The organism is Flavobacterium sp. 25HG05S-40 (assembly GCF_052654735.1).
Window position 1 is genome coordinate 1,268,775 of the sequence record NZ_CP199750.1, and the last position, 57,671, is coordinate 1,326,445.

55 protein-coding genes (1 of these 55 only partly in view) are annotated in these 57,671 nt (G+C 37.0%); 21 read left to right on the top strand and 34 right to left on the bottom strand.

The genetic code is table 11. The annotated features are described in order from the left end of the window. The 6 genes from ACULEU_RS05425 to ACULEU_RS05450 form a co-directional block, all read left to right on the top strand. Positions 1 to 919, top strand: the 3' portion of a protein-coding gene (locus tag ACULEU_RS05425; protein ID WP_445454429.1) for a 2TM domain-containing protein. It extends 413 nt beyond the left edge of the window; only the last 919 of its 1,332 coding nucleotides appear in the window; its start codon lies beyond the left edge, outside the window; the stop codon is at positions 917 to 919. Position 920: 1 nt separating this feature from the next. Next, positions 921 to 1,247, top strand: coding sequence for a 2TM domain-containing protein (locus ACULEU_RS05430; RefSeq protein WP_445454430.1), 327 nt, complete (start codon positions 921 to 923; stop codon positions 1,245 to 1,247). A 2-nt stretch (positions 1,248 to 1,249) separates the two neighbouring features. Continuing rightward, entirely contained in the window at positions 1,250 to 1,549 is a 300-nt protein-coding gene (locus ACULEU_RS05435; protein ID WP_445454431.1) for a 2TM domain-containing protein, read from the top strand. Continuing rightward, the gene (locus ACULEU_RS05440; protein WP_445454432.1) at positions 1,542 to 1,862 is read left to right on the top strand and encodes a 2TM domain-containing protein; all 321 of its coding nucleotides are present in this window, start codon (positions 1,542 to 1,544) and stop codon (positions 1,860 to 1,862) included. Before ACULEU_RS05435 ends, ACULEU_RS05440 begins: the two co-directional genes overlap by 8 nt. 46 nt (positions 1,863 to 1,908) lie before the next feature. Continuing rightward, positions 1,909 to 2,562, top strand: a complete 654-nt coding sequence (locus tag ACULEU_RS05445; protein WP_445454433.1) for a hypothetical protein — start codon at positions 1,909 to 1,911, stop codon at positions 2,560 to 2,562. Between the two features lie 64 nt (positions 2,563 to 2,626). Next, positions 2,627 to 3,382, top strand: coding sequence for a LytR/AlgR family response regulator transcription factor (locus ACULEU_RS05450; RefSeq protein ID WP_445454434.1), 756 nt, complete (start codon positions 2,627 to 2,629; stop codon positions 3,380 to 3,382). Between the two features lie 97 nt (positions 3,383 to 3,479). On the opposite strand, the gene ACULEU_RS05455 is transcribed toward ACULEU_RS05450, so the two are convergent. Beyond that, the gene (locus tag ACULEU_RS05455) at positions 3,480 to 4,337 is read right to left on the bottom strand and encodes an OmpA family protein (protein ID WP_445454435.1); all 858 of its coding nucleotides are present in this window, start codon (positions 4,335 to 4,337) and stop codon (positions 3,480 to 3,482) included. A gap of 183 nt (positions 4,338 to 4,520) precedes the next feature. Between ACULEU_RS05455 and ACULEU_RS05460 the strand changes: the two genes are divergently transcribed. Further along, positions 4,521 to 5,006, top strand: coding sequence for a TlpA family protein disulfide reductase (locus ACULEU_RS05460; RefSeq protein WP_445454436.1), 486 nt, complete (start codon positions 4,521 to 4,523; stop codon positions 5,004 to 5,006). A 5-nt stretch (positions 5,007 to 5,011) separates the two neighbouring features. Next, a complete protein-coding gene (locus ACULEU_RS05465) occupies positions 5,012 to 5,617 on the top strand; it encodes a thioredoxin family protein (RefSeq protein ID WP_445454437.1) in 606 nt (201 codons plus the stop codon). 28 nt (positions 5,618 to 5,645) lie between these two features. Here the strand turns inward: ACULEU_RS05465 and ACULEU_RS05470 are convergent, their stop codons facing one another. From ACULEU_RS05470 to ACULEU_RS05490, 5 genes are all read right to left on the bottom strand, one after another. Continuing rightward, positions 5,646 to 6,416, bottom strand: coding sequence for a CDP-alcohol phosphatidyltransferase family protein (locus tag ACULEU_RS05470; RefSeq protein ID WP_445454438.1), 771 nt, complete (start codon positions 6,414 to 6,416; stop codon positions 5,646 to 5,648). Between the two features lie 47 nt (positions 6,417 to 6,463). Then, positions 6,464 to 7,483 (bottom strand): COX15/CtaA family protein, encoded by a 1,020-nt coding sequence (locus ACULEU_RS05475; protein ID WP_445454439.1) that lies wholly within the window; start codon positions 7,481 to 7,483, stop codon positions 6,464 to 6,466. Positions 7,484 to 7,563: 80 nt separating this feature from the next. Then, on the bottom strand, positions 7,564 to 8,982 hold the full coding sequence (locus ACULEU_RS05480) for a CCA tRNA nucleotidyltransferase (protein WP_445454440.1): 1,419 nt from the start codon (positions 8,980 to 8,982) through the stop codon (positions 7,564 to 7,566). 80 nt (positions 8,983 to 9,062) lie between these two features. Next, positions 9,063 to 9,629 carry an L-threonylcarbamoyladenylate synthase gene (locus tag ACULEU_RS05485; protein WP_445454441.1) on the bottom strand — a complete coding sequence of 189 codons (567 nt, stop codon included), beginning with the start codon at positions 9,627 to 9,629 and terminating at the stop codon, positions 9,063 to 9,065. After that, positions 9,629 to 10,612, bottom strand: coding sequence for a stealth family protein (locus ACULEU_RS05490; protein ID WP_445454442.1), 984 nt, complete (start codon positions 10,610 to 10,612; stop codon positions 9,629 to 9,631). Before ACULEU_RS05490 ends, ACULEU_RS05485 begins: the two co-directional genes overlap by 1 nt. Before the next feature lie 118 nt (positions 10,613 to 10,730). Between ACULEU_RS05490 and ACULEU_RS05495 the strand changes: the two genes are divergently transcribed. Beyond that, entirely contained in the window at positions 10,731 to 11,543 is an 813-nt protein-coding gene (locus ACULEU_RS05495) for a glycosyltransferase family 2 protein (RefSeq protein ID WP_445454443.1), read from the top strand. A 36-nt stretch (positions 11,544 to 11,579) separates the two neighbouring features. Continuing rightward, positions 11,580 to 12,404, top strand: coding sequence for a glycosyltransferase family 2 protein (locus tag ACULEU_RS05500; RefSeq protein WP_445454444.1), 825 nt, complete (start codon positions 11,580 to 11,582; stop codon positions 12,402 to 12,404). Here ACULEU_RS05500 and ACULEU_RS05505 read toward each other — a convergent pair. Next, on the bottom strand, positions 12,385 to 13,197 hold the full coding sequence (locus tag ACULEU_RS05505; protein ID WP_445454445.1) for a glycosyltransferase family A protein: 813 nt from the start codon (positions 13,195 to 13,197) through the stop codon (positions 12,385 to 12,387). The two genes, ACULEU_RS05500 and ACULEU_RS05505, sit on opposite strands and share 20 nt — an antisense overlap. Before the next feature lie 49 nt (positions 13,198 to 13,246). Further along, a complete protein-coding gene (locus ACULEU_RS05510) occupies positions 13,247 to 14,062 on the bottom strand; it encodes a 2,3,4,5-tetrahydropyridine-2,6-dicarboxylate N-succinyltransferase (RefSeq protein WP_445454446.1) in 816 nt (271 codons plus the stop codon). A gap of 144 nt (positions 14,063 to 14,206) precedes the next feature. Between ACULEU_RS05510 and ACULEU_RS05515 the strand changes: the two genes are divergently transcribed. The 5 genes from ACULEU_RS05515 (at position 14,207) to mazG (ending at position 17,637) form a co-directional block, all read left to right on the top strand. Then, positions 14,207 to 15,079, top strand: a complete 873-nt coding sequence (locus ACULEU_RS05515; RefSeq protein WP_445454447.1) for a copper resistance protein NlpE N-terminal domain-containing protein — start codon at positions 14,207 to 14,209, stop codon at positions 15,077 to 15,079. A gap of 7 nt (positions 15,080 to 15,086) precedes the next feature. Next, positions 15,087 to 15,503 carry a Holliday junction resolvase RuvX gene (ruvX, locus tag ACULEU_RS05520; protein ID WP_445454448.1) on the top strand — a complete coding sequence of 139 codons (417 nt, stop codon included), beginning with the start codon at positions 15,087 to 15,089 and terminating at the stop codon, positions 15,501 to 15,503. A 30-nt stretch (positions 15,504 to 15,533) separates the two neighbouring features. Then, on the top strand, positions 15,534 to 16,121 hold the full coding sequence (gene def, locus ACULEU_RS05525) for a peptide deformylase (RefSeq protein ID WP_445454449.1): 588 nt from the start codon (positions 15,534 to 15,536) through the stop codon (positions 16,119 to 16,121). 122 nt (positions 16,122 to 16,243) lie between these two features. Beyond that, positions 16,244 to 16,723: a DUF5606 family protein gene (locus tag ACULEU_RS05530; protein WP_445454450.1), complete on the top strand. Its 480-nt coding sequence runs from the start codon at positions 16,244 to 16,246 to the stop codon at positions 16,721 to 16,723. A gap of 140 nt (positions 16,724 to 16,863) precedes the next feature. Beyond that, entirely contained in the window at positions 16,864 to 17,637 is a 774-nt protein-coding gene (gene mazG, locus ACULEU_RS05535) for a nucleoside triphosphate pyrophosphohydrolase (RefSeq protein ID WP_445454451.1), read from the top strand. A 36-nt stretch (positions 17,638 to 17,673) separates the two neighbouring features. On the opposite strand, the gene ACULEU_RS05540 is transcribed toward mazG, so the two are convergent. Next, positions 17,674 to 19,488, bottom strand: a complete 1,815-nt coding sequence (locus tag ACULEU_RS05540) for a hypothetical protein (protein WP_445454452.1) — start codon at positions 19,486 to 19,488, stop codon at positions 17,674 to 17,676. A 118-nt stretch (positions 19,489 to 19,606) separates the two neighbouring features. Here ACULEU_RS05540 and ACULEU_RS05545 point away from each other — a divergent pair, with 118 nt between their 5' ends. After that, entirely contained in the window at positions 19,607 to 21,055 is a 1,449-nt protein-coding gene (locus tag ACULEU_RS05545; RefSeq protein WP_445454453.1) for an APC family permease, read from the top strand. Positions 21,056 to 21,101: 46 nt separating this feature from the next. Here ACULEU_RS05545 and ACULEU_RS05550 read toward each other — a convergent pair whose 3' ends face one another. From ACULEU_RS05550 to rluF, 6 genes are read right to left on the bottom strand one after another with little or no spacing between them, the layout of a single operon-like run. Beyond that, complete coding sequence (locus ACULEU_RS05550; protein ID WP_445454831.1) at positions 21,102 to 22,319, bottom strand: peptidylprolyl isomerase; 1,218 nt, start codon at positions 22,317 to 22,319, stop codon at positions 21,102 to 21,104. Positions 22,320 to 22,354: 35 nt separating this feature from the next. Further along, positions 22,355 to 23,494: a peptidylprolyl isomerase gene (locus ACULEU_RS05555; RefSeq protein ID WP_445454454.1), complete on the bottom strand. Its 1,140-nt coding sequence runs from the start codon at positions 23,492 to 23,494 to the stop codon at positions 22,355 to 22,357. Positions 23,495 to 23,504: 10 nt separating this feature from the next. Further along, positions 23,505 to 24,083: a gliding motility-associated peptidyl-prolyl isomerase GldI gene (gene gldI / locus ACULEU_RS05560; protein ID WP_445454455.1), complete on the bottom strand. Its 579-nt coding sequence runs from the start codon at positions 24,081 to 24,083 to the stop codon at positions 23,505 to 23,507. Positions 24,084 to 24,087: 4 nt separating this feature from the next. Next, positions 24,088 to 25,092, bottom strand: coding sequence for a DHH family phosphoesterase (locus ACULEU_RS05565; RefSeq protein ID WP_445454456.1), 1,005 nt, complete (start codon positions 25,090 to 25,092; stop codon positions 24,088 to 24,090). Positions 25,093 to 25,152: 60 nt separating this feature from the next. After that, positions 25,153 to 25,524: a fluoride efflux transporter CrcB gene (gene crcB, locus ACULEU_RS05570; protein ID WP_445454457.1), complete on the bottom strand. Its 372-nt coding sequence runs from the start codon at positions 25,522 to 25,524 to the stop codon at positions 25,153 to 25,155. Between the two features lie 14 nt (positions 25,525 to 25,538). Next, positions 25,539 to 26,351 carry a 23S rRNA pseudouridine(2604) synthase RluF gene (gene rluF / locus ACULEU_RS05575; protein WP_445454458.1) on the bottom strand — a complete coding sequence of 271 codons (813 nt, stop codon included), beginning with the start codon at positions 26,349 to 26,351 and terminating at the stop codon, positions 25,539 to 25,541. A 136-nt stretch (positions 26,352 to 26,487) separates the two neighbouring features. Between rluF and ACULEU_RS05580 the strand changes: the two genes are divergently transcribed. Next, on the top strand, positions 26,488 to 27,360 hold the full coding sequence (locus tag ACULEU_RS05580) for a cyanophycinase (protein WP_445454459.1): 873 nt from the start codon (positions 26,488 to 26,490) through the stop codon (positions 27,358 to 27,360). A gap of 61 nt (positions 27,361 to 27,421) precedes the next feature. Further along, on the top strand, positions 27,422 to 28,264 hold the full coding sequence (locus tag ACULEU_RS05585; protein WP_445454460.1) for an isoaspartyl peptidase/L-asparaginase: 843 nt from the start codon (positions 27,422 to 27,424) through the stop codon (positions 28,262 to 28,264). 62 nt (positions 28,265 to 28,326) lie between these two features. Here ACULEU_RS05585 and ACULEU_RS05590 read toward each other — a convergent pair whose 3' ends face one another. The 4 genes from ACULEU_RS05590 to truA form a co-directional block, all read right to left on the bottom strand. Next, positions 28,327 to 29,895 (bottom strand): DUF4394 domain-containing protein, encoded by a 1,569-nt coding sequence (locus tag ACULEU_RS05590; protein ID WP_445454461.1) that lies wholly within the window; start codon positions 29,893 to 29,895, stop codon positions 28,327 to 28,329. Between the two features lie 138 nt (positions 29,896 to 30,033). Continuing rightward, entirely contained in the window at positions 30,034 to 31,422 is a 1,389-nt protein-coding gene (lpdA, locus tag ACULEU_RS05595) for a dihydrolipoyl dehydrogenase (RefSeq protein ID WP_445454462.1), read from the bottom strand. Positions 31,423 to 31,699: 277 nt separating this feature from the next. Then, a complete protein-coding gene (locus ACULEU_RS05600; protein WP_445454463.1) occupies positions 31,700 to 33,457 on the bottom strand; it encodes an ABC transporter ATP-binding protein in 1,758 nt (585 codons plus the stop codon). A 40-nt stretch (positions 33,458 to 33,497) separates the two neighbouring features. Beyond that, complete coding sequence (gene truA, locus ACULEU_RS05605) at positions 33,498 to 34,238, bottom strand: tRNA pseudouridine(38-40) synthase TruA (RefSeq protein WP_445454464.1); 741 nt, start codon at positions 34,236 to 34,238, stop codon at positions 33,498 to 33,500. Between the two features lie 99 nt (positions 34,239 to 34,337). Between truA and ACULEU_RS05610 the strand changes: the two genes are divergently transcribed. After that, complete coding sequence (locus ACULEU_RS05610) at positions 34,338 to 34,835, top strand: metallophosphoesterase family protein (protein ID WP_445454465.1); 498 nt, start codon at positions 34,338 to 34,340, stop codon at positions 34,833 to 34,835. Between the two features lie 7 nt (positions 34,836 to 34,842). Here ACULEU_RS05610 and ACULEU_RS05615 read toward each other — a convergent pair whose 3' ends face one another. The 15 genes from ACULEU_RS05615 to ACULEU_RS05685 form a co-directional block, all read right to left on the bottom strand. Continuing rightward, positions 34,843 to 35,010 carry a hypothetical protein gene (locus ACULEU_RS05615; protein WP_445454466.1) on the bottom strand — a complete coding sequence of 56 codons (168 nt, stop codon included), beginning with the start codon at positions 35,008 to 35,010 and terminating at the stop codon, positions 34,843 to 34,845. Positions 35,011 to 35,149: 139 nt separating this feature from the next. Next, the gene (locus ACULEU_RS05620; protein WP_445454467.1) at positions 35,150 to 38,452 is read right to left on the bottom strand and encodes an amidohydrolase family protein; all 3,303 of its coding nucleotides are present in this window, start codon (positions 38,450 to 38,452) and stop codon (positions 35,150 to 35,152) included. A gap of 94 nt (positions 38,453 to 38,546) precedes the next feature. Then, the gene (locus ACULEU_RS05625; protein ID WP_445454468.1) at positions 38,547 to 39,185 is read right to left on the bottom strand and encodes a hypothetical protein; all 639 of its coding nucleotides are present in this window, start codon (positions 39,183 to 39,185) and stop codon (positions 38,547 to 38,549) included. A 181-nt stretch (positions 39,186 to 39,366) separates the two neighbouring features. Then, positions 39,367 to 41,157, bottom strand: coding sequence for an acyl-CoA dehydrogenase family protein (locus ACULEU_RS05630; protein ID WP_445454469.1), 1,791 nt, complete (start codon positions 41,155 to 41,157; stop codon positions 39,367 to 39,369). A gap of 50 nt (positions 41,158 to 41,207) precedes the next feature. Next, complete coding sequence (locus tag ACULEU_RS05635; RefSeq protein ID WP_445454470.1) at positions 41,208 to 41,534, bottom strand: four helix bundle protein; 327 nt, start codon at positions 41,532 to 41,534, stop codon at positions 41,208 to 41,210. 87 nt (positions 41,535 to 41,621) lie between these two features. Next, positions 41,622 to 42,803, bottom strand: a complete 1,182-nt coding sequence (locus ACULEU_RS05640) for an acetyl-CoA C-acyltransferase (RefSeq protein WP_445454471.1) — start codon at positions 42,801 to 42,803, stop codon at positions 41,622 to 41,624. Between the two features lie 98 nt (positions 42,804 to 42,901). Then, positions 42,902 to 45,292, bottom strand: a complete 2,391-nt coding sequence (locus ACULEU_RS05645) for a 3-hydroxyacyl-CoA dehydrogenase NAD-binding domain-containing protein (protein WP_445454472.1) — start codon at positions 45,290 to 45,292, stop codon at positions 42,902 to 42,904. A gap of 136 nt (positions 45,293 to 45,428) precedes the next feature. Continuing rightward, positions 45,429 to 45,860: a MarR family winged helix-turn-helix transcriptional regulator gene (locus ACULEU_RS05650; protein ID WP_445454473.1), complete on the bottom strand. Its 432-nt coding sequence runs from the start codon at positions 45,858 to 45,860 to the stop codon at positions 45,429 to 45,431. Between the two features lie 181 nt (positions 45,861 to 46,041). Next, the gene (locus ACULEU_RS05655; protein ID WP_445454474.1) at positions 46,042 to 46,473 is read right to left on the bottom strand and encodes a hypothetical protein; all 432 of its coding nucleotides are present in this window, start codon (positions 46,471 to 46,473) and stop codon (positions 46,042 to 46,044) included. A 101-nt stretch (positions 46,474 to 46,574) separates the two neighbouring features. Further along, positions 46,575 to 46,952 carry a hypothetical protein gene (locus tag ACULEU_RS05660; RefSeq protein WP_445454475.1) on the bottom strand — a complete coding sequence of 126 codons (378 nt, stop codon included), beginning with the start codon at positions 46,950 to 46,952 and terminating at the stop codon, positions 46,575 to 46,577. Between the two features lie 222 nt (positions 46,953 to 47,174). Continuing rightward, positions 47,175 to 47,669, bottom strand: coding sequence for an SRPBCC family protein (locus ACULEU_RS05665; RefSeq protein WP_445454476.1), 495 nt, complete (start codon positions 47,667 to 47,669; stop codon positions 47,175 to 47,177). A gap of 274 nt (positions 47,670 to 47,943) precedes the next feature. Then, positions 47,944 to 49,548 (bottom strand): hypothetical protein, encoded by a 1,605-nt coding sequence (locus tag ACULEU_RS05670; RefSeq protein ID WP_445454477.1) that lies wholly within the window; start codon positions 49,546 to 49,548, stop codon positions 47,944 to 47,946. Then, a complete protein-coding gene (locus ACULEU_RS05675) occupies positions 49,538 to 50,539 on the bottom strand; it encodes a hypothetical protein (RefSeq protein WP_445454478.1) in 1,002 nt (333 codons plus the stop codon). Before ACULEU_RS05675 ends, ACULEU_RS05670 begins: the two co-directional genes overlap by 11 nt. A 217-nt stretch (positions 50,540 to 50,756) precedes the next feature. Then, positions 50,757 to 51,800 (bottom strand): hypothetical protein, encoded by a 1,044-nt coding sequence (locus ACULEU_RS05680; RefSeq protein ID WP_445454479.1) that lies wholly within the window; start codon positions 51,798 to 51,800, stop codon positions 50,757 to 50,759. 630 nt (positions 51,801 to 52,430) lie between these two features. Beyond that, positions 52,431 to 53,444 (bottom strand): helix-turn-helix transcriptional regulator, encoded by a 1,014-nt coding sequence (locus ACULEU_RS05685; protein ID WP_445454480.1) that lies wholly within the window; start codon positions 53,442 to 53,444, stop codon positions 52,431 to 52,433. Between the two features lie 136 nt (positions 53,445 to 53,580). On the opposite strand from ACULEU_RS05685, the gene ACULEU_RS05690 reads away from it, so the two are divergent. Continuing rightward, positions 53,581 to 55,113: a TROVE domain-containing protein gene (locus ACULEU_RS05690; protein ID WP_445454481.1), complete on the top strand. Its 1,533-nt coding sequence runs from the start codon at positions 53,581 to 53,583 to the stop codon at positions 55,111 to 55,113. Positions 55,114 to 55,825: 712 nt separating this feature from the next. Then, positions 55,826 to 57,247 carry an RtcB family protein gene (locus ACULEU_RS05695; protein ID WP_445454482.1) on the top strand — a complete coding sequence of 474 codons (1,422 nt, stop codon included), beginning with the start codon at positions 55,826 to 55,828 and terminating at the stop codon, positions 57,245 to 57,247. Positions 57,248 to 57,671: the final 424 nt, after the last annotated feature.

Sequence of the window (57,671 nt, forward strand, 5' to 3'; positions counted from 1 at the left end):
CTACATTTACAAAGCTTACAGCGATAACAAAGTAAAAGAACAAAAGATTATAGCCGGAACTGCATCGGCACAGTTTGAAAGTTTGAAGAATCAAATCGATCCGCATTTTCTGTTCAACAGTCTGAATGTTTTGAGTTCGTTAATAGAGGAAAATCCAGATAATGCACAACGTTTCACCACATCATTGTCCAAAATTTACCGCTACGTGTTGGAACAAAAAGACAAAGAATTGGTATCGGTTACAGAAGAATTGACATTCGCTAAGACCTACATGAATCTGTTAAAAATGCGCTTTGAAAACAGTATCACTTACGATATTCCAGCCGATTTTGAGAACAATGAAGCCAGAGTGGTGCCCTTATCATTACAGCTGTTATTAGAAAATACGATTAAACACAATGTGGTTAGTGAAAAGAAACCACTACACATCAAAATTTACATCGAAAACAATTATCTGATTGTGGAAAACAATCTTCAGAAAAAAGAAGTGCTTCAGGATAGACGCGGTGTTGGCTTGCAAAACATCGTTAACCGCTACGGATTAATTTCGGAGCGTAAAGTCTTAATCGAAGAAAACGAACTCTATTTTAAAGTAAAAATTCCAATATTAACAAAACAAATCGCTTTTATGGAAACGCAAAATATTTACAACGAAAACATGGCTTTTATGAGAGCCAAAGACAGAGTAGAAAAATTAAAAGGCTTTTATGGCAATTTAATATCGTATTGCTGTGTCATTCCGATTCTTATTTTTATCAATCTAAAAACTACCGGATTCCAATGGTTTTGGTTCCCAATGTTTGGATGGGGAATGGGAGTAATCTTCCACGCATTTGAAACTTTTGGTTACGGAAAGTCTTGGGAAGAAAAGAAAATTCAGGAGATTTTAAATAAGGACAAACAAACTAAATGGGACTAAGATGAGACCACGTTTTACTACAGAAAATCCGGAAGACTTTGAACTTGAAATGGCACGATATCGCGTGCATAAAATAAAACAGTTTTACACACATTTGCTGATATACATCGTGGGCGTCCTGCTTTTTTTGGCCAAAACCTATTATGGTGCTCCGTTTAATTTTTGGCCTATCAAACATATCAACTGCTTTTTTATGTGGGTATGGACCTTCATCATAGCGGTTCAGGGACTGAAATTATTTTTTAGGGAAAAAGTTTTTGGAACCGATTGGGAACAAAGAAAAATAAAAGAATTTCTAAAGAAAGATCAACAAAATAAATGGGAGTAATCATGGAAAAGTTTAATGAAGAATTTGAAAGATACCAACAGGCTAAAAAACAGGTAGAGGATATCAAAGGATTTTATGGAAACTTGGTAGCTTACGTCGTGGTAAACTTGTTTTTACTGTTTATCAACCTAAGATATTCACCGGAGTATTTATGGTTTCTCTGGTCTGCGGGAAGTTGGGGAATTGGATTAGTGTTTCACGGAATGAAAGTCTTTAACTACACACCATTCCTCGGAAAAGACTGGGAAGAAAGAAAATTAAAAGAATTTATGGATCAAGAAAAACAACAGAAATATGAATGATACTGCAAGAAATACCGAAGAAATAAAATACCAACAAGCCCTAAAACGTGTTAAGAAAATCAAAGGGTTTTATAGTCACTTGCTGATCTACATCGTAATCAATACCATGTTGCTGGTTGTTAATTACAACAACTCGGGAGAAAATGCTAATTTTTGGCACTGGCAGACCTTCAATACGGTTTTCTTTTGGGGAATTGGTTTGACGGCTCACGGACTTTCCGTTTTTTTGCCTTCCTTTATGATGGGTAAAGATTGGGAAGAAAAAAAGATTAAAGAATTGATGGAAAAGGAAAAACAGAATAAGTGGGAGTAAATTTAGTATTACGGGTTCAATAGCAATTCACAGTTTTAAAAAAAAAATGGAGATAGTATTTAAAGTTATATTGATTATTCACATCATTGCAGGAAGCATAGGTCTTTTGGCAGGAACCATCAATATCATCCGTCCAAAAGGAGATAAACCCCATCGTTTGGTAGGAAAATATTTTTTCTATGGAATGATAATCAATGCTGTAGCTGGATTCATAATGTCATTTATACACCCTAATGTATTTCTGCTCATTATTGCTGTATTTTCTTTTTATATGACGGCAACCGGCCAACGATTTCTATCCTTGCGAAGAATTGATAAAGGACAAGAACCTAAAAGATTAGATTGGATATTGACCTTACTAATGATACTTTTTGCTATCGGTTTTATTCTCTATGGATTCTATTTGTTGGCAAATGATCATTATTTTGGAATAGTTTTGCTGGTATTTGGAGCGATTAGTCTGCTTATGGCCAAAAAAGATATTGCTATTTACAATGGCAAAATAGCCTTCCGAAACTATTGGTTGTTGCTACACATTCAGCGAATGACCGGAGCGTATATCGCAGCATTTACAGCATTTCTAGTGGTAAACAATACGTATCTTCCTCCAATAATTGCGTGGTTAGGACCAACCCTCATTTTCACACCGTTGATTTTTTATTGGTCTAAAACAAATGCACAAAAAATAGTAAAACGATAGCTAAATCAGTTGCAATAATTCCGACTAAAACATATTTTCAAATCATCAAATTTTCAAATCAAACATGAATATCATCATCATCGAAGACGAAAAACCGGCAGCAAGACTACTGCAACGAAAAGTCGAGAAATTGGGGCTCCAAATCAATATGCTGTTGCATTCTGTAGAAGAATCGGTTCATTGGTTTAACAACAATACACATCCTGATTTGATTTTTCTAGATATTCAATTGTCCGACGGTTTGTCATTTGAAATTTTTGAAACCATCGATATCAAAAGTGCCGTGATTTTTACAACAGCTTATGATGAATACGCTTTGCGCGCCTTTAAACTGAATAGTATCGACTATCTTTTAAAACCAATTGACGAAGACGATTTGGAAACTGCAGTCAATAAATTCAAAGCTCGTAATATTAGTGCTCCTAATTTGTCACTCGATTTTGAAATGATCAAAAAGATGTTGGTCAATCCAGCCGATAAAAATTATAAAAAACGCTTTACCATCAAAATGGGACAACAACTCAAGATGGTCACTATTGATGAAGTAGAATGTTTTTACAGCGAAAATAAAGGCACCTATCTTCACACTTTTGATAACCGTGATTATTTGTTAGACAACACCTTGGAACAACTCGAAACCGAACTCGATCCCAAAGATTTTTACCGCGTTTCCCGAAAATTCATTGTCCCGATGAAAGGCATCAAAGAAATCCAAATCTACAGCAATTCCAGACTTAAAGTGATTTTACCAACTTACAAAGACGATGAGGTCATAGTATCAAGAGAAAGAGTAAATGATTTTAAGGAATGGTTGGGATGATTTCGTTTTTTTAGTAAGCAAGTACTCATGCCAAACTAATGTCATTCCGACAAAGGAGAAATCTCATACTAGTTAGCAGCAAAAAAGCCTAAATTGCCTACTTCGCCATCAGAAACTCGACTCTTCGGTTTTTTTGGCGACCTTCTTCTTTGTCGTTCGAGGCAATAGGCACGGAACTACCAAAACCTTTATTCGAAAGTCTGTTGGCTTCAATACCTTTAGCAACCAGATAGTCTAAAACAGCCTTGGCACGTTGTTCGGAAAGCGTTTGATTTTTAGAAGTATTGCCAACATTATCCGTATGACCTCTTACCTCTATTTTCATCAAGGAATTTTGCTCAAGTTGCGAGGCTAATTTATCCAAAGAAGCAAAAGAAGACGGCAACAACACCGATTTGTTGGTTTCAAACAGTACATTTTCCAGAACGATAGGTTCTTCCATTTTGTTGGCACCCGGTAGCCCATAAATATTGCGAACATCAAATCCCGGTGAGGCTCCTTTATTGTCTTTTCCCACAATTTTTAGGTATTTCACGTTTTTTTTATAGGCAATAGTAGCCAAATCAAATTCATTCACTTCTCCATTGCCTGCCTTTCCTAAAAACGTGTAGTCTATGTTGTCCGAACTCACAAAAATATCGGCATATTCACCGGCACCACCCACTTCTTCCATAAAAAGGTCATTCTGATTCGGCGCATCCATAATGTAATTGTCTGTAAATCCCAATACCACATAGCTCCCTGTTGGGAAGCTAACAAAATGGTCGTTCTGATACAGTAGATAAGAAAGAGGCACCACCAATCCGTTTTGAGAACCTTTACCACCGTAAAAAACATCTTTTTTTTGAGTAGTAGTATTATAGGAATCTATCACAATATCAGGATACTGACTTTCTTCTTGCGAATACATAAGTAATGAATAGAACAAAAAAGCAATCAGCAAAGATTTTTTCATAATAGTGGGTACTTATGTTGCTAAGGTACAAAACATTCTAAATCAACGTTAGGCACTTTCAGGTTTTCACTAGAAGTTCACTAGGAATTTACTATTGATGCATGATGTTAAAATTTGTAAAGTTTTGTTAACAGCTTCTAAGATAAAACACTAAGTCAGTAACTTCGTGCTTCCTACATTTTTATGAAACACTTTTTGTTGATATTGCTATTTTCCATTTTTGCCCAAAGTTCTGTGGCGCAAGAGGTTTTGGTATTTGACACCTTTGCTGATTTTGAAAAAAGTATTCTCAAGAATGACGAAAATGTTTATGTAATCAATTTTTGGGCAACTTGGTGCGCACCTTGTGTCAAGGAGTTGCCTTATTTTCAGCAGTTGCATCTTGATAATAAAAAGGTAAAAGTCATCCTTGTAAGTCTAGACAGTAAAAGCGATATCGAGAGAAAATTAAAGCCATTTCTTCTTAAAAAGAAACTCACAGCACAAGTCGTAGCCTTAACAGATAAAAATTATAATTCTTGGCTGGAAAAGATATACAAAGATTGGTCAGGCGCTATTCCGGCCACGCTGTTACTTAACGGCAACAGAAAACTATTTGCAGAACACGAGTTTGAAACCCTTGTGGAACTCAACGATTATGTTAACTCATTTACAAATCAATTAAAATAATACTTATGAAAGCTATTCCACTACTTTTTATTGCTATTACTTCCTTTCTAATAGGCGAAACAGCAGTGTCCAACGGTTATGAACCAGGCGACAAAGCCACAGACTTCAAACTGAAATCGGTTGACGGCAAAAATTACAGCATGTCTGACTACAAAGATGCCAAAGGCTTTATTGTGGTATTTACGTGCAATACATGTCCGTTTGCCGTGAAATATCAAGATCGTGTCAACGATTTGGCTAAAAAATACAAGTCGAAAGGCTATGTGCTTTTAGCGATTAATCCCAATGATCCCGCTGTACAGCCTGATGATACTTTCGAAAAAATGCAAGCTAAAGCAAAAGCGGAAGGATTCGCCTTTCCTTATTTGGTAGATGAAGGACAACAAATTTATCCGCAGTATGGTGCAACCAAAACGCCACATGTGTTTTTATTAGATAAAAATTTGATTGTAAAATATATTGGTGCAATTGATGACAACGTGGACGATGCCAATGCGGTTCAGGTACGCTATCTTGAAAACGCTATTGCAGCCTTAGAAAATGGAAGAGAGCCTTCGCCGGAAATAACTAAAGCCATAGGCTGCTCGATAAAAGCTAAGAAAAAAGCATAATGCTGAAAGACTTCGAAAGAAGTCTTTTTTATTTTATATATAGCTTCCGGATTCCAATGAGTGCAAAGATCAGTAAGGTGTATACGATGAAAAATGGAGCAACCCATTCAATCCAACCCAAAGGTAACATGATGGCAATAATAAGCAATTGAAACCCTAAACCATATAATGAAAGCAAAGTCATGAACCAATTCGGAAAACTTTTTACTTTGTATGCTTGTTTGTCGAGCGCATGAATTATTTTATCAAAACTTCCATAAACCACAGTATATATTCCAAATAAAATATTGACCGACTGCTGACTTTCACCAGGTAAGGCTTTCGGAGTTTTATATTCGAATATCTTACTGGTGGCATCGGCTCCAACCGATTTATTCCTTAAAATTACATAGTAGTAATTGTATAGCGTTCCTTGTAATTGGATGCCAATAAAAGCTAGCAAAGTATACCCAATCGTTGTTGTAGAAACGTAGCAAATTGCCATCAAAAACAAAAAGTTCAGAATGATATCAAACACACTATCCAAATAGCGACCCGAATACGAAGGCGTTTGCTTGAGTCGAGCCAATTCGCCATCGGCTGCATCGATTCCCGATTTTAGCAAAATGAAAAATCCAGCCAATAAATAAGAATGGTTCAGAATACAATAAATAGCAATCAATCCCGAAAGTCCGAAAAGTAATGTAACATGAATAGGAGTGAAGCGGGTATTCTTTAATTGATTGGCAAAAAATCTTCCGAAAGATCTTCCGTAATCTGATAAATCTAAAAATTTATCCTGAGCTGCAAGTTTAGACATTTAAGTTAGTAAACAGGAAATGCGACAATATAGTCTGGGCAAGCGTATTATTTTGATAATCGGTGTAAGGTATACGTCATCGCGGTAAGCAAAAAGAACGCCATCACCTGATGCAACAATCCTAACCACATTGGCACGCTGTACAACAAAGTGAAAACACCCAAAGCAAACTGAACAAACACCAATCCCACCAAAGCGTTCAATCCGTTTTGTTGTTGCGTGCTCAATGTATATTTTTTGCTTTTGAAATATAGGAACAAAATCAATCCCACCACAACATAAGCCATGGTTCTGTGAACAAACTGCACACCACATTTACCTTCGGTAAATCGCAGTAGCCACGATTCTTTTTCTAACGCAATACTATCATGAAAGAACTGTCCGTCACTCATCAACGGCCAATGATTGTGCACCAATCCGGCATTCAAACCGGCTACAAATCCACCATAAATAATTTGAATTACTAAAAAAATTAAAGTAATTCGGGCCAATTTCTTCAAGTCTACTAATACTAAATTTCGTTCCGGATAGATTAAATCCAAAGCCACCCAAAGTGTATATGCAAAGGTTATAAAGGCAAAGGTTAAGTGCAACGCCAGACGAAAATGGCTCACATCGGGATGGTCTACCAAACCACTTTTTACCATAAACCATCCAAAGAAGCCTTGTAAAGCACCCATTCCGAGTAAAATACCACATTTTTTCAATGTAGCATTGTCGATTCGTTTTTTAATCAAAAAGTATACAAACGGAATGATAAAAGCCAACCCAATAATGCGCCCAATGAAGCGGTGGAACCATTCCCAAAAGTAAATAAACTTATAATCCTCAAGGGTAAAATCGTTGTGAACATTGATTTTCTGATACTCGGGAAACTTCTTGTATTCGTTGAAGGCATGCTGCCATTTTTCTTCAGTTAAAGGCGGCAACGTGTCGGTAACCAAATGCCAGTCGGTCATCGATAAACCCGAATTAGTCAGTCGCGTTATACCACCAACCACTACCATAATAAACACTAAAACACATCCCGAAAGTAGCCAGTAAATAACGGCTTTATCTTTTTTCATTTTTTAAGTTTCTGAGTAAAAGAGAGGCAAATTTAAATCACAATTCTTGTTTCTAGCCTTAAACAAATTATAATAATGTATTAATTCATTCTTTTTAATCCAAGTTTTTCGGCACGTTTCAGTACAAACTCATAAGCAGCCTGATATTCATTTGGGATTTCGCCTTCGAGAATAGCTTCTTTTACGGCTTCTTTTAAAACACCAATTTCTCGAGAAGGTTTTAAATGGAAGAGTTCCATAATTTCTTCACCAGTTATGGGTGGCTGAAAATTACGGACTTTATCCCGTTCTTCCACTTCAATGATTTTACTGCGGACAATATCAAAATTGTTATGGTATTTTTTAAATTTAGCCGGATTTTTGGTCGTGATATCCGCTTCGCACAACGTCATTAAATTATCCACATCTTCTCCGGCATCAAATACCAAACGACGCACCGCCGAATCAGTAACGATGTCCTCCGAAAGCACAATAGGTCTTGAACTCAGCATGACCATTTTGGCTACAAACTTCATCTTTTGGTTCAAAGGCATGTGCAATCTCTCGAAGATTTTCTTGACCATTTTACTACCTAAAAATTCATGCCCGTGAAATGTCCAACCTTGTTTTTTGTTGAATCTTTTGGTAGGCGCTTTTCCAATATCGTGTAACAAAGCCGCCCAGCGAAGCCAAACATCATCGGTATTCGGACAAATATTATCCACCACTTCCAACGTATGATAAAAATTGTTTTTATGGGTATGACCTTCTATTTCTTCTACATTGTTTAAGGCAGTTAACTCAGGTAAAATAAGGTCTAAAAGGCCGGTTTTGTATAAATGTAAAAAGCCAATTGATGGTTTGTCGGTAGACAAAATCTTATTCAGTTCATCCACAATACGTTCGCCCGAAATGATTTTGATTCTATCTTTATTTCTTAAAATAGCTTCTAAAGACGTTGCTTCAATTTCAAAATTTAGTTGAGTTGCAAATCGAATACCGCGCAACATTCTGAGCGGATCATCAGAATAAGTAATATCAGGATTTAATGGCGTTTTAATGATTTTGTTTTCCAAATCGGTTAAGCCATCAAAAGGATCAATCAAATCGCCATAATTGTGTTGATTCAACGAAAAAGCCAAAGCATTAATCGTAAAGTCACGTCGGTTTTGATCGTCTTCCAAAGTACCGTTTTCCACTACCGGATTTCTACTGTCTTCGGCATAACTTTCTTTTCTGGCGCCTACAAATTCGATGTCGATTTCCTTATAACGCAACATCGCAGTGCCATAATTCTTGAAAACTTGAACCTTAGGTTTATTGGGCAACAATTCAGAAACTTTTAAAGCCAACTCAATTCCGGAGCCAACCGCAACAATATCGATGTCTTTCTTAAAGTCGCGCTGCAGTAAATAATCACGGACAAAACCGCCAATCACATAACTCTCTAATCCTAGTTGTTCACTGGCTTGAGCGATGATTTTGAAAATCGGATTTTCTAAAGCTTTGATGTAATTCATACTCAATTTGAAAATTTGAAAATTAGATAATTTGAAAATTAATTATAACATTTTCAAATCTTCAAATTTTCAAATTAGTTTTACTTGCGGATTATTTTCACCTGATTATCTATCGAAAGCTTGATAATCGTTGAAGGTTTGTCGCAAATTTTTTCGTGGTGCAAATTTACTACATAGTCGACACCTTTTATAATTTCGGGGTCAATTTCTTTAAAAGATTTTGGCGTAAAATTCCCCGAAATATTCGCTGAGGTCGAAGCCAAAGGTTTTTTCATCCGTTCCATCAGTTTGAAACAAAAAGGTTCTTTCACAATGCGAACACCAAGTGTTTTATCATCGGCAATGATATTGGGTGCAACATTTCTAGGATTGTCCAGTATCAATGTGGTTGGTTTCTCTGATAAATCCAGAATTTGCCAGGCAGTTTCGGGAATGTCTTTGAACACATTGTACATCATTTTTTCGCCATTCATCAACACAATCATGCTTTTGGATTCTTCACGTTGTTTCAGGGCGTAAATCTTTTTAACCGCTTCAGCATTGGTCGCATCACAACCAATTCCCCAAACAGTATCTGTTGGATAGAGAATGATGCCGCCATTTTGTATCACTTCAAAAGCTTTGTGTACTTCGGTATTTAAGTCCATTATTTTTTGTATTCTAAAATTTTATCGAGCCAGTTTAAAATGTATTTGAGTTTTTCTTCAGGATATAAATCGAGGCTTTGAATGTTTAAAAAGAGTTTCTTGTGATCATTTTCAGCTGCTTGAAGCTTATGTTTAATCCACCAAAGTGCCTTGTCTGAAGAGCCAAAATAGACTAATTGCAAGTTCTTAGTCTGTTTGAATGTTTTATTTAAGATTTCCAAATGAATGCCTAAAGACTGAACCATAAAATAGGTCGGCACTCTAAATCGGTGTTTGATGTTGTTGATCAAAACGTCTTCATTCTGATTCAAATACGTATTAAGAACAGATCTACGCAAAGATATTGGGGTATGACTGACTTTAAAATACTGCTTAAAACCCAAAATCTTGGCAATGTTTTCTTGCATTTGTTTATAGGTCAATTTGGAAACACGTTTCTTTTTTAAGCCAATGTTCTTTAGGAATTCTTTAAATCCTGTCGATTCATAGCCTAACCATTTTCCTCTCAACACTGGAAAACCTTCAGCAGTAAAAAAATCAGTGGGTTTGGTGGCATTAATCAAGAGCATATCATCATTAAAATAAATGAAATGTTCCGCCAAATCCGGAATCCGACTAATTAAGGTTTCAATTGAATTACTATTGAAAAGCGGTAAATACGATTCATACCCTTTAAAAATAGTTTTGTGATCTACAATCGAAACGTTATGGTAAAAATTTACGCTGTCGTTTTTAAGGAATTCAGGTGTCTGCTCATCGGTAACAATAAAAATATTTCTGACATAAGGCGCGAATTTGTATATCGATTTAATGCAGTATTCAATTTCATTAACCTGATTGAATCGGGTTACAAAACCTTTTAAGTTGAGGGAGTCTTTGTTTTCAATGTATTGCAGTAATTTTTTGCTATGATTTTCGTCATTGCCATCAACCCAAGTGATTACTACATCAATATCAAAATGGGTTTTTAAAGTATCGTTCATACAGTTGAAGAAACAAAGGTTGGATTCATTTTTGGTAAAATTAGTTTTTTTTTCCGAGTCCAAAAACGATACCGTTACTTTTGCTTAAAATCCGAATTATTCTTTATGTTTGTAATGTATGAAGCTGTCCATAATTATATCCACATACAATTCGGAAGAATGGTTGCACAAAGTGTTGCTTGGATATACTATTCAAACAGAAAAGGATTTTGAAATTATTGTCGCCGATGACGGTTCGAACGATAAAACCAAACAAGTTGTAGCTTCTTTTACAGGCAAATTTTCGCATCCGATACGCCACATGTGGCATGAAGATTTAGGTTTCAGGAAATGCCGAATTCTCAATAAATCGATTATGGCTGCTCATGCAGATTATTTATTGTTTACGGATGGTGATTGTATTCCGAGAATGGATTTTGTAGAACAGCATCTCAAGGAAAAAGAGCCTGGTTTTTTTCTTTCAGGTGGTTATTTCAAACTTCCGATGTCGATTTCCAAAGCCATTACTGATGACGATATTGTACAGCAAAGATGTTTCCGAGTGTCTTGGCTTAGAAAGCAAGGATTGAAGCTCAACTTTAAGATTACCAAGCTCAACCGAAACAAGTATTTTGCTTTTTTCATGAATTGGCTTACACCAACAAAACGCTCATGGAACGGACACAATTCATCCGGATTCAAAAAAGACATTGTAGCCATCAATGGTTTCAACGAGTTGCTTGAATATGGCGGTGAAGACCGTGAAATGGGGGAACGTTTATTTAATAACGGTTTGTTATCGAAGCAAATTCGGTATCGAGCCATTTGCGTACATTTAGATCATTCGCGCGGCTACGTTAATCCCGAAAAAGTGGCCTACAACAATGAAGTGCGTAAATTCAACAGTAAAAATAAAATTACCCGAATTGCAACGGGAATAGATAAACTCTAAATAATATGTAATTTTGCAACGATTAATGAATCTACTATGACAGCATCGGTTATTTTTAGCACGTATAATTCGGAAGAATGGCTTGAAAAAGTCATCATTGGTTTTAGTGTGCAAACTTGTACAGATTTTGAAATTATTATTGCTGATGATGGTTCGCGTGACGCTACAAAAGCACTGATTGACCGATTGCGTGGCGAAATCTCAATTCCGATTGTTCATGTTTGGCAGGAAGACAATGGTTTTCAAAAATCACAAATATTAAACAAAGCGATTCTCGCATCCACTTCCGACTATTTAATTTTTACCGATGGCGATTGTATTCCGAGAGCCGACTTTGTTCAGGTGCACCTTGATTACAGAGAGGCAGGACATTTTCTTTCTGGAGGCTATTATAAACTACCAATGGATATTTCTAAAGCGATTACCAAAGAAGATATCATTACTCAAAAATGCTTCGATTTATCGTGGCTGAAAGCGCAAGGGTTAAGTTCTAGTGCTAAAAATATTAAGTTTCTGACTTCAGGTTTATCGGCCAAAATTCTCAATTTTATTACACCAACAAATGCTTCCTGGAACGGTCACAATTCTTCGGGTTGGAAAAAGGATTTAATCGAAGTCAATGGCTTCAATCAGGAAATGCAATACGGTGGTCAGGACAGAGAATTAGGAGAACGATTGTTCAATAAAGGATTAAAATCGAAACAAATCCGATATTCCGCTATTTGTGTGCATTTAGATCATAAGCGAGGCTATGTCAACAAAGAAACTTGGCAGAAAAACTACGCCATCAGAGCCAATACCCGAAAAAATAAGGTGATTAAAACGCCTATTGGTATCGACTCTAATTCAGTTTCAAATTAAAATATTCGGTTAAATCATTCCACTGATCTACGTTGAAGTTTTTCACCACATTGATTTTCTTCAAGGAGATTTTCTGAGTTCCCGGAATCGGAATAAAAACGGTTGACGGATTTTCAGATAATCTGACGGTAGTATTATTGAGTAATGCCATCGCTTTGAACCATAAATCATCATTTTTCGGAGCTAATTTCAGCGCCAAATCATAATCGGTAATCAGACTGTTTAACGCTCGTGGAGGATACAAAATTCCACCTTCGCCAATCGCAAGATTTTTAATAGGATTGTTTTCTTTGGTGTATTTCCAGAATTTATAATCAAGTGTTTTATTGTTTTCATCAATAGCAATCTGACGAGCTTTGTTGCAGACAATGTCTTTTGGATATTTTAAGTGTGTAGCATATAATTTCTCGAGCCATTGGCTTTCATAAATCAAATCATCGTCACAGGTAACGATTACTTTATCCGGAAACAATTCCAATGACGGCAGTAATTTTTTATGAGAACTAGTGCGGTTCGTAAATCGGATTTCCAACAAATCTCCAGTCAGTTTTTGAAGAGATTCTGGGATTTTATGGCGATCGGCTTCCGTAATCCAAAGCACTATTTTCTCAGGTTTTACCGTCTGATTCATCACACTTCTCAACGTAATATGAACTTTCTTTAAACGCGATTCAATAGTAGTAAGCGAAACGATTACCGGAACCGTATTGGTTGCATCATTCAACTTGCTAACCCGAATAGACAATAATCTTAAGGTGTTGAAAAACGACTGTGGATATTCTTTAAGTTTCATGTTTTGTAGTTAGAAAGATGAATAACAAATATAAATAAAATACAATCGATTATACCGCTACGTCGTATTCTCTCAACGCATCGTTAAGTGACGTTTTCAAATCGGTCGACGGTTTTCGGGTTCCGATGATTAACGCACAAGGTACCTGAAAATCTCCGGCGGCGAATTTCTTGGTGTAACTTCCCGGAATTACCACTGAACGTGCCGGAACAAATCCTTTATATTCGATAGGTTCACTTCCGGTAACATCTATAATTTTAGTTGAGGCCGTCAAGCATACATTAGCACCAAGAACCGCTTCTTTTTCTACACGAACGCCTTCTACCACAATGCAACGAGAACCAATAAAAGCGCCATCTTCTATAATAACCGGAGCCGCTTGTAAGGGTTCTAAAACACCACCAATTCCAACGCCACCAGAAAGGTGCACATCTTTCCCAATTTGGGCGCAACTTCCCACGGTTGCCCAAGTATCTACCATAGTTCCTTCATCTACATAAGCTCCGATATTGACATAACTCGGCATCAAAATGACTCCTTTGGAAATATAAGCGCCATATCTTGCTGTAGCTGGAGGAACTACTCGAATTCCCTTTTCTGCATAGCCTGTTTTGAGCAACATTTTGTCGTGGTATTCAAAAATTCCAGCTTCCCAAGTTTCCATTTTTTGTATTGGAAAATACATGACTACCGCTTTTTTTACCCATTCGTTTACTTGCCAACCGTTGGCTGTTGGTTCGGCAACTCTTAACATTCCTGCATCTAGCAGTGCAATAACTTCACGGATGGTTTTTAACGTGGTTTCGTCTTTTAACAATTCTCGGTTTTCCCAAGCTTTTTCTATAATGGATTGTAGGTGGTTCATCGTTTTTGAATTTTATATAATGTAATTCGGCCAAATGGTTTCGGTCAGCAAAGATACCTTTTTTGGATGATTGTTAAAATTGAAATTTATTTAACTTTAACTTATGAATTCATTTGATAATTTTGGACTGCTAATTTCCATCTTATGAAAAAATATCTTTTACTATTTGTTTTGGCATTCATCACAGCCTGCCAACAACCAGCGGTCAAAAAGAATGTTACAGTAGCCACATCGCACAATGCTAAAAACTCTTTGGATTATGTCGGAACCTATAAAGGAATTTTACCTTGCGCAGATTGTAGCGGATTAGAAACTGAAATTGCTATCAACGAAAATGCTACTTTTTGCATCAGAACAAAATACCAAGGAAAAGGGGATAAAATTTTTGTACAAAAAGGAAATTTTACGTGGAATAAAAAAGGGAATACCATTATTCTGACGGATATAAAAAACGCTCCGAATAAGTATTTTGTGGGTGAGAATACGTTAACTCAGCTCGATTTATCCGGTGCTAAAATTACAGGAAGTTTAGCCGATGACTATATACTTTCAAAACAGCCAACGGATTCCACAACTATGGAAACTGTTGATGAAGCTAATGCTGCCACCGTCGATTTAAATAGTAGAATATCAACGACTACTGTGATCCAAAAAGTAAATCCTGCGGTTGGAAAATATCCTTTGGCGGAAACCAAATGGAAACTAGTTTCGCTGCATGGTAGTAAAATTGTCCAACAAGGAAAAAAGGAGTATTTCTTAAAAATTAATTCAAAAGATGCCCGATTTACAGCATATGCAGGTTGTAATAGCATTGCCGGAAATTATATTATGCCTTCTTCTAACGTTATTGATTTTTCAGATGTGATTATGACCAGAATGGCGTGCCCTGATATGACTTTGGAAGATAAATTCGGAGCCATGTTGGTTCAAGTAATTCGCTATAAAATTGAAAGTCAATCGCTGACTTTCTATGGCGACGGAAAAAAAGTGTTGGCTCAATTTAAAGCGACAAAATAAATATACGATGCCTAGAATTCTTGCTATAGATTACGGAATAAAACGAACCGGAATTGCCGTTACCGATGAATTGCAGATTATTGCATCGGGTTTGACTACCGTTCCGTCAGAAACAGCTCTGGTATTTTTAAAGGAGTATTTTTCCAAAGAAGATGTCGTAAAAGTACTTATTGGCGAACCCAAACAAATGAATGGTTTGGCATCTGAAAGCACTCCAATTATAGAAAAATTTGTAGCTGACTTTAAAAACGCTTTCCCTCAAATAAAAGTAGAGCGAGTTGACGAACGGTTTACTTCTAAAATGGCATTTCAAACGATGATCGACAGTGGACTCAAAAAGAAACAGCGTCAGAACAAAGGTTTAGTCGATGAAATTGCCGCTACTATTTTGCTCCAAGATTATTTGACGCGAAAAATGATTTAAATTACTTATTTTTGCCAAAAAAATTCAGCAATGATTATTCCCATTTATGGTTATGGCGAACCTGTTTTGCGTCAGATTGGAGCAGAAATTTCACCCGATTATCCTAATCTGAAAGAAATAATTGCCAACATGTATGATACTATGTACAATGCTTATGGCGTCGGATTAGCGGCACCACAAGTTGGTTTGCCTATTCGATTATTTGTTATCGATACCGAGCCTTTTAGCGACAGCAACGATTTGTCAAAAGAAGAACAAGAGCAGTTGAAAGGCTTCAAAAAAACCTTTATTAATGCTAAGATGCTCAAAGAAGATGGCGAAGAATGGGGTTTTAACGAAGGTTGCTTAAGCATTCCGGATGTGCGTGAAGATGTGTACAGAAACGAGCGCATCACCATCGAATACTGTGAAGAAGATTTTGTGACCAAAACGGAGGTTTTCGACGGTTTAATTGCCCGCGTAATTCAACACGAATACGATCATATTGAAGGCGTATTGTTTACCGATAAAATTTCGATGTTGAAAAAAACCTTAATCAAGAAGAAATTGCAAAACATCATGGATGGTAAAGCTTTTCCGGATTACCGAATGAAATTCGCCAACAAAAAAGGAAGATAGTTTCCCTACATTTGATGTTATTCATATCTTAAAACTGCATTAAATTCTGCAATTTGAAATTGGATACTTCAAAAGTGGAACTTAAATTAAATATATTTGTGCCCCATAAATTAAATTAAAAAATGAACGTAGAAAAAATATTAGCCATTTCAGGAAAACCGGGTTTATTCGAATTGAAATTACAAACACGCTCTGGTTTTTTAGCAGAATCATTATTAGACGGAAAAAAAATCACTGTTGGCTTGAGAAGCAATGTTAGTTTGCTTTCTGAAATCTCAATGTACACTTACAGTGAAGAAAAACCATTGGTTGAAATCATGAGAGCTATTGCTGTCAAAGAAAATGAAGGCCCAACTCCGGTAAATTCCAAAGACGATAATGCTAAACTGATAGCTTATTTTAAAGAAATTCTACCGGATTATGATGAGGACAGAGTGTATGCTTCAGACATCAAAAAGTTGTTGAACTGGTATAACATTCTTCAGGCTAAAGGTTTGGTTTCAAAAGAGGAACCAAAAGTTGAAAATGCTGAAGAGGTTAAAGAACAAGTTGTAGAAGAGGTAAAGGCTAAAAAAGAGGCGAAACCAAAAACAAAAAAATAGTTAATTACTTTTTTATAAATACCAATCCTATTACCGATTTACAGTGATAGGATTTTTTATTTTTAAAATATTATATGTAGCGTCACTTCGAGTGATTCCGAGGCAATCGGAATGGTATCGAGAATCCTAAAATTTAAATTATGAACACCAGACAACACCAACTCGAAGCTTTCAACAGATTATTGGACATCATGGACGATTTGCGCGAAAAGTGTCCGTGGGATAAAAAGCAAACACTCCAAAGCCTTCGCCATCTTACGATTGAGGAAACTTATGAATTGGGTGATGCCATTTTGGATAATAATTTACAAGAAATCAAGAAAGAACTGGGTGATTTATTGCTTCATATCGTTTTTTATGCCAAAATTGGTAGCGAAACCAACGATTTTGATATGGCTGACGTCTGCAACGAAATCTGCGATAAGTTAATCCATCGTCATCCGCATATTTATGGTGATGTTGTCGTTGCCGATGAAGAAGAAGTAAAACAAAATTGGGAAAAACTAAAGCTCAAAGAAGGTAAAACCTCCGTATTAGAAGGCGTTCCGAAAAGTCTACCAGCGCTTGTAAAAGCAAGCCGTATTCAAGATAAAGTAAAAGGCGTAGGTTTTGATTGGGAAGAACCGCATCAAGTTTGGGATAAGGTTCAGGAAGAATTACTCGAGTTACAAGAGGAAGTGAAATTGGGCAATCAAGATGCTATAGAAGCAGAGTTTGGTGATGTGCTATTCTCGATGATCAACTATGCCCGATTTCTAAAAGTAAACCCCGAAGATGCCTTAGAACGCACCAACAAAAAATTCATAAAACGATTTATGTACCTTGAAAGTAAATCCAAAGAACTGGGAAAATCGCTATCCGATATGACCTTAGTAGAGATGGATGTATTTTGGAATGAGGCGAAAAAATTATGACAAACGACCTGATAGTATTCTTCAGGTCGTTTTCTATTAAGCTAATTCTAATATCTTAATTTCAATGGCTTCAACGGCATTTTTATATTCCTGTAATTCCTTTTGGATCGTTTCGGATTCTAGTTTAAAAAATAGCGTTTCTTGGAGCAATTTCTGATAGTATTCAATTCCATCCAACAAATTATTTTTAAATGACTGTAGCTTTTTTATTTGAGCCGAAGTCATTTCCGAAGTAACTTCAACACTTTCTTTTTTCAAATAGGCTACATACATTTTTAATTCGTTTATAAACATATTAGGACGATACGTTTTCCCTAAAACATTGATGTTTCCGTAGATATGCCGAATCATGTCTGACAAAGAAACGACTTGGTCAAAATAGGCTAAATTGGGTCCGGGACAAATGACAATTCCTTGCTCTTCTCCCTTGATTTTTATTCCGTTTTCCAAATAAGCAGCGTTTACCAAACCAACACAAAGACAAGATTTGTCGGTGATTTTGGCTTTTCTGTTTTCAAATTCTGTTTTTGATAAGTCATTTTTTAAAGCGTTTAGCTCATCTAGTTTAATGTCCTGATATTTTCTAGATGCTGTGCAAGTTCCTTGTTCCGAAAACTCTTTGCTCAAAGCTAGTAGCTTCTTTGGACAAGAGCTTCCCGATTTATCTTCGGCAATTCTTTTTACTTTTAATGCTTCATTAGTAGTCCCTTTTACAGTGTTAAACGGAACTCCTAAAGGTGAAATCTGACTGATGTAAAAATCTTTTTCTTCCGATTTTGCTAATAAAGTCCGGGTTTCTTCATCCACAGCAGTAGCTTCGGGAACTAACAAAAACGGTGAACCCCAACCAACAGCGTCTACTTGATAGTGTTCCATTAAAAAATCATGCTCTTCAGCTGTGCCCACGCCACCTTGAACAGTAATTTTCAGTTCCATAGGGTTTTCCGGAAGTGGCATTTCTTTTTGAACTAAAGCCTTTATCAGTAATTCGTGTGCCGAATGTATCAACTGTTCTTTCTTTTGCTTAAATTCTTCCATAATCGGACCCAAAATAAATCCATCAGTAGCAAACGCATGACCGCCACAATTTAAGCCCGATTCAATTCGGTACTCTGAAACCCAAAGCCCTTTTTTTGCTAAGAAATTGCCCTGAATCATAGCCGAACGGAAATCACTGACTTTTAGAATAATTTTCTTTTTCAAGTAACCATTGGTGTCCGGAAAAAAATCGTTGAAGCTTTCAAAATAACTGTACAATCTCGGATTCATTCCAGCAGATAGTACGACAGATGAGTGTAGTTTACTATGGGCAAAACCACGTAAAGAAGCATGAGCATCATTGAAGATTACGGGTAATTGTTCGTTCTTGATAAAATTATCCTTATCCACTTTGGTCATGATATTGACATCGATACTACCTGGTGATAAATGGGTTTCCAAATAGTTTTTCAAGTTATCTTTAACAGCTAAACCTTCGTCAATGAAATGTTGCAACCCTAATTTTAGTTCAGATTTGTTGGGTAACATGGCGATATAATTTTCTAATGCCTGTTTGTTTTCGGTTAGTTCCAGTTTAAAAGCTTCGAATTTCTGTTTAACAACATCGTCTACCATATTGAGATAAGCGGTAATTCTTTTTGCCCGATAATCGTGTATTTTATTGGAAATGCCTTCGTAGTCAAAGTGGCATTTTTTACTGTAAAAGAGATGCATCTTTTCGATGATTTCGTCATCAATTATTGACATCACCGAAGAGATTCCGTAGTGTGCGACTCGTATTGGGCTGTCAATGGTATACGCCAATCCCATAACCGGAATGTGAAATGTATGAATGGTTTTAGAAGTGCTCATAAATAATTGTTTAATCCACAAATATTAGAAACCCGTGGGTTTTAAAAACTGATAAATATCATGTCAATCGAAGTTTCCTATCAAAAAAATGTATATTTGAAATTATAGAAAAGTAAATATGACTGAAACTAAACACGAATTAAAGCGTTCTTTAGGCTTAATTGACGCGACAAGTATTGTTGCAGGATCTATGATTGGATCCGGAATTTTTGTAGTAACTGTTTTTATGGCGCGCGACTTAGGTTCGGCAGCTTGGATTTTAATCACGTGGTTGATTACAGGTTTATTGACGATGTCAGCTGCTTTGAGTTATGGAGAATTAGCGGGAATGATGCCGACAGCCGGAGGACAATTTGTATACATTCAGCGTGCTTACGGAAAGCTAGCTTCGTTTTTATATGGCTGGACTGTTTTTACCGTAATTCAAACTGGAGTAATTGCGGCAGTTGCCGTTACGTTTGCCAATTATACCGCTGTCTTTTCCCCTTTTTTGCAAAATGAAATATTTAGGATAGGCGATGCTTTTGTGTTCAAAAACAGTCAAGTTCTTGCGATGTTTAGTATCATATTATTGACTTACATTAACACTAAAGGCGTTCAAAATGGTAAAGTGATTCAGTTGGTTTTTACATCAGCAAAGTTGATTGCTTTGTTTGCTTTGATTGTCTTTGGTTTGTATATTGGCTTTCATACAGACACTTTTTCAAATAATTTTACCAATACTTGGGATGCCAGCGCTACGGTTTTTGATGAAACGACCAAAACGGTCACGGTTACAAAATTAACAGGTATTGCTTTGGCAGGAGCGATTGGTGCAACTATTATTAATTCGTTGTTTTCGAGTGATGCCTGGAATAATGTGACTTTCATTGCAGGTGAGATTAAAGATCCTAAGAAGAATATTCCCAGAAGTTTATTTTTAGGGACATTAATCGTTACCATTGTTTATATATTGGCGAATGTTGCTTATCTCGCACTATTGCCTTTAAACGGAACCATTGATGGTTCGGTAACCGAAAACGGAATTATGTTTGCCGCGCAGGATAGAGTAGGGACAGCCGCAGCCAATGTAATCATGGGAAATATTGGTGTTTTTGTAATGGCAGGTTTAATCATGGTTTCTACTTTTGGATGTAACAGCGGACTGATTTTATCGGGAGGAAGATTATTCTACGCAATGGCCAAAGACAACTTATTCTTTAAAAAAGCAGGCGAGTTGAATAATAATGATGTGCCGGGAAAAGCCCTTTGGTTTCAATGTGTTTGGGCTTGTATACTCTGTGTTTCTGGTCGATACGGTGATTTACTTACCTATGCTACTTTTGCATCATTACTATTTTACATTTTGACCATTTATGGAATCTTCATTCTAAGAAAAAAGGAGCCCGATGCGGAACGACCTTACAAAGCTTTTGGATATCCTATTATTCCGGCTTTGTATATTATAGTGACAGCCGCTATTTGTTTTGCTTTGCTAGCTTACAAGACTGTAGAAACTGGTTTAGGATTGGGAATAGTAGCTTTAGGTATTCCGGTTTACTATCTTTTTATGAAGAACAAAGAATAAAAAAAGCCCCAAATTTTGGGGCTTTTTTGTACTATGAATTGTAGTCTTATTTTCCGGTAGTTGGAGCAGTTTCCAACATTTCGATTTCAAAAACAATGTTAGTGTTCGGTGGAATTACAGCTCCGGCACCTCTTTCCCCATATCCTAATTTAGACGGAATAAATACCAAAGCTTTGTCGCCTAAGTTCATCAAACTCAATCCTTCAATAAATCCAGGAATTAAGCCATCTTTTTTTCCGTAAGGGAAAGGAAACGGTTGGTACCCATTTTGTTTGGCTCTGTTTTCATCAAATTTACCAAATTCCTTATTCACGCTTTCAATACTACTGTCAAATAGAGAACCATCTTCTAAATAACCTGCATAACTAATATATACATTGGCACCATCAGCAGGCTTTTTGCCAGCTCCGTTTTGAAGAATTTTATAACGCAAACCACTAGCAGTTTCTGTTGCAGTAGCTTTTGTATCACTTAAGTATTTCGCTTTTGTAGCGATGACAGGACCGAATGTTTTTAAATAATCCGCTTTTTTCTGAGCTTCTAATGCTTCTTGTTTTCTTTTGTTTTCAGCAGCAAGTGCAGCTTCTTTAGCTTCATCACCAGCTTTGTTGGCCATATAATCGGCAAAAGTTTTAGCAGCATCGAATTTCTTTGCTTCAGCACCTTTTCTGATGATAGTAATTTTATTGATGATGTCATCTTGTTTGATGGCATTCACCACATCTTGTCCTTTGATGACATTTCCAAAAACGGTATGCTTACCATCAAGCCAAGCTGTTTCTTTATGTGTAATAAAAAATTGGGAACCATTAGTTTTCGGACCTGAATTAGCCATGGATAGGATACCAGGACGATTGTGTTTTAAATCGGCAACAATTTCATCTTTAAAAGCATATCCTGGACCACCAGAACCATTACCGGCTGGATCGCCACCTTGTATCATAAAGTCAGGAATTACTCTGTGGAATTTCAAACCATTATAAAATGGTTTTCCTTTTAATTTTTCATCAGCAACATACGTATTCGTTCCTTCTGCCAATGCGATGAAGTTCGCTACGGTTACAGGAGTTTTTTGATATTCTAATTGAATCGAAATGGTTCCTTTCGAAGTTTCAATATCGGCAAATATCCCTTGATCAGTTTGTGTAGATGTTGGTTTACTTGCTGTTTTTGCTGGTGCTGACGTCGCAGTAGTTTTCTTGGCAGTTTGTGCCGAAGCATTTATCATACCAAGACAAATCAAAAGAAGAATGTTGAATTTTATTTTCATGACTTATTACTTATTTGTTTTTATTACGATTATATTTTGTTTTTAACTTCTACTTCAAAAATCAGGTTGGCATTTGGTGGGATTACATCTCCTGCACCTTGTTCGCCATAACCCAAAGTAAATGGGATAAAGAAAATAGCCTTTTCACCCATCTTCATTTTACCCAATCCTTCAATAAAGCCCGGAATCATTCGATTGGAACCAATAACATACGGCAAAGCAGAATATCCATTTTCTCTATCACGCTGTTCGTCGTATTTTCCGAATTCTTTGGCAACATTGGGATTGCTCGTATCAAAAAGCGTTCCGTCTTCTAAAAAACCTGAATATTCCACATAGATGGTTTCTCCATCTTTGGGTTTATCTTTCGATGTTTTTTGGATCACCGTATATTTTAATCCGGAAGGAACTTTTACTGCAGTTTCTTTTAACGTATTAAAATAGGCCACTTTTTTTTCGATAACCGGCTTGTATTTGGCTTCATATTCTTTTTTAAGTTGGGCTTCAAGTGCTGCATTCTTTTTTTGATTTTCAGCTTCTTGTTTGAAGGAATCATTGAAAACTTTCACCGCATCAAATTTCTTCACCGCTTCGCCTTTTCTGATGATAGTTACTTTCTTGATTACATCATCTTTTACAATGGCATTAGCAATGGTAATGCCTTCTTCATCAACCACAGCTCCAAAAACAGTGTGTTTACCGTCTAACCATGGTGTCGGAACTAGCGTGATAAAAAACTGGCTGCTATTGGTATTGGGTCCCGAATTAGCCATCGACAAGATTCCGGGTTTGTTGTGTTGTAAATCGGTTATTTCATCTTTGCATTTGTAACCGGCATCACCAGAACCATTGCCAAGAGGATCTCCGGTCTGAATCATAAAGTCTTCCGGGTCACCATTAGTTTTAGAGATAACACGATGGAACGTCAAACCGTCAAAGAAGGGTTTTCCTTTTAAATCTTTCGAGCAAAACTGATTTTTACCTTCGGCTAGTGTTACAAAATTAGCCACCATTACAGGGACTTTTTTATAGTCTAACTCACATAAAATAGTTCCTTTCGAGGTTTCAATCTCAGCATAAAGTCCGTCTTTTAGATCTTTGTATTCGTCTTTACAAGAGGTTAGACATAGTGATACAACAAGGAAGAACAGGGAAATCTTTTTAGTCATTTTGATCAAATTAATTTTCAGTTTTTATTTTGTTTTCAGGTTTGTTTTCAGGTTTAAAGTCGTTCAGCGTTACGTTGCAGATTATCGGTTGATTGGTTTCGATACGCTTGGTATCACCGCGATAACCATAAGCCATATGAGAAGGAAAAAGAAAGCTTACTTTTTCACCTTTGCGCATCAGTTTAATGCCATCACGCAATCCCATCATGATATTTTGCTTGTCAACAATGTACGTTTGGGGTCTTAATTCCACTTCCGAATAAAGAACATTCCCTTTTAAATCTTGTATTTCAAAATCAAACTGAGCAACATCACCTTTTTTCGGACGCAGTGTATCGCGCTCGTTTCTGATTTCGTAATGGTACCAATATCCTTTTTTAGAAGCCAAGTACTTAATTTTGGGATTACTTTTAATAATAGAATCAATTATTCCTTCTTCACCAGCTACTAATTTTTTATTTCTCTCTGCTGATTCTTTCATAAAAGTTCCCGACGAACGAGAAATTGGCATCCGAGCTTGCTGTTGTTTACAACTTATAAAAGTTATAAGAACGGTAAAAAGCATTATGATTTTGGATATGTTTTTCATGTTCTTAAATGGTTATTTTAGCAATTAATTCTTCAAATTTTGTGAGGGTTGTTTTCATATTTTCATACGATTTTCCTCCTGCTGCATTGATATGTCCTCCGCCATTAAAGTGTTCTCTGGCAAATTGATTCACATCGAAGCTACCTTGAGAACGGAACGAAATTTTGATGATGTTTTCTTCACGATGCTCGATAAAAATCGCTGCAAAATGGATGCCTTCAATACTTAATCCGTAATTAACTACACCTTCGGTATCACCTTTTTCATAGTGGAACTCATCGAGTTCTTTTTGCGTGAGCGACATGTACGAGGTTTTATATTGAGGAAATACTTTCATATTTTGTAAAGCCCTTCCCAAAAGTTGTAATCGATTATAAGAGTTATCATCAAATAGCGCATTATGTATCTCACTATTATTAATACCTAGATCAATCAGTTCGGCAACAATGCGGTGTGTGGTACTCGTTGTCGATGGAAAACGGAAGGAACCTGAGTCCGTTGTTATTCCGGTGTAAATACAAGTAGCTATGGTTTTATCGATTACTTCTTTTTTACCTAAAAAGGAAATAAAGTTATAGATCATTTCACACGTAGAACCAAAACGGGTATCCGAATACGTATAGGCTGCATAAGTATCCGGTTTTTGATGATGATCAATCATAATCATAGGAACGGTAAGTTTGCTCAATACTTGCTCCATTTCTCCAGTTCGATGCAAAGCGTTAAAATCTAAGGTAAAAACCAGCTCCGCGTCATTTAAAATTTTAGAACATTTTTCTTTCTCGTTTTCAAAAACCAAAACAGTTTCTGAACCTGGAAGCCACGCTAGAAAATTCGGAAAATCATTAGGAGAAATTACAATAGGTTGATGGTTTAATTTCAAAAGAAAATGATACAGCGCCAAGGTAGAACCCATGGCATCACCATCAGGACTTCGGTGTGGAATTATGGCAATTTTTTTTGGTGTAGCCAATAAATTTTGAATGGCAATAATATCTTCTTTTTTCATAGAGGGCGAAAGTACTAAAAAATGAAATACAGAGGATACAGATTAAGCAGAATTTAAGTTTTATTTGGACAATGAAAGTCCAGCCCAAACTGCAAAAAGCCCTAGAATAATGCTCAACGCCATGTAGCCAAAAGCCATCATCGAATGGTTACCCTGAAACAAATTGTAATTTTCCATTCCGAAAGTCGAAAAAGTGGTATAACCACCACAAAATCCGGTTACCAAAAACCATTTTAAGTTGCTGTCAGTCAAATTATTTTTAGCTAAAAAACCAATGAACAAGCCTATCAAAAAGCATCCGATACTATTGGCGATAAAGGTGGCTAACGGAAAATGATTGGACCAAAACTTCGCGACCAAAACAGTGGTTAAGAATCGAAGTACACTTCCGATTGCACCGCCAATGGCTATAAAAATTATGGTTTTTAGCATTGAGATTCTTGGATTTAGGAATTAGAGTTTCGTTTGTTGTTGCCAATTCCATTTCGGAAATTAGAAGTCCCATAATCGGGTTTAACGGATTTAGGTAAACTCGCTTCCTCCGTTTTACTGGAAGGTTCAATCAATGTATTGAGTTGCTTGACTTCGTCTTCAGTCAAATCACGATAACGGCCCACATGAACATCCAGTGAAATATTAATAATTCGGATTCTTTTCAAAGCCGTAACTTCATAACCCAAATACTCACACATTCTTCTGATTTGACGGTTCAATCCTTGTGTTAAAATGATTTTGAAAACGTATTTACTGATTTGTTCGACCTTACATTTTCGGGTAACGGTATCTAAAATAGGAACACCATTACTCATTTTTTGGATAAATCTCTCGGTAATAGGTTTGTTTACCGTAACAATATATTCTTTTTCGTGATTGTTTCGCGCTCGCAGAATTTTATTGACAATATCACCATCATCCGTCATGAAAATCAACCCTTCACTAGCTTTATCCAATCGTCCAATCGGAAAAATTCGTTTGGGATAATTGATATAATCCACAATATTATCTCTTACATTTTGGTTGGTGGTGCACTCAATTCCGACGGGTTTGTTAAAGGCCAAATAGACTGCTTTTTCTCTTTTTTCGCGAACCAATTTACCGTCTACACGAATTTCGTCGTCTAGTGTGACTTTTGTACCCATTTCTGGAACAACGCCATTGATGGTGATTCTGCCTTCTTCTAATAGTTTATCTGCCTCACGACGAGAGCAATAGCCACATTCAGAAAGGAATTTATTGATTCGGATTTGATTGGTTTCCATGCCACAAATATAGTATAATTTAAGGATTAGGATTTCACTTGTCCTAAAATCAATTCTTAATAAATAAGTTAATAAATGGTTTCAAAAAAGTTAAAAAAAGAGGTGTAACTAGTTAGTTTTTGTTATTTTTACCCGCATGAATATACAAGGAAAACTTATAATTATTGGCGGTGCTGTTGACAAAGGCAGTTTCACTGAGACGGATTTGGATAAAAATGCAGCAAAGAATTTAAACTTCTTTGAAGCAGGTATTTTAAAGAGAATCATAGACGAATCAAAACATAAAAAAGCTTCGAGAATTGAAGTCATCACTACGGCTTCCAAAATCCCAAAAGAAATCGGACCGGAATATGTAAAAGCATTACACTATTTAGGAGCAGACAATGTCGATGTTTTAAATATCGACCGGCGGGAACAGGCTTCTGATCCGGAAGTTTTGGAGCGATTAAAAGCGGCTGATGTGGTCATGTTTACTGGTGGCGATCAGTTGCGATTGACCTCTATTTTAGGCGGAACTCCGTTTCATGATATTTTATTGAATAAATACCACAACGAAGATTTTGTGTATGCCGGAACATCTGCCGGAGCTGCTGCTGCTTCTAACAATATGATTTATCAAGGAAGTAGTAGTGAAGCACTGCTGAAAGGCGAAGTTAAAATCACCAGTGGTTTAGGTTTGATTGATGGCGTAATTATCGACACTCATTTTGTACAACGCGGCAGAATTGGACGTTTGTTTCAGGCTGTAGTTGGAAATCCGAAAGTTCTCGGAATCGGACTGGGAGAAGATACCGGTTTGTTGATTACCAATAATTCCATGATGGAAGCCATTGGCTCTGGTCTTGTAATTCTGGTGGATGGAAAAGAAGTTAAGGATACGAATTTGACTCAGGTGGAATTAGGTCAGCCTATATCTATCAATCATTTGGTTACGCACGTCATGAGCATCAACGATACTTTCGATTTGACTACTTTTAAAATGACAATTAAATCTTCGCAATACGTTTAAATTTCAAATTTTAGATATTAAATATATTTAATATTTGAAATCTAATATCTAAAATCAAAAAATGAAAATAATCATCCACGGTGGATTTTTCTCGGAATCAGCTACCAATCATGAAACCAAAGTGGCTAAACAAAAGGCGTTGCTTCGTATTGCTAAGGAATCGTATGCTTATTTGAAAACCCATACTGCTTTAGAAACAGTAGTATTTGCAGTGTCACTTTTGGAGGATGATGCATTATTCAATGCCGGAATAGGTTCTCAAATTCAAAGCGATGGCAAAATCAGAATGAGCGCTTCTTTAATGGATGGTTCCACGATGAAAATGAGCGGTGTGATTAATATTGAAGAAGTAAAAAATCCGGTTCAAGTAGCTCAAGTACTCTTGAATTATGACGATAAAGTATTGGGTGGAAGCGGAGCTACTAATTTTGCCCGTACTCATGGTTTTGAAAAATTCTCTACCGAGATACCACAACGTCGTAGCGAATATGAAGCTAAATTGGCGTCAACCGGAACCGGAACTGTAGGTTGTGTTGCGTTAGATAGTAACGGAAAAATTGCTGTAGCAACTTCTACAGGTGGCAAAGGTTTTGAGATTCCCGGAAGAATATCGGATTCGGCTACAGTGGCCGGAAATTATGCGAACGAGTTTTGCGGTGTCAGTTTAACTGGAGTAGGTGAAGACATAGTAAGTGGAGCAGTAGCCGCTAAAATAGTTACCCGCGTTACAGACGGATTTACATTGGAAAAAGCCTTTGAAAAAACATTTGACGAATTAAAACCCTTCGATGGTTTTGCAGGAGCCATTGCTGTAGATCATAAAGGAAATATCTTCCATCAGGATTCCCATCCAAGTATGGTTTTTGCAAGTTTTGACGGAGAAAATGAAGAAGTGTTTAATTAAAAAAATAGCATAAAAAAATCCCAACCTAATGGTTGGGATTTTTTATTAGAAGTTCTTGAAGTTTAGAAACCAAGTCCAACTGCAAATCCTTTTACCGATGCCGGAAAACTAGTTAGCATTGTGGCTGCTCCAGTATCTTTATTGATCGTGTAAATCCCGTTTGCTCCACCAACTGTTAATATAGCATAAGCCATATTCGATGTTCCTCCAATATCAAAACCATTGGTAGCAGTAACATTTACTCCTAAAGCACCTACAACAGCTAGAGTTCCGTTATTTGGCGGATTTTGGATGTATAGCATGTCCGTAGTCGAGTCGATGTCGTAAAGAGTTGTCGTAGCTGTACCCGGAAAGCTATTGGTATACGCCGCCGCCGTTACATTGGGTGTTCCTGGGTTTAAGACACCATCAGTAGCAGCCAATAAACCATCATTCGGATTCACACGAAGGTTTTGACCTGTATTACTCACAATACGAATACGATCGGGAACCGGATTAAAATCAAATCCAAAATCAGTGCCATCCAATATCGCTGCTGGTCCAACACCAATCATAGTTGCAGCTCCTGTAGCTGTATTCAGTACATAGATTCTTCCTGTACTTCCCAAAGCAAAAAGTTGTCCTGTTGCCGGACGCATATCAATACCATAAATGGTTTCCGAAGACTGTAAGTTGGTAATAGCCTTAGTTGTTGGTGTTCCCGGTGCATTAAAATTGAAAGTGTGTAAATTATTAGAAGCATCAACCGCATAAGCTACAGGATTGCTTGGTATTGCAATTCCGATTATCGCTGTACCTAGTGTTCCTAAATCTGTAGCTTTTCCAGTAGCTAAATTAATTTGATACAACGTATTCATTCCACCAATTGTAAAATTGGCCAAAGCTGTTCCATCTTTAGCTGCAATATCAAAACCGCCATCACCAGTAATAATACCAGCGATGCTTAAATCACCAATTGATACTAGTGTTCCAGCATTCGGAGGATCTTGTTTATAAAGCATTTTAGTAGTAGCATCAATAACAAAAAGTTCAGTAGCGGTAGCTCCAGACGTATTGTTGGTATATGCCGCAGCACTAACTGTAGGTGTTCCCGGATTTAAATTACCGTCAGTAGCGGCAACGGCACCAGTTTCTGGATGCAATCTTAAATTTTGCCCGCTAGAAGTTACTACACGGATTCTATCTACAGTCGGATTGAAATCAAACCCTGTCAATGTACCTGTTAATGCTGGTGTAAAGGCTGTTGTGCCAAGAGCTGTTGCAGCACCTGAATTTTGATTGATAATGTACAATCGATTCGTGCTTCCTAAACCGTAAAGTTGTCCCGTTCCCGGACGGAAATCAATAGCTAAAAGAGTTTCATTTGCTTGTAATCCTGATATTGCAGTCGTACTGATAGCTGTTCCAGCATTGTTGGCATTGTATTTTACCAAAGCATTAGTAGCTGTTAGTCCGAAAAACTCAAGATTGGGTTTAGTTACTGTTGGCGGATTGTTGTTGTCATCGTCATCGCTGCAACTTGTAAAGGTTGTTAGCGTTGCAGTTGCCAATAAAACGCACAGGAGTTGAATTCCTTTGCGGCTCATACTTTTAAAATTACTTTTTTGATGTTTGTCAATTGTTGTTTTCATAGTTTTTGATGTTTTAATGTTTATACATTCATGTACGACAGTTCAAACATTATGGTTTTCTAAAAAGTAATTTTTTTTGTATAAAAAAATCCCAACCTGAAAAGGTTGGGATTTTAATAAATGACTTATTCTTATTTTTTATAAATGGATTACTTCGCCATAAGCATCTGCAACCGCTTCCATAACGGCTTCACTCATGGTTGGGTGTGGGTGAATTGATTTAAGGATTTCGTGTCCTGTTGTTTCCAATTTACGCGCTACAACGGCTTCTGCAATCATATCGGTAACTCCAGCACCAATCATGTGACATCCTAACCATTCTCCATATTTAGCATCAAAGATTACTTTTACAAATCCGTCCGGAGTTCCCGCAGCTTTCGCTTTTCCAGATGCTGAGAATGGAAATTTCCCGATTTTAAGTTCGTATCCTTTTTCTTTGGCTTGTTTTTCAGTTAAACCAACAGACGCGATTTCTGGTGTAGCATAAGTGCAACCCGGAACGTTACCATAATCGATGGGTTCTACGTGTAAACCTTTAATTTTTTCAACGCAGTTGATTCCTTCAGCAGAAGCTACGTGCGCTAAAGCTTGACCCGGAGTAACATCGCCTATGGCATAATAACCTGGAACGTTGGTTTGGGAAAAAGCATCGACTAAAATTTTATCTTTATCGGTTTTGATGCCTACTTCTTCAAGACCAATGTTTTCAATATTGGTTTTGATTCCCACTGCCGAAAGTAAGATGTCTGCTTCCAGTATTTCTTCGCCTTTAGCAGTTTTTACGAAGGCTTTTACGCCTTTTCCTGATGTATCTATTTTTTCTACAGAAGAATTGGTCATAACCGTGATTCCGGCTTTTTTTAACGAACGCTCGAATTGTTTTGAGATATCTTCGTCTTCCACCGGAACAACATTGGGCATGAATTCAACAATGGTAACTTCTGTTCCCATAGCGTTGTAAAAATGAGCAAATTCTACTCCGATTGCACCCGAACCAACTACAATCATTTTCTTAGGTTGTGTTGGTAACGTCATGGCCTGTCTGTAACCGATTACTTTTACACCATCTTGAGGTAAGTTTGGCAATTCACGGGAACGTGCACCGGTAGCGATGATAATATGGTCAGCAGAATATTCTGTTGTTTTGCCGTCAGCATCTTTAACATCTACTTTTTTGCCCGGTTTTATTTTTCCGAAACCGTTGATGACATCGATTTTATTTTTCTTCATCAAGAACTGAACCCCTTTGCTCATGCCGTCTGCAACATCTCTGGAACGTTTTACTACTGCTGAGAAATCTTTGTCAAATTCTTTTATCGTTAATCCATAATCAGAAGCATGTTTTAGGTAATCAAAAACCTGGGCCGATTTTAAAAGCGCTTTGGTTGGAATACAACCCCAATTCAGGCAAATTCCACCTAGACTTTCTTTTTCGATGACGGCTACTTTATAGCCTAATTGTGAGGCACGGATTGCAGTAACATAACCGCCCGGACCACTTCCTAAAACAATAATATCATATTTCATTTTGTGCGTGTTTATTTGTTATTGGTACAAAATGCAGTCGCTTTGCTCGTGTCATTTTGTGCGTGTTTATTTGTTATTGGTACAAAATGCAGTCGCTTCGCTCGTGTCATTTTGTGCGTGTTTATTTGTTATTGGTACAAAATGCAGTCGCTTCGCTCGTGTCATTTTGTGCGTGTTTATTTGTTATTGGTACAAAATGCAGTCGCTTTGCTCGTGTCATTTCGTGTAAATTTCTAAGAATATTTAAGACTGCGAATTTATGGATTTATTTTGAAAATTATTCAACTTCCGAAGCAAACTGCGAATCGTATAAATTTTTATAATATCCTGATGTTTTACCAATCAATTGCTGATGTGTTCCTTGCTCAACAATATGTCCTTTATCCATTACAATAATGGTATCGGCATTGATAATAGTAGCCAAACGGTGTGCAATTACAATAGACGTTCTGTTTTTTGTGATGGTTTCGGTTGCTTTCTGAATGAGTTCTTCACTGTAAGTGTCAATTGATGAAGTGGCTTCGTCTAAAATCAGAATACTTGGGTTGCTGACATAGGCACGAAGAAACGCAATCAGTTGGCGTTGCCCAGAGGATAACATCACACCGCGCTCTTTTACATCATATTCATAACCACCAGGAAGACTTTTGATAAATTTATGCACTCCAATTTCTTTGGCAGCACGGATCACTTCTTCTCGAGAAATTTCAGGATTATTAAGTGTAATGTTGTTGTGGATGGTGTCGGCAAAAAGGAATACATCTTGCAGTACAATGGCGATTTGCTTTCGGAGACTTTCCAGTTTAAAATCGTTGATGTTCTGATCATCGATGTAAATGGCACCCGAATCAATTTCGTAAAAACGGTTCAATAGGTTTATTATGGTTGATTTTCCTGCTCCGGTTGCCCCAACGATAGCGATGGTTTCTCCAGCATTGATTTTCAGGTTGATCCCTTTTAATACTTCCTCTTTTTCGATGTAACTAAAACGAACGTTTTCAAAGCGAATGGTTCCTTTAAAATGACTGGCTGTTTGGCTGCCGTTATCCTGAACCTCTTTGGTACTGCCCAAAATATCAAAAACACGGTTGGCAGCAATCATTCCCATTTGCATCTCATTGAATTTATCGGCAATCTGACGCAGTGGATTGAACAACATTCCGATAAACATCGTGTACGAAATCATTTGTCCCGTTGTTGTAAAAGGATTACCGTTTATAATTTGGATCCCACCATATAAAATGATGACTCCGAGTGTTATCGACGAAATAATATCGGCAATAGGGAAAAAGATAGAGTTGTACAAAATATTCTTTATCCATGCCTGATTATGCTTCTTATTGATTTCCTTGAATTTTTCATATTCGATGTCTTCACGGTTGAAAAGCTGCACGATTTTCATTCCGGTTACCCTTTCCTGCACAAACACATTCATGTTGTTTACCTGCGTCCGAACTTCTTCAAAAGCAATCTGCATTTTGCGTTGAAATATTCGCGTGATGTATACTAAAATAGGCATAGCCACTACAACAATCATCGACAATTGCCAGTTCATATAAAACATAACCACCAAACAAACCAGCATTTTTAATAAATCACTAAATATCATGAATAATCCCTGGCTGAAAATACGTGCAATTTGTTCAATGTCCGATACAGATCGAGTTACCAGCATGCCCACAGGCGAATTGTCAAAATAGTTCATTCGGAATCTAAGTAAATGCCGAAACAATTTGGTTCGAATATCCTTGATAATATCCTGACCCAACCAATTGGCCCAATACACAAAATAAAATTGAGACAAAGTTTCCATCAGTAACATAAAACCCATGATGATTACATAGGTCAGCAAGCCTGATTTACTAGCAATCTTGATATAGTTGTCGACCGTTATTTCGAGCAAAAATGGTCTTAAAGAAGCAAAAATGGCCAATAAAAAAGCAAATACAATAACACCATAATACCTCATTTTATACGGCTTAGTGTATTTTAATATCCTTTTGAACAAATTAGTATCGAACGCTTTTGCTGGCACTTTTTCTTATTTTGAATTTTAAATAATTTATAATTCTAATTTACAGTATAGTCTCTTGGTATTCAATTTTTGTCAGATACAAACCGTGAGCAGGCACTGAAAATCCGGCCTTACTACGGTCTTTACTTTCCAATATTTTTTCAAAATCAGCTAGGTTTATTTTTCCTGTTCCAATGTTAATCATGGTACCAACTATGGCTCGAACCATATTTCTGAGAAATCGGTCGGCTGTTATCGTAAATACTATCTTGGTTCCGATTTGCTTCCAATACGCTTCATAAATAACGCAGTTAAACGTTCGAACATCTGTATTGGTTTTTGAAAAACACTCGAAATCGGTATGCTGAAACAGGATTTCGCAGGCCTGATTCATCAGGTTTAAATTCAAGGGCTGCCCAAATTGATAACTTCCCTCATTTTCAAAAGCATCTTTCATCGTATGGATGTGATATTCATACGTTCTCTTGGTAGCATCAAATCGGGCATGGGCTTCGTTGCTTACTTTTAGAATATCAAAAATCACAATATCTTTGGGTAAGAAAGCATTGAGTTTGTGAACCATTTGTGGTGCATCAATGTCATTTTCAAAATCAAAATGAGCATACATTTGTTTGGCGTGTACTCCAGTATCGGTTCTACCAGCACCAACAATATCAATAGGTGTTTTGAGTAACATAGTCAAAGCCTTATTGAGTGTTTCTTGAACAGAATCAGCATCAGGTTGACATTGCCAACCATGATACTTTGTTCCTTTGTATGCTAATTCGATGAAATATCTCAATGGAGTGTTCCTTGTAAAATGTTGGGCAAATTTACGAAGAAATTGTGTTGTTCAATCGTTAAAGTTTTTACCCTAAATTTGCAGTACTATATCAGTTTAATGAAAAAAATCCTCTTACTTTCGGATACACACAGTCATCTTGATGAAAAAGTTTTGAAATATGTTCATCTGGCTGATGAGGTATGGCATGCCGGTGATATTGGCGATTTGAATGTAACCGATACTTTGAAATCTTTAAAACCTTTGCGTGGTGTTTATGGAAATATCGATGATGATAAGGCTCGAATGGAGTTTCCGTTGCACAATCGATTCTTTTGTGAAGGTGTTGATGTTTGGATTACCCATATTGGCGGTTATCCCGGTAAATACAATCAGGCTATAAGAGCTGAAATACAACAAAATCCGCCTAAGCTATTTATTTGCGGACATTCGCATATCCTAAAAGTACAATTTGATAAAAAGCTCAACTTATTGCATATGAATCCCGGTGCTTGTGGGATACACGGATTTCATCAGGTACGCACGATGTTGCGTTTTGAAATTGACGGTGGTAAAATTCAGAATTTAGAAATTATTGAGATAGGGAATCGAGCATAAAAACGTGCTATCTATCATCATTTATTTCGGATTCTTCATCCCGAAAAGTAGCGGCTTCTTCATTGAAATGTTCTACCACATCCTTTTCATCTTTCAGATTTCTCCGAATTAAAAAGACAATAAGCAATATGCCTAAAACAAGCACAACACCGATAATAATCCAATTAGTTTGCATGGTAAAGTAGTTTTATCAAAGATAACTTAAAAACCATGAAAACGAGGGATTTGTAATGTTATAAAATCGTTATAAATAGCGTTTTTGTTCAAATATAAAGCACCTTAAAAGGTGCTTTATAGGTATGTGAAATTTAACTTTAATGGGTTCCCTGATGAGCACCACAACAGTGATGTTCCATAAAACTATTACTTTCTTCATGCCAAGGAAAGGCAGCATTGTATTTCGCTTGTTCCCAATAGAATTTTTTTCGATTTTTCGGTTCGTTACCCACTTCATTCATCGTTTCGCTATCATATAAACGACCGTTAATCATAGTGTAGCGGAGGCTATTGGAGTTTTGAATATCGTCTAACGGATTTTTATCCAATACTAACATATCGGCTAGTTTTCCTTTTTCCAACGAGCCAATATCTTTTCCGGCTCCGATATAATTGGCTGAATTGATGGTGGCCGTTTTTAAAGTTTCCAGCGTACTCATGCCTCCTTGTGCGATGCTCCACAATTCCCAATGCGCTCCCAATCCTTGCAATTGTCCATGTGCTCCCATATTGACTTTAACTCCTTTGTCGGCAAGCGTTTTTGCCGTTTTTGAGGTTAAGATATGGTCATTGACATAGTCTTCTTCGGGTGCCATTACACGGTAACGAGAACGTGAATCGATTATGCCTCGTGGCGTGAACTGTAGTAATTTTTTGTTTTCCCATACATTGGTTTTTTGGTACCAATAGTACTCCGCATTCAATCCGCCATAGTTTACAATTAGGGTAGGAGTGTAGCCTACTTTACTAGTTCCCCAAAGTTCCAGAACATCTTTATACACCGGAGTAATTGGAATATTATGCTCAATTCCGGTATGTCCATCTATAACCATTGTCATATTATGGAAGAACGTCGAACCACCTTCCGGAACTACGTTAATACTTTCTTCACGGGCAGCCTGCAATACTTGTTGGCGTTGATCTCGTCGGGGTTGATTATAACTTTTTACCGATAACGCACCAAAGGCTTTAGTTCTTCTGATAGAAGAGCGCGCATCGTCAAGATTGTTTACGGTCGCTTTAAAATCGCCTTCAGCACCATATAAGATGAATCCGGTAGAGAATATACGTGGACCAACAACAGCGCCGCTTTTTACCATTTCTGATAAAGAAAAAATCGATTCTGTATTCGAGGATGGATCGTGAGACGTCGTCACACCGTAAGCCAAATTGGCGAGTAACTGCCAGTTTTGTTGCGTGGTTAATCCGTATCGGAAAGCTCCAATGTGCGCATGAGCATCGACCATTCCGGGCATAATCGTTTTTCCGGATACATCATAAATTTTAGCATCGCCTGGAATTGTAATTTCTGTTGAAGTTCCGATAGCTTCAATTCGGTTTTGGTTGATAACAATGCTGCCTTTTTCGATGACTTTATCGCCATCCATCGTAATTATTCGGGCATTTATAAAAGCGATGCGACCTTTCGGTTTGTCTGTTTTTGATTGTAATCCGAACTTGATTCCGGCATCAGTAGGCTTATCTACTTTAGCTGGAGAACCTTCCAAAAAGGTAAAACGGTCTTTAAGTGCATTAGAAAAATACGAATCTCCCAAAACCCACATAATATTTTTACTGTCGGCCGACCAATGCAGACTAATTCCAGAATCTTTGGTCAGTTGCGAAACGGGAACGGCGGTGGATTTATCATCTAAATCTACTTCTTGACCGTTGATGTTTAAAGGCGCTACATGCCCTTTATGCAAGTGGGTAAACGCAATCCATTGGTTGTCCGGACTCGGTACCAAACGGTTGGCGTATTTGGATTTAATATGCGTTCGTTCGTCTTTACCATTCAAATCGACACTTTTTAATTCTTTGGTCAGACTGCCAAAAAATACGCCTCCAGTTTGAAAGAAGATACGGGAACCGTCTTTCGTGAACGTAGGATATTCTCCTTTTTCAGAAATAAATTTGGCAGTACCGCCGCCAATTGGCATCGTATATATTCCTGGGTTTTTACAGAAGCTATAACCTTGATCTGTATTTCCTTCTTCTTTAAGATAGCAAAGTGTTTTTCCATCCGGAGCAATATTCGGTGTTCTGTAAATCCCTTTTGTGGTGGTTAGTTTAGCGGCATTTTTCCCATCTAATGATATTCTTCTGATGGCTCCCATATCAGTATCATTCCATGTAACATAAATAACCTCTTTTCCATTAGCTGTGAAAGTTGGCTCAGCTTCAAAATCGGTTCCGTTAGTTAAGCGTTTTGGAGTGCCGTTAGGTAAACTTTTGGTCCATAAATAACCCAAAGCTCGAAACACTACTGTTTTTCCATCAGGAGAAGTCACGGCGTCTCGAATCATTTTTACTGTGAAATCGGTATCCGAAATAGGCGTGTCAAAATGTACTCTGTCAGCAATATCGATCGCAACATCCGCTGTAAATGGAATCGTCGTAGCCGTTGATGTTGCAAGATTTACTCGTTGAAATTTACCACCAGCCCAAATAACGATTTCTTCATTGTTAGGCATCCAGCTGTAATTCGGATAAACGCCAAATAACGTCCAAGCGGTTTGTTGGTCTTTATCTAACTTATCATAAACCGGATATTCTTCACCCGTTTCTAAATCGTGAACATACAGCACCGATTTTTCACGAATGCGTTTTACGAAAGCCAATTTTTTCCCATCTCGGGATATTTGAGGTCGGGCTGCACCTCCTGGTCCGCCTGTTACACGATCAATTTTTCCGGTTGTAAAATCATAGCGGTTGATGACGAATATTTCATTGTTAGGGTCTTTATTGTATTGAAAATAACCTCCAGGATACATGTCTTCGCTATAGTACAAGTATTTTCCATCTGGCGAAATTACAGGTTCATTTACATCCTGCTGATCGTTTTTGCGTTTGGTTAATTGTACGCCGCTACCGCCACTGATATGATATTGCCACATTTCTCCGGCACCCAAAGAACGTTGGGAAGAGAAGTGTTTTTTAACAACCAAATAGTTACCATCCGGCATCCAGGTGGCATTATTGACCAATCTAAAGTCTTCTTTAGTAATTTGTTTGGCATCGGTTCCGTCGGCTTTCATAATCCAAATATTATCGCCACCACCAGCATCACTGGTAAAGGAAATGTGTTTGCCATCCGGACTAAAACGCGGTTGTATCTCAAACGGAATTCCGGAGCGTACTACTTTAGCTTTTCCGCCCGTTATCGGAACAGCATAAATATCACCCAACATATCAAAAATAATCGTTTTTCCATCGGGACTGACATCCAGATTCATCCAAGTACCCTCGGAAGTAGTAAAATTATGTGGTTTATATTGAAAGCTTTCGCCGGGTTTCGCAACATCCCATTTTGGCGTTTCGGGTTCTTTTTTATCTTCCTGAGAAGTTACTGTAAAGGCAGTAAAGAATAGAGAGAGTAAGCAGTATACTTTTGTATTCATGAGAAGTTGGTTAGTAAATTCAGGTTAAATATAAGAATAAAAAAACCACTCACATAAATGAATGGTTTTTCTGTATTGACAATGTAGTTTTTGATTATTCATCACTCTCGTCATAGTTTCTCTTTTTCTCTTTTTGAGGTGCTTTTTCTTCCTTTTTATCCCAATGTATGTCGAAGATTTTTTCATCTTTATAATACAGTTGGTAATCAGAACTCATGTATTCTACCAAAATTGCAAAAAAGAGCTCAGCAGTGAAGTCATCATATTTAGTTTCTCCAAAATAAACGATACTTGGCTGTGGTTTTTCATTGGCTCCGAAATTTATTCTTACCTCAAAATTAGTGTAGCCGTCGATGTTATAATCATAAAAGTAATCCTTCTCAGATTCGTTGTATTCGGGTAACCAATAACTATTTATCTCTTTTCCCTTTTCATTGTAGATTCTATCTTTTCTAAACGGAATTAGTTCGGGTTCTCCAATAAATCCCATATAGCCTTTGTAATCTGCAAGTCGGTAACGGATTTTATTTTTTGTATCTAAAAGTGAAAAGGCGCTTAACTTGGTTTTGTTATCATCAGGAGCAGCAATTTTTACTTTAATCATTACTTTTCTCAATCTGTCATCGGTTACTTTTAATTGTCTAATACCAATGACACTAACATTATCTACTGTTTTTGCCTTCTTCAGTTCTATTCTTACATTTTCTTTGGTTGTTGCTATTTGTGCGGTCATTTTGAAACATAGACTTAGCAACAGCATGAATGCGATAGTGCCTGACTTCATAGTGACTTTTTAAAGATTGAAAATAGGAAAGATTGATAACGCTAATGTACTATTTTTAAAATTCAAATCTAAAATAAAAAAAGCCACTCTAAAAAGAATGGCTTTTCACAAACTAACAATTGTAACTTAACTAAAAACAATAACTATTTTCGGCCACTAACTTAGCCGTAATAGTTTCTCGTAAACCAACGATGTTAGGCATGTTGGTGTATTTGGTAAAGCGGCGTAATCCCATAAGCATCATCCGTTGTTCATCGCCTTCGGCAAAAGAAATAATGCTTTCTTTTCCTTTTTGGGTCACAACATCTACCGCTTTGTATAAGTATAATTTCGCCATAGCGATTTGTTCTTTCACGTTGGCTTCGCCTTGTTTTTTGGCTAACTTTTCAGTACGTAAAACAGTACTTTCTGCCATGTAGATTTCTATCAAAATATCAGCGGCAGCCATCAGTAATTGCTGATGTCCTTCTAAATCAGGTCCGTATTTCTGTACAGCGCCACCGGCCACCATTAGGAATGCTTTTTTCAGTTTTCCGATGAGTTCTTTTTCTTCTGAAAATAATTCGGAGTAATCCGGAGTATCGAAAGACGGAATGCCCATTAATTCTTCCTGTACTTTTGAAGCTGGACCAAGCAAGTCTATATGACCTTTCATGGCTTTCTTAATCAACATTCCTACGGATAACATTCGGTTGATTTCATTTGTGCCTTCATAAATTCGGGCAATTCGGGCATCACGCCAAGCGCTTTCCATCGGAGTATCTTCTGAGAATCCCATACCGCCATAAATCTGAATCCCTTCATCGGCACAATTTTGAACATCTTCAGAAACCGCTACTTTTAGTATCGAACATTCGATAGCAAATTCTTCTACACCTTTCAATTCCGCTTCCTGATGCGATGTTCCTTCGGCTTCGCGCAATTGGATGCGTGTCTCGATGTCTTTGGCAGCACGGTACGTAGCACTTTCTCCGGCATAAGCAGAAGTGGCCATTTCGGCTAGTTTATATCGGATAGCACCAAAACTGGAAATGGGCACATTAAACTGAATGCGTTCATTAGCATAATTCACCGCATTTGAAGTCACGCGACGTTGGGCATCTAAACAAGCAGCAGCTAATTTAATTCGACCTACATTCAACGCATTCATAGCAATCTTAAATCCTTCGCCACGACCAGCTAACATATTTTCAACAGGAACTTTAGTTTCGTTAAAGAACACCTGACGGGTAGAAGAAGCTCGGATTCCCAATTTATGCTCTTCTTCGTTCATCGTGATACCATTGCTTGGATCGTTTTCGATGATAAAACCGGTGATGTTTTTATCGTCTTCAATTCGGGCAAACACTATAAATAGGGAACAGAAACCGGCATTCGAAATCCACATTTTGCCTCCTGTGATGCTGTAATGTTTACCATCCGCAGAAAGCACCGCTTTAGTTTTCCCTGAGTTCGCATCCGAACCAGCTCCGGGTTCAGTCAAACAGTAAGCGCCAAACCATTCGCCTGAAGCCAATTTAGGCACGTATTTTTGTTTTTGTTCTTCGGTTCCGTATAACGTAATCGGCATCGTTCCGATTCCGGTATGTGCTCCAAAAGCGGTCGAAAACGAACCAGTAGCACCCGAAATATAGTCGCATACCAAACAGGTATCAACGAAGCCCATTCCCATTCCGCCATACGCTTCAGGAACGGCAACACTTAGGAATCCCATGTCACCGGCTTTCTTCATTACTTCTTCAGTAAAGGCGTAATCTTTAGCTTCAAAACGGTCTTTGCTAGGCCAGATTTCTTTGTCCACAAATTCTTTTACAGAATCGCGCATCATGATTTGTTCTTCCGAAAAATCTTCTGGAGTGAAAACGTTTTCACATTTGGTTTCTTTTACGAGGAATTGTCCTCCACGGGTGATATCGCTCATTTTTTTTATTTTTTTAGATGAAAGATAATAGACGAATAGATAATAGACGTCTAACTATCTTGGTTATTTATTGTATTTTGAAAAGACATTGTTGCCTTTTGAAATTCTTGGATTTTTGTTTCTATTTTATTTGTGTGTTCAATGGACACATAATTTCTATGACTGGCTAATAATAATTGCGTATGTAATTCGAATGAAGATCCAAATGAAATATCTAAAAAATGACAAAAAGACTTATTGCTTCTACTTGAACCTTCCGCAATATTAGAAGGAATAGAGATCGAACATCGGTCCATTTGACTTTTCAATCCATATTTTTCGGAAGTGGGAAATGTATCTGTTAGGTCTAAAATTATCTTAGCTAATTCCATTCCCATTTGCCAAACTTTCAGTTTCTTAAAATTATGTCTCTTAAATTCCTCCATTCAGTCTATTATCCATCATCTGTCCGTCTATCATCTTTTTTACAACAACTCATAAACCCCCGCAGCTCCCTGCCCAGTTCCAACGCACATCGATACGATGCCGTATTTATCGCCACGACGTTTCATTTCATCAAACAATTGCACTGAAAGTTTAGCTCCGGTGCAACCCAGAGGATGTCCTAATGCAATCGCGCCACCGTTTACGTTTACGAAATCCGGATTGATACCTAATTCGCGGGTAACGGCCAAAGCTTGTGAAGCAAAGGCTTCGTTTAACTCAATTAAGTTGATGTCGTTTAATGTTAATCCGGCTTGTTTTAAGGCTTTCGGAATCGCTTTCACCGGTCCAATTCCCATAATCCTTGGCTCAACACCAGCTGCAGCATAACTGACCATTCGTGCAATCGGAGTAAGGTTTAATTCTTTCACCATGTCTTCGCTCATGATTAAAACAAAAGCAGCACCATCACTCATTTGTGAAGAGTTACCTGCGGTTACTGAACCATCAGCGGCGAATACCGGTCTTAATTTGTTTAGTGCTCCAATATTGGTATCGGCTCTTGGACCTTCGTCTTTGGTAACCGTATACGATTTGGTTTCCTTTTTACCATTTTCATTGATAAAGGTTTGCTCGATTGTAATCGGAACAATCTGTTTGTCGAATTTGCCTTCAGCTTGAGCTTTGATGGCTTTTAGATGCGAATTTAAGGCGAAAGCATCCTGATCTTCACGGGATACATTGAATTGTTTCGCCACCGCTTCGGCTGTTAATCCCATGCCCCAGTAGTAGTCTTCGTTTCCTTCTTTGGCAACGGCATAATCCGGCGTAGGTTTGTAACCACCCATCGGAATAAAACTCATGCTTTCGGCGCCACCGGCAATGATGCAATCGGCCATACCGCTTTGTATTTTGGATGTTGCCATAGCTATGGTTTCCAATCCGGAAGCACAATATCTGTTTACAGTGACACCCGGAACATCGGTTACTTTCAATCCCATTAACGAAATCAAACGGGCTACGTTCAATCCTTGTTCGGCTTCGGGCATGGCGTTTCCTACCATGACGTCATCGATTCTTGTTTTGTCGAAATCAGGCAGTTCATTCATCATAAACTGAATGGTTTCGGCCGCTAATTCATCGGGACGTTTGAAACGGAATACTCCTTTTGGCGCTTTCCCAACGGCGGTTCTGTATGCTTTTACTATATAGGCTGTTTTCATATTTTTATCTTTAAGATGATAGACATAGAGATGATAGATGATAGACTTTTTTGTCTATTTTATATTCATCTATTATCTATCCGTCTATTATCTATTATCTAATTTCTAAGTGGTTTCCCCTTGGTTAACATAAACTGAATTCTTTCCAATGTCTTTCTTTCAGTGCAAAGCGATAAAAACGCTTCTCTTTCGATATCCAATAGATATTGTTCAGACACTAAAGTTGGTTCTGATAAATCGCCTCCGGCCATAACATAAGCTAGTTTGTTGGCAATCTTTTGATCGTGTTCCGAGATGTATTTTCCGGCTACCATTTGGTCGGTTCCCACTAAGAACATTCCCAGTGCTTGTTTTCCTAAAACTTTTACATCCGTTCTTTTGATAGGTTGTGTATAACCCGCTTCTGCCAGTAACAAAGCGTGTTTCTTGGCTTCGGCAATCTGGCGATCTCTGTTGACTACCACCACATCTTTTCCTTTCTGAAGAATGCCTAAATCAAAAGCTTCGTAGGCTGAAGTAGATACTTTTGCCATCGCAACGGTTAAGAAATATTCCTGCAATACATTCAGTTCCACATCGTTTTTACGGAATAGATCGGAAGCACGCAATGCCATTTCTTTGGAACCACCACCGCCAGGTATGACACCCACACCAAATTCTACCAAACCAATATAACTTTCGGCTGCAGCCACCACTTTATCGGCGTGTAAGGTCATCTCGCAACCACCGCCAAGTGTCATGCCGTGTGGCGCAACAATTACCGGAGTGGCCGAATACCGTACGCGCATCATCGTGTCCTGGAACATTTTGATGGCCATATTCAGTTCGTCATATTCTTGTTCCACTGCCATCATAAAAATCATTCCGATATTGGCTCCGACAGAGAAATTTGCTCCCTGATTTCCAATTACCAATCCGTTATATTCTTTTTCGGCTAAATCAATCGCTTTGTTGATGCCGACTAACACATCGCCACCGATAGTATTCATTTTGCTTTGGAATTCTAAATTCAATATGCCATCGCCTAAGTCATGTATAACAGCACCGCTGTTGCTCCATACCTTTTTGCTTTCGCGGATGTTGTTCAGGATGATAAAACTGTCTTGTCCCGGAACCTTTACTTGTGATTTTGTAGCGATATTGTAGAAATAAGTCGCGCCTTCTTTTACCGAGTAAAAACTGGCATTTCCGGAGGCTAGCATTTCGGTTACCCAAGCTGCCGGTTGTAAACCTTCCGCTTGCATTAATTCGATTCCTTTTTGCACACCGATGGCATCCCATATTTCAAACGGACCGTTCTCCCAGCCGAAACCGGCTTTCATCGCATCGTCAATCTTGTAAAAATCATCTGTTATTTCGGGGACTCTGTTAGATACATAGGCAAACATAGCACTGAAATTCTTTCTATAGAATTCGCCTGCCTTGTCTTTTCCTTTAACTAAAACTTTAAATCTATCAATAGGCTTATCAATAGTTTTGGTCAATTCTAAAGTGGCGAACGAAGCTTTTTTAGCCGGACGGTATTCCATCGTATCTAAATCCAACGACAAAATATCTTTATCTACTTTTTTGTAGAAACCTTGTCCAGTCTTGCTTCCCAGCCATTTGTTCTCCATCATTTTACTGATAAAGTCCGGTAATTTGAATAAATCGTGTGCTTCATCATTTGGCACACCTTCGTATAAACCATTGGCTACGTGAACCAGCGTATCCAAACCAACCACATCTACGGTTCTGAAAGTAGCCGATTTTGGTCGACCAATAACTGGTCCGGTTAGTTTATCAACTTCTTCAATAGTTAGTCCCATTTCTTTTACCAAATGAAACAAACTCTGTATTCCAAAAATTCCGATTCTATTACCAATAAAAGCCGGAGTATCTTTAGCAATAACCGAAGTTTTTCCTAAGAATTTGGAACCATAGTCAAATAAGAAATCCAATACTTCCTGCGAAGTTTGTGGTCCCGGAATAATTTCGAATAATTTCAGATAACGAGCCGGATTGAAGAAGTGAGTGCCGCAGAAATGCTTCTGAAAATCCTCGCTGCGTCCTTCGCTCATAAATTTAATCGGAATTCCGGAGGTGTTAGAAGTTACTAAAGTTCCCGGTTTACGGTATTGGTCGATTTGTTCGAATACCAATTTCTTGATGTCCAAACGCTCTACGACTACCTCAATAATCCAGTCATAGTTTCCAATCTTTGCCATATCATCGGTGGTATTACCCGTAGTGATGCGACTGGCAAATTTCTGATTGTAAATAGGAGAGGGATTCGATTTTAAGGCATTCGCTAAATGTTCGTTTACTAAACGATTGCGGACAACTTTACTCTCGAGCGTCAATCCCTTTTTTTCTTCGGCTTCGGTTAAGGCATTCGGAACAATATCCAAAAGCAGTACTTCCAATCCGATGTTGGCAAAATGACACGCAATTCCGGAACCCATGATTCCTGAGCCTACTACTGCCACTTTTTTAATGGTTCGTTTCATATGTTATTTGTTAAAGATGTTAGATGATAGACAAATAGATGATGGACTTTAATCTTACTTCTATTACTATCATTCAATTATCTATTATCTACCCGTCTATTATCTATTATCTATTATCTATTATCTATCCGTCTTCCTAAAATATCTTCTTCTCAGCAATCAACTCATTAATCGTATCCGCGACTTCCATAAAGTGCTGCAATTTCTCTTCTGATATATTTTGTTTGATGACTTCGTTAAATTTTAAAACAGTGGTTTTAGAAAGTTCTCTTTTTTCTTTACCCAATTCGGTCAAGTAAACAAGAACACCACGACCATCATCCGGATTTTTTCTTCTGATGATCAGTCCTTTTTCTTCCAAAGTTTTTAGTGTTCGGGTCAAACTGGTGGGTTCCATGCCCATACGTTGACTGATGGCTGTTGATGGCGTTCCGTCTTCGCGATCGATGCTTAACAAAGCAAATCCAATCGCCATAGAACCTTCAAATTTAGAAGCTTCTTCGTTGTACATTCTGGAAACCGCTTGCCAAGTGGCTCGAAGTATATAGTCTATTGTTTTATCTTTCATAATATAACCGTAACGATATCGTTTTAGTTGGAAAAACAAATATAGTAAAATAATATTATGCACGCATACTATTTGTGTTAAATTTTATGCATGCATAGTAAATTTAATGTTTGCTAGTATGGATTTGGAGTAATTAGTCAGTCAAATTGCAATAATAACATCATTCTTTGTGAGGATTACTTTATGCTAATGCTTCTTCGGAGTGGATCGTTTTAAATGACGATTGGTAAACATCTGCAAGAATCAGGACTGCCACTAACAATGAACAAAACGCGCCAATTTCCAATCGTCCGCTACCAAGTTCTAGGATGTCAAGCGACATGCAGCTAAGCCAGATTAAAAAGATATTCAAATTGAAGATACCACTGAAAATGTAAAAGAAGTTTACTTGTAAAGGATTGTCTCTTTTTTGCCAGTGAAAAACGAGTCGAATGACTAGGAGCAAACCACCAAGAACAACAACGGTTACTAAAGTGTAGACAAAATTCAAGAACAAGCCCAAACTGTGTAGGATGGCATCTTTCTCAGTGAAGTAATCAAAGAAAAGGTAGAGCGTCCAAACATTAATCAATACCAAACTGATTACAACATAGGTTAGGATTTTTTCTCTCATGGGGTGAAGTGGGGTTACTTTCTTAAACGCTTTTTTATAGCATTCTCATTCCAATAAACACCGCAAACTACTTGTCTACGGTGTTTAGGAAGGTAACTTTTTTAATTAAAATGATTCATAATAAAAGTGGCAACATTCTCATCGCTCATTTTGTTCGACGTGCTTTCGGTGGCTTCTACATTTTTATATTGTGCTGTTCCGGCCAAATACTTGATAAACTGTTCTTGCACCTGACCAGTTCCGGTAATATGGATGGCATCGATGTTAGGCATCAATGCTGCGATTTCCTTAAAGAACTTTTGCGTCAGACCAATCTCATGATTGTTCGCTGTTTTTTCATTAGAATTATGGTCAGGACCACTATTGCTAACATGACCTATTACGATAAACTCCTTATCTTCCAACTCCTTTTTCCCTACGATTGTCGCGTGATGCGAATCCATCCAAACGCCAAATTCTTTCCTGTTTTTATCAGACATAATGTTTCTTTTTTTAAAGGTACGCCATTAGTTGTCCTAAATACTGTTTTTTGTGATACCCTTGTGATTGTGGAGGGTTTTAGGTTTCAGATTAGCAGTACTGTTTGAAGAAGGCAGTACACAGTACCATTGAGCATGGGTTGGATTTCTATGGTAGCGCTAAGGGTGTATTATTAGGAGTGAAGACCGAACATTTGTTAGATGCAGGCTTTCATTTCCGTTTTAATTATTCAACATTCCTTTCAAACTGATGTCTTTATTTCTTAAGTCAATCCCTCCTTCATAAACAGATTTCAAGTTTACAAGAAAGAAAGACCAACCAGCATCACACCCAAGTCGGATTCCTTGCTTTGAATTGTCGTCTGTTGGAATGTTTTTTTGCGTTAGTGTTACGATCACATAGTCGTCTTGAATAGAAAGTTTTATGTCAACTAAACAGTTCCCTGCAAATGTAAATTGTATAAAATCCTTTCCATTTGCATCAGTAATTTTACCGTGTTCAGTTATGTCATATAAATGCCAATTCCATTCGTAGGTAAATCCTTTTTCTATTTGCTTGTCTTTACTTATGGTTGCTTTATTATTGTCAGTGAAAACAGCCTTGCTTAAAAACCATTTTTCAATTTCTGATGCTTTTGTCCAAGCACAATATATATCAGAAAGCTTTGATTTAATTGCTATTTTTCGTGTAAATGTTGTCCAGTCGAAATTTGTCATTCTGTATATTTTATTTGTTACCTATTCTCTTGTTAGTCTCTCCGGCTGCCTTGCCTGAAGCTAACTGCGTGAAAGGGTTATCCCCTCACTTCGAGTGCCTGCCATACCATCACTTTGACTTTGCACTACGCCGTCACTTCGAGTGCCCGCCCTTTCGACCGTATCCCGTCACTTCGAGTGCCCGTCTTGGCGGGTATATCGAGAAGTTTTTAAACCGAATACCACGCAATGTAATCCTGAGGGAGCGGGGCCAGTCTCCTATTTCTTTATGTTATCATTCTTTAATGTTAAACTTCGAAAGTAATTCACCAAAACTATTTACATAACTTTCTTGTAAAATTTTACTATCCTCAAAGTTTGAATAATCAAGTACGTTTAATTCATTAATGTTGAAATATTTGTCGGCTGAATATTCTTCCTTTTTAAGGGTTGAAGTTAAAATTACTTGTTTGTCTAATTTCAAGAATTCATCAAGCATTGTCATTTCTTTTGAGGTAGATAATTCACCTTCTCGGAATGAATCAATAATGATTGGAAATTGATGAGCCAGAACACTGTTTAAAGCCATGATTTTGCAAAAATAATATTCTTGACCTTCGCTACCGGAAAAGGTTTCAGTTGCTTTAGTAAATAAGTCTTCAAATTCAAGTAAACCTTGTGGGTCAATAATATCATAAAAGCGCTTCATTTCTTTTAAAATACTTTCTAATATATACTTTTGTCGGTCTTTATCAGAAGTAATTTTACTTTCATTATTTTTTAACTGATTTTCAATTTCATTTAAACTATTTTGCAATTCTAAAACTATTTTATCAACGTCTTTTGACTCATATATTTCATCTTGAAACAAAATGTAGTTTTTAATTTCGGGTGTTGAATTTTCTAAAAGCTTATTTATTTGTTCTTGTTCTTTATTGATTTCATGATTAAACTCAGAAATGATTTCTTCTTTAATCTGAATACTTGATTTTATTGAGATTAGGATGTTTTGTCTGACATGATTATTACTAACTTCAAATTCAAAATCATCATTGGTAAATATGATTTTTGAACTACCACAATCACCACATTTGACTTTACCTTCGTTAAGATTCCTGTTCAAAGAGTTCAACTCTATAACTAATGCGTGAAGTTTTGCTCTTCTATTTTCTTCTCTATTTCTTTTCTTTTTGAGTTCTGCAATACTTTGATGTATTTCTTGAATTTGATTTCCAAAATTTCGGTACTCTAGATTATTTGCAGCAGCACTAATAAATGTTGAAATCTCAGGATTCTTCTTGATAATGCTGATTTTCCTTATCTCAGCTTTTATTTTGGAATCTATTAGAGTTCTCTCTTTTTTTAGATTTTCGACATCATATTTATTGAATGTTTCTACAGTTATTCCTTCCATGGAATAAATCATGTTTAAAAAATCAACTTTATTGTTTTGTCCTTTAACAATAAGATTTGATGTATTTCTTTTGTCTTGACCTAGAAAAAAAAGTTCATAAAGTAAACTTAAATCGACAGTTCTCTGTTGACCTTCTTTGTCAATTTTTGGGAGAGTATAAATTTCTTGGTCAAAATAATATTTAAACTCAGTAATACTGTTAAAAATATATAGCTGCTCCTGATTTAAAACTAAAATAGAATTTCCTTTTCTCAAAAATTCAAATTTTCGACCTTCGATTTCGATTTCTGAGTAAAAGAAATATTTTTTAGTATCGAATCCACTCGGAAAAATCGAATCGTATCCCAAAGAATATACAAGACATTGCATTAGTAATGTCTTTCCTCGATTATTTTCATTACTAAAAATTATGTTAGTTTTATTAGTAAAGCGATTTTCTATAAATGCTTCAGTTCTATTTCCAAATGCGGCTTTTTTAATTATCATCTAGTCCTTCTATAATTATTGATATAAGATATAATATTGTTTCTTTGGTTATGTATGAAATTCTAAATTTATAATCTACAAACAATAACAAATAAATATTCTCTACGTCATTATCAGTAATAGTTGTTCTATATTCAACAATCTTTTCACAAACATCCCAAAAGGTTTTATTGCTATTTTTATTAAAGAAAGCTCTTGAAAGATTTGAGTTGCATTCTTGCAGTAAATCTTTTTTATCTTCTATGTCCATTCCATCTAGCACTGGAGAAAAATAAATTGGAATAGATTTATATTTAAAAATTTCACATCCGATGATGCGACTAATAATTAAAGTTTCAATATCCTTTGTTGAAAGATGCCTTCTAAAATTAAGAACTTCTCTAATTTCTGAAATTGAACTATTTTCGATGCAACTATTTTTTTTAGCAGTTTGGATATCTCGCAAATCATTAAAAAGGCTACTATAAAAATCATCATCTTTAAGGTTAGTATTTTTAAATTTTGTTACTGCTTTTATATAGTCGTTGTTTGTAGATTTATCTTCTACTATTAAAACTTTTTTCAGAAAGTTATCTATGTTTGATGCATGAACAGTTGAATTTCCTTCAACTCTTTCTATTTCTGCAGTTAAACCTTTTTTTATTCTTTCAAAAGTTGCATCAACTATATTATCTAACTTATAAGTTGTTTTTACTGAGTCAATTTTATAATCTGAGTTTAATTCAGGGCAAAAGAAAATAAAATCTTCAAAAGAAAAAATTGACCTGTAATTGTCGTAAAGAGTGTAAAAATATTTTCCAATTTTTTTGGGATTTAAGGTCTTTTCATTTTTGGATTGAATATCCCAAATTTTATCGATTTTTTTGTTTAGACCACTTACATCGTTAAAACAATCAAATGTTACATAAACCACATCTTTACTGTCACTTCTTTGACCAATCAAATACAACAATGATTTAGTTTCAAAGTTCGAAGCTTTTTCATTGTTCATTTCTGTATTTCGGAATATGTATGCCATCTTGCAGATTCGTGTTATGATATTCACCAATGTTTTACCTCATTAATGGTAATGAAAGTATTTTAATAAATAATTTTAAAGAAAAGTAAATTTTTAGTACTGGATTTTTTTGATATTTAAGTTAAATCAGCTATTTGGTGAGAACACTGTTAGCAAAATGTATATATTATTCTTATTCTTATTCTTATTCTTATTCTTTTTTCTTTATTATACTAATAAATTGCTCAGTCGGGGATGTGGGGCTTTTATCAAATTTTGGATTTTGGTCTAGTTTTGATAAAAGCCCTAATCGTAATTCATCTAAGTTTGAATCAGATTCTTGGTATAATTCTAATACTTCTGCTCTAGTAAACAAATTTGAAGCTTGTTGTTGATTATATTTGTATATGTGAAAGAATATTTGAACTAAAAAAAGTGTCAAAGCTGCAATAGTTATTCGCATCGCTATATCTGGCCAACTAATGTAAGATTGTTGTTCGATATTTTTAATTACCTCATTATATGATGTTTCATTACCATATCTGGATGTTAAAATTTCTTTGATTTCATTATTACGATCTGTATTACTAATCTGCTCATCTTTAAGAATAGTAATGATATTTAACATTTTTATTCTTTCAGTTTCCAATTCTCTAATCTTATTCACTTCGTTCAATGCAACAGTTCCAAATGAAGCACTTCCTCCAATTATTACTATAATAATCATTATGATTAAACTAAATGTTGTATTACGGTTTGATGAGTTTGCTCTTTCTAAAATTAATTTAATAATTTTACTAACGTATGAATTTTCAGTTGATGCATCTTGATTTTCATTTTTTTTATTAGGTGTTTTTGTATCTGAAAGATTTGCAATTAGAATTAAGTTGTTAAATAAAATTAAGAAAATTAGAAGGTAAACAAATACATCTAAAAAGTAAAGTAATATATAGTTTATTTCTAATAAAAAGAGTCCATAAATTTCTAAAATATTGATAACTGAATTTAATATTGGGAGGTATGGTAGAAATAGTAGAAAAGTGCTTTTTTTAACGAATAAAGTACAAATTTTATTTATAAATAATGCAAAAGCAATATTCACCATCCAACTACCTATATAAAAATATATTGAATTTATTGCACGTCCAGATAAATATGATATTACTGTACCACTTATAATGGCTATAATACCAATAAATAAAATAATTTGTTTATTTCTTTTATAACGAATGTTTTTTTGAATTTGTTCTTCCATTGCTGATTTTTTTTTAAACTTGCCACTAACTTATTTCACACCCAAACCCAACAACAGCCAATATCTCAGCTCAATTGATTCCCCAAAACATAACTAGTAGTATCATCTCCCAACCCCATAAAAAGAGGCTCCGGGCATGCCCCAAGATCCGAGGTGGTATTGGTCTTGTTGCAACTTTGGATTTGTATACTCAAAAATAGCAAAAAGTAGGAAACGACAACAAAATTGTTAATAACTTGCCCTTTTTTTGAGGGGTTTTCTCCCACCTTTGTTCGGGTGTTGTTCGCAAAATAGCCCGTTTTTGCGAACAACACCCGAACAACACCCGAACAACACCCGAAGAACTAGTCAAAAGCAGTCAATGGCGGTCAAAAGCAGTCAGGAGGATTTTAGATTTCAGATTTTAGATTTTAGATTTAGGAATTTAGATTTTAGATTTAGGATTTCAGATTTAGGATTTTAGATTATAGATTTTAGAACGGAAGAGGGAAACGGAAATAAGCAGATTGCTGTAAGCAATTATCAGAAATAATTTAAAATTTAGAATTTATAATTCAGTAGGCAATAGTTAGTAATAAAACTAAATATTCATAACTCCCATCTTCCAGCTCCCAACTTCCAACTCTCAACTCACAACTCATATCGTTTCGCCGCCAACTGCAACCTGTCTCCAATACGCTTGCGCAGGTTCTCGGGTTTCTGCACTTCTATGCTGCTGCCAAAGCCTAATAGGATACGTTCTAATTCGAAATTTATTTTAATCAGTAGGTTGATGATTACGCTGCCGTCTTCTTTGGTGCTTATGTGACGTTGGGTGTGGTGCAAGGGTTTGGTTAAAACATAAGGCGCATTTTCTGCATCTACCCATAGCTGTACACGTACGGCCTGCAGTCCTTGATTGACGGTAACTCCCACTACATTTTTATAAAAAGCCTCTACATCAAAGTCTTCTTCCAGATGGGGTTTGCTAAAATCAAAATCTACACTGACGATACGGTCGAGCGCCAAATTTACTATGGGACTTTTAGCTTGCACGCGCCCCACCACAAACCAGCGGTTGTTATATTCTTTCAGGGCAAAGGGATGAAAGTCGAACGTCTTGGCAAACTCGGCTTTAAACGATTGGTATTCGAGTTTTAAAACTACTTTTTTAATAATTGCCTGATATAAGGTATCGAGAAAGTGCAGTCCCTTTAAGTCGTCGTTTTTGTCGAGATAGATGACGGGCTTGGTATGCGACTTCTCAGCATAAATCTTATCCTCTAAGCGTTGCAGGATATCAGAAACATCGGCAAACAAGGAGAAGTCCTTGAATTGCTTGAGCATCGATACGGTTTCGGTCAGTACGTTAATATCAGTTTCAGTCAACGGAATATCGGTAATCGTATACTCCTCGTCTTCGTATTTGTAAAATTTCTTGTCATACACTACAATAGGAGCGTTGTAGCCCAACTTTTCACTCCGCATCAACTGCAGATCGAGCTGCACCGTTCTTTTACTCACTGGGTTCTCACGGCCTTCATACTCGTACAACGCTTCCGAAACGGCTTCCATGAGGTCTTCTAAAGTCCATTGTCGGTAGTGATTTTGAAGACATTTGTCGATGGTCTTGTAACGGATTAGGGCATTTTTATTTTGTGACATCGCAGTAATGATAAGGGTTGGTCTTCAAATGTAAACTTATTTTTTTACTGCGCAAAATAATTGCGTAGTACTACAGACATCTTTGTATCATCAAAAAAGAACACTAAAACATTGTTGGATTGTAAACATAGAAATCATGAAATTTAATTTTTTAACAAAACAAAAAACCAAGAACAGCAACTCTGTTGCCAATCACCAAAATGCGACTGCGTTTGCGTTAACTCCGGAATACGAATTGTATGCTGCAGTGGTAACAACCAGTTTGAGTACTTCGTTTTATGAAAAAGATACCGAACGCTTGGAGCGTATTCGTAGCTTAATTAAAAAATGTAATCCGGAGTTTGTGGCCAAGTTGGCAGTGTATGCTCGTAACGATATGTACATGCGCTCGATTCCGTTAGTCTTGGTAGTAGAATTGGCCAAAATCTATTCAGGCGATGCTTTGGTGAGCAAAATGATTGTAAACGTGATTCAACGTGCGGATGAAATTACCGAGTTGTTGGCATATTATCAAGCAGCCAATAAGCGTACAGGCGCTAAAAAATTGAACCGTTTGTCTAAACAAGTGCAAAAAGGTTTGGCGGCTTCCTTCAACCGATTTGATGAATACCAATTGGCGAAGTACAATAAAAATACGGCTGTTAGTTTGAAAGACGCTTTGTTTTTGGTACACCCAAAAGCAAAAGATGCCGCACAACAAGTGGTATTTGATAAAATTGCCTCTAAAAGTTTGGCGGTGCCGTATACTTGGGAAACCGAGTTGTCACAATTGGGTCAGACCCGTTTTGCGACTGTGGTAGCTAAGGAAAAAGCATTGGCGCAAAAATGGGAAGAGTTGATAGACAGCAACAAAATAGGTTATATGGCTTTGATGCGTAATTTACGTAATATATTGGAAGCTGGTGTTTCGAGTACCCATATTTTAAAAGTATGTGATTATTTGACTAATGAAACTGCGGTAAAAAATTCCAAACAACTGCCTTTCCGTTTTTTGGCGGCATACCGCGAGATCAAAGTATTGGATGTGGACTATGTGTCCTATGTATTGGATGCCTTAGAAAAAGCAGTACTATTGAGCTCTCAAAACATCAAAGGTTTTGATATGGATACCTCGGTTGTAATCGCTTGTGATGTATCAGGTTCGATGCAACAACCCATTGCGCCAAAAAGTAAAGTATTGCTTTACGATATCGGTTTGATGTTGGGTATGCTATTGCAAAACCGATGTGATAATGCTGTAAGCGGTATGTTTGGTGACAAATGGAAAATCATCAACATGTCGAAACGAAGCGTATTGGCGAATGTAGAGGAGTTCTACAAACGAGAAGGTGAAGTAGGTTACTCTACTAACGGTTATTTGGTTATCGAAGACTTAATCCGTCGTGGTAAAGTGGTAGATAAAGTAATGATGTTTACTGATGTACAGTTGTGGAACAGTAACAATATCTTTCAAACCTTCCAAGATTCGTGGAGTCGTTACAAAAGAATAGCCCCAAATGCCCGATTGTATTTATTCGATTTGGCAGGTTACGGTCACGCACCGGTAAGTATGGAGCGTAATGATGTTTACTTGATCGCTGGTTGGTCTGATAAAGTATTTGACGTGTTGGGTGCTTTAGAAAATAAAACCTCCGCCATCCAATACATCAATAGAATAAGCTTAATGTAGTTCCAAACCTAACTGGTTTTAAAATAAAACAAGTGTCGTAGATAAGTGTTACTTCGCTTTTAACGACGGTGTCGCGGGTTCGAGTCCCGTCTCTTCCACAAATAAAAACAGGAATGGGAGAGTAGCTCAGCTGGTAGAGCACGGTAATGTCACTTATTGCTTTTTACCTTGTTTTAAAAAATAGAAAGTTAAACCTTCCCCTCCCTTGAAGGGTTGCGCTAGGGCGAGTTGGTTGCTCAAGATTGAATAATTACCAAACCTGACAGGTTTTAAAAACCTGTCAGGTTTATAAAAAAAAAGAATGTCGTAGAGAACAGTTACTTCGTCAAATTTAGGGGAGGAATAGCGTAGTTGTAAACCCAGCAAGGCTATCCAGTTCGACTCTGGCAACGAAAAGCCCCGTCTCTGTTATCGCTTGTTACTTCTTTTTATAAGTTTAGATGCCGTAGGTAAGTGTTCCTTCGTTTGGTAGATTCATTAGGTTCGATTCCTAAAGCCACTTATCAACTATTGCTCTATTATAAAGAGTGCCGTCATAAAGAGTTACTTCGATCAAAGGAAACCCAGCTCTTTATACCTATTGCCTCTTTATTTTAAAAAAATATTTTAGTACGTAAGATGATTGCGCAGTAGCCAATAATCTTTGTATCAACAAAATCAGCAACCCGATTGGTTCATTGGAAATCATTCGGGTTCACCAAAGCAAAACAAAATGGAAAAAACAATTAACGGAAATGATTTATTGGCTTTAGGATATCCTGAAGGAACAGTAATTGGAGTGGCATTGAAAGCCAACAGAAAAAGAACAGGCTTTACTAAAGAAGGGATGTTAGCGCAGTACAAAAATGTTTTAGCAGCACCGGAATCATTTATAGAGGATGCTTTATTCGGAGCTTTGGCATTTGCCTTAATTGAAAAAGCTAACGAAAAACCAGAAGACTTTATTGCCTTAAATACCACACCAAATGCGTATGCCGTCTATGGTAGGGATCATATAGAAGAGGGCGCCAGAAAGCAAATGGAAGTAGCCATGCAATTACCAATTACCGTTGCCGGAGCTTTAATGCCCGATGCGCATCAAGGGTACGGATTACCTATTGGAGGTGTATTAGCAACAAAAAATGCCATTATTCCTTATGGAGTAGGCGTCGATATCGGATGTCGTATGGCATTGTCGGTATACGAGATTACGGAAGATTTTTATTTTGAGAACGAAGCTAAATTTAAAAGAGAATTGATTACCCATACTAAATTTGGTGCCGGTCACGGATTTCATGGTCAGTACAAATCGGATCACGCGGTTTTAGAAAGCCCAATCTTTAAGGATCATTCTTTTATCAAAAATTTGAAAGATAAAGCCTGGTCGCAGTTAGGTTCGTCTGGTGGAGGCAACCACTTTGTAGAATTCGGAATTATGGAATTCGCTGATGCGGATGCCGAATTAAACATTCCTAAAGGACGTTATGTAGCCTTGTTGACGCACTCGGGTTCCAGAGGTTTTGGAGCAACCGTGGCGGGGCATTACACTAAGATGGCTAAAGAGGTATGTAAACTTCCCGAAGTAGCAAGGAATTTAGCTTATTTGGATATGAATACCGATTTGGGACAAGAATACTGGATTGCCATGAACTTGGCTGGAGACTATGCATCCGCCTGCCACGAGATAATTCATACTAAAATGGAAAAAGCTTTAGGAGCTACTGTTTTAGCCAAAGTTGAAAACCATCACAACTTTGCGTGGAAAGAAATTTGGAACGGGGAAGAAGTATTTGTGCACCGTAAAGGGGCCACACCCGCAGGTAAAGGAGTTATGGGTATTATTCCAGGTAGTATGACCGCACCGGGATTCTTAGTACGTGGAAAAGGCGAGGTGCATGCTATCAACTCGGCTTCTCACGGTGCAGGGCGCCAAATGAGTCGTACACAAGCTGAGAAATCGATTACTGCGACCGAGATGAAAGCTGTTTTAAAAGATCATGGGGTGACATTAATTGGCGCAGGATTAGACGAAGCACCGATGGCCTACAAAGACATTAACTTGGTTATGGAATCTCAAAAAGATTTAGTAACCGTTGTTGCCAAGTTTACCCCTAAGTTGGTACGTATGGCTGATGATGGAAGTAGAGAGGATTGATGATTTAGGATTTGAGAAGGGAAGAAGCAAGAGGCAAGAGGCAAGAGGCAAGAGGGAAGAAGCAGATTACAGTAGGTACCAGGCAATAAGCATAGGCAATAAGCATAGGCAATAGCCAGTAGGCAAAAGGCAATAGGTAGTTATAAAACGAACAACTTCCAGCTTCCCGCTTCCATCTTCCAACTCGTAACTCACAAATCCTAAATCCTTTTTTTAACATTTTCAATTATTTGTGTATGTTTGCTCTCTAACAAACACTTAACAAATCTTTAAGACCTTACACTATGATGAAATTGGGCACCCTATACCAAAAAATCACGCTTTGTTTTCAGTTACTGTGCATCCTGACCTTTACCCAAATGGGGTACGCACAGCAGAAGACCAACAACTATGAAATCAAGACTTCGGTAGGCAACTTCGAATT

Coding starts and splice junctions, on each gene's coding strand:
- ACULEU_RS05430 (WP_445454430.1), top strand. CDS start 921: ATGAGACCACGTTTTACTACAGAAAATCCGGAAGACTTTGAACTTGAA.
- ACULEU_RS05435 (WP_445454431.1), top strand. CDS start 1,250: ATGGAAAAGTTTAATGAAGAATTTGAAAGATACCAACAGGCTAAAAAA.
- ACULEU_RS05440 (WP_445454432.1), top strand. CDS start 1,542: ATGAATGATACTGCAAGAAATACCGAAGAAATAAAATACCAACAAGCC.
- ACULEU_RS05445 (WP_445454433.1), top strand. CDS start 1,909: ATGGAGATAGTATTTAAAGTTATATTGATTATTCACATCATTGCAGGA.
- ACULEU_RS05450 (WP_445454434.1), top strand. CDS start 2,627: ATGAATATCATCATCATCGAAGACGAAAAACCGGCAGCAAGACTACTG.
- ACULEU_RS05455 (WP_445454435.1), bottom strand. CDS start 4,337: ATGAAAAAATCTTTGCTGATTGCTTTTTTGTTCTATTCATTACTTATG.
- ACULEU_RS05460 (WP_445454436.1), top strand. CDS start 4,521: ATGAAACACTTTTTGTTGATATTGCTATTTTCCATTTTTGCCCAAAGT.
- ACULEU_RS05465 (WP_445454437.1), top strand. CDS start 5,012: ATGAAAGCTATTCCACTACTTTTTATTGCTATTACTTCCTTTCTAATA.
- ACULEU_RS05470 (WP_445454438.1), bottom strand. CDS start 6,416: ATGTCTAAACTTGCAGCTCAGGATAAATTTTTAGATTTATCAGATTAC.
- ACULEU_RS05475 (WP_445454439.1), bottom strand. CDS start 7,483: ATGAAAAAAGATAAAGCCGTTATTTACTGGCTACTTTCGGGATGTGTT.
- ACULEU_RS05480 (WP_445454440.1), bottom strand. CDS start 8,982: ATGAATTACATCAAAGCTTTAGAAAATCCGATTTTCAAAATCATCGCT.
- ACULEU_RS05485 (WP_445454441.1), bottom strand. CDS start 9,629: ATGGACTTAAATACCGAAGTACACAAAGCTTTTGAAGTGATACAAAAT.
- ACULEU_RS05490 (WP_445454442.1), bottom strand. CDS start 10,612: ATGAACGATACTTTAAAAACCCATTTTGATATTGATGTAGTAATCACT.
- ACULEU_RS05495 (WP_445454443.1), top strand. CDS start 10,731: ATGAAGCTGTCCATAATTATATCCACATACAATTCGGAAGAATGGTTG.
- ACULEU_RS05500 (WP_445454444.1), top strand. CDS start 11,580: ATGACAGCATCGGTTATTTTTAGCACGTATAATTCGGAAGAATGGCTT.
- ACULEU_RS05505 (WP_445454445.1), bottom strand. CDS start 13,197: ATGAAACTTAAAGAATATCCACAGTCGTTTTTCAACACCTTAAGATTA.
- ACULEU_RS05510 (WP_445454446.1), bottom strand. CDS start 14,062: ATGAACCACCTACAATCCATTATAGAAAAAGCTTGGGAAAACCGAGAA.
- ACULEU_RS05515 (WP_445454447.1), top strand. CDS start 14,207: ATGAAAAAATATCTTTTACTATTTGTTTTGGCATTCATCACAGCCTGC.
- ruvX (WP_445454448.1), top strand. CDS start 15,087: ATGCCTAGAATTCTTGCTATAGATTACGGAATAAAACGAACCGGAATT.
- def (WP_445454449.1), top strand. CDS start 15,534: ATGATTATTCCCATTTATGGTTATGGCGAACCTGTTTTGCGTCAGATT.
- ACULEU_RS05530 (WP_445454450.1), top strand. CDS start 16,244: ATGAACGTAGAAAAAATATTAGCCATTTCAGGAAAACCGGGTTTATTC.
- mazG (WP_445454451.1), top strand. CDS start 16,864: ATGAACACCAGACAACACCAACTCGAAGCTTTCAACAGATTATTGGAC.
- ACULEU_RS05540 (WP_445454452.1), bottom strand. CDS start 19,488: ATGAGCACTTCTAAAACCATTCATACATTTCACATTCCGGTTATGGGA.
- ACULEU_RS05545 (WP_445454453.1), top strand. CDS start 19,607: ATGACTGAAACTAAACACGAATTAAAGCGTTCTTTAGGCTTAATTGAC.
- ACULEU_RS05555 (WP_445454454.1), bottom strand. CDS start 23,494: ATGACTAAAAAGATTTCCCTGTTCTTCCTTGTTGTATCACTATGTCTA.
- gldI (WP_445454455.1), bottom strand. CDS start 24,083: ATGAAAAACATATCCAAAATCATAATGCTTTTTACCGTTCTTATAACT.
- ACULEU_RS05565 (WP_445454456.1), bottom strand. CDS start 25,092: ATGAAAAAAGAAGATATTATTGCCATTCAAAATTTATTGGCTACACCA.
- crcB (WP_445454457.1), bottom strand. CDS start 25,524: ATGCTAAAAACCATAATTTTTATAGCCATTGGCGGTGCAATCGGAAGT.
- rluF (WP_445454458.1), bottom strand. CDS start 26,351: ATGGAAACCAATCAAATCCGAATCAATAAATTCCTTTCTGAATGTGGC.
- ACULEU_RS05580 (WP_445454459.1), top strand. CDS start 26,488: ATGAATATACAAGGAAAACTTATAATTATTGGCGGTGCTGTTGACAAA.
- ACULEU_RS05585 (WP_445454460.1), top strand. CDS start 27,422: ATGAAAATAATCATCCACGGTGGATTTTTCTCGGAATCAGCTACCAAT.
- ACULEU_RS05590 (WP_445454461.1), bottom strand. CDS start 29,895: ATGAAAACAACAATTGACAAACATCAAAAAAGTAATTTTAAAAGTATG.
- lpdA (WP_445454462.1), bottom strand. CDS start 31,422: ATGAAATATGATATTATTGTTTTAGGAAGTGGTCCGGGCGGTTATGTT.
- ACULEU_RS05610 (WP_445454465.1), top strand. CDS start 34,338: ATGAAAAAAATCCTCTTACTTTCGGATACACACAGTCATCTTGATGAA.
- ACULEU_RS05615 (WP_445454466.1), bottom strand. CDS start 35,010: ATGCAAACTAATTGGATTATTATCGGTGTTGTGCTTGTTTTAGGCATA.
- ACULEU_RS05620 (WP_445454467.1), bottom strand. CDS start 38,452: ATGAATACAAAAGTATACTGCTTACTCTCTCTATTCTTTACTGCCTTT.
- ACULEU_RS05625 (WP_445454468.1), bottom strand. CDS start 39,185: ATGACCGCACAAATAGCAACAACCAAAGAAAATGTAAGAATAGAACTG.
- ACULEU_RS05630 (WP_445454469.1), bottom strand. CDS start 41,157: ATGAGCGATATCACCCGTGGAGGACAATTCCTCGTAAAAGAAACCAAA.
- ACULEU_RS05635 (WP_445454470.1), bottom strand. CDS start 41,534: ATGGGAATGGAATTAGCTAAGATAATTTTAGACCTAACAGATACATTT.
- ACULEU_RS05640 (WP_445454471.1), bottom strand. CDS start 42,803: ATGAAAACAGCCTATATAGTAAAAGCATACAGAACCGCCGTTGGGAAA.
- ACULEU_RS05645 (WP_445454472.1), bottom strand. CDS start 45,292: ATGAAACGAACCATTAAAAAAGTGGCAGTAGTAGGCTCAGGAATCATG.
- ACULEU_RS05650 (WP_445454473.1), bottom strand. CDS start 45,860: ATGAAAGATAAAACAATAGACTATATACTTCGAGCCACTTGGCAAGCG.
- ACULEU_RS05655 (WP_445454474.1), bottom strand. CDS start 46,473: ATGAGAGAAAAAATCCTAACCTATGTTGTAATCAGTTTGGTATTGATT.
- ACULEU_RS05660 (WP_445454475.1), bottom strand. CDS start 46,952: ATGTCTGATAAAAACAGGAAAGAATTTGGCGTTTGGATGGATTCGCAT.
- ACULEU_RS05665 (WP_445454476.1), bottom strand. CDS start 47,669: ATGACAAATTTCGACTGGACAACATTTACACGAAAAATAGCAATTAAA.
- ACULEU_RS05670 (WP_445454477.1), bottom strand. CDS start 49,548: ATGATAATTAAAAAAGCCGCATTTGGAAATAGAACTGAAGCATTTATA.
- ACULEU_RS05675 (WP_445454478.1), bottom strand. CDS start 50,539: ATGAACAATGAAAAAGCTTCGAACTTTGAAACTAAATCATTGTTGTAT.
- ACULEU_RS05680 (WP_445454479.1), bottom strand. CDS start 51,800: ATGGAAGAACAAATTCAAAAAAACATTCGTTATAAAAGAAATAAACAA.
- ACULEU_RS05685 (WP_445454480.1), bottom strand. CDS start 53,444: ATGTCACAAAATAAAAATGCCCTAATCCGTTACAAGACCATCGACAAA.
- ACULEU_RS05690 (WP_445454481.1), top strand. CDS start 53,581: ATGAAATTTAATTTTTTAACAAAACAAAAAACCAAGAACAGCAACTCT.
- ACULEU_RS05695 (WP_445454482.1), top strand. CDS start 55,826: ATGGAAAAAACAATTAACGGAAATGATTTATTGGCTTTAGGATATCCT.